The organism is Paraburkholderia sp. (genome assembly GCF_024281035.1).
Taxonomy (GTDB): Bacteria; Pseudomonadota; Gammaproteobacteria; order Burkholderiales; family Burkholderiaceae; genus Paraburkholderia.
This window is the reverse complement of the sequence record NZ_JAMXLH010000029.1, coordinates 1-57,671: the sequence shown is the minus strand read 5'-3', so window position 1 is coordinate 57,671 and position 57,671 is coordinate 1. Positions and strand designations below refer to the sequence as shown.

Below are 57,671 nucleotides of genomic sequence, written 5' to 3'. Positions count from 1 at the left end.
TCGCTCTACCCCGCCAACTCGGTGCCGCAAGTCGTGAAGCGCATCAACAACACGCTCACGCGCGCCGACCAGATCCAGTGGTCCGAAGGCAAGAACCCGGGCGACGAAGGTTACGTCGACTTCTTCCAGCCGATCGTCGCGGACGCTGAAGCCGGCTTCGGCGGCGTGCTGAACGCGTTCGAACTGATGAAGGCCATGATCGAAGCGGGCGCCGCGGGCGTGCACTTCGAAGACCAGCTCGCTTCGGTGAAGAAGTGCGGCCACATGGGCGGCAAGGTGCTCGTGCCGTCGCGCGAAGCCGTCGCCAAGCTGACCGCTGCGCGCCTCGCTTCCGACGTCTGCGGCGTGCCGACCGTGCTGCTCGCCCGCACCGACGCGGAAGCCGCCGACCTCGTCACCTCCGACATCGACGACAACGACAAGCCGTTCCTCACGGGCGAGCGCACGGTGGAAGGCTTCTTCCGCACGCGCAACGGCCTCGAACAGTCGATCTCGCGCGGTCTCGCCTACGCGCCGTACGCCGACATGATCTGGTGCGAAACCGGCAAGCCGGACCTCGAGTTCGCCAAGAAATTCGCGGAAGCGATCCACAAGCAGTTCCCGAACAAGCTGCTTGCGTACAACTGCTCGCCGTCGTTCAACTGGAAGAAGAACCTCGACGACGCAACGATCGCGAAGTTCCAGCGCGAACTCGGCGCGATGGGCTACAAGTTCCAGTTCATCACGCTCGCGGGCTTCCACTCGCTCAACTACTCGATGTTCAACCTCGCACACGGCTATGCGCGCCAGAACATGAGCGCGTTCGTCGAACTCCAGCAGGCCGAGTTCGCCGCCGCCGAAAAGGGCTTCACCGCCGTGAAGCATCAGCGCGAAGTCGGCACGGGCTACTTCGACGCCGTGACGCAGACGGTCGAGCGCGAAGCGTCGACGACCGCCCTGCACGGTTCGACGGAAGACGAGCAATTCTTCGACAAGAAGGTGGCGTAAGACCACCCGCAGCAACGGCACCGCCGGGCGGTGCCGCAGCCGGTACGCGTGACCCTGGCGGGGCGCGCCGGCTGCGGCAGCGATCCGTCATGCCACCTACTGCGACACAAGGCTTCCACGACAGGGCGAGCCAATCAGGGGGCAGAACGAGGCCAGGCGCTGCCGGACACGATCCGGCCCGCCGCACGGCCCGGCAACCGGCCGGGCACGCGGCGCCAGGTCTCGCCAGCAAATGAAGCCCAACAAGGGCAGCACCACGGAAGGCGCATGGGCACCGGCTGTATGTATATGCCCATGCGCCGGCTGTGGCGACCGTGGCGGTTGTGACGCGCCGCAGCTGGGTCTGTCGCGTGCTTTGCGTTCTCAGCGGTAAATCAGCGGTAAACGATCACTGGAATTTTTGTATGCGTGAGCACGCGCTGCGTCTCGCTGCCGATCAACAGGCTGCCGAGTCCCCGGCGTCCGTGCGACGCCATGAAGATCACATCGCAGCCGCCCGCTTCGGCCGCTTCGATGATGCCGAGATACGGCGACGGATGAACACTCGTACGGCTTTCGCAGACGACACCCGCGCTACGCGCCGTGTTTTCGATTTCCTGCAGATGCGCGCGCGCCTCCCGCTCGGCGCGGGTCTGGAAATCGCCCGGTTGCTCGATCACGACGTCCGCATACGGTGCATACGGATATTGCGGCAGACACGCGTAGGCCGTGACTCGTGCGCCAACGGTGCGCGCCAGGTCGATCGCGCCGTCGATTGCCTTCTTCGACAGATCCGAACCGTCGGTAGGAACGAGAATGTGCTTGAACATGGCGCCCTCCGTTGTACGCAGCGGCCAGTCGCGGCGATCCGGGCATTCCGGGTGTTCGGCATCCGGATCCCGTCAGAACGATTGTAGTGCGCTAAAAACGGGCGCAAGGCGCACATGCGGGTCTCCACGCATATCGGAAACGCGCATGCGGGCGCTCCAACGAAGCCGTCACTCCCCGCCCCAGTACCGCGGATGACCGTACGTATGCTTGAGAAGATCGAGAAAGAGGCGCACACGCAAGGGCAAATGCCGACGCTGCGGAAACACCGCATGGATGCCGATGGGCGGCGCGGCGAACGCATCGAGCACAGCAACGAGCCGCCCCGCCGCGATGTCCTCACCGACTTCCCACCACGAACGCCACGCCAGTCCGTGGCCGTCGAGACACCATTCGTGCAGCACTGCGCCGTCGGTGCATTCCATCGTGCCCGTCACACGCATCGACACCACCTTTCCGTCTTGCTGAAAAGTCCAGCTGCGTTGCTGGTTCGCGCCGCTCGCACCGAGCGCGAGGCAGTTGTGGTGCGCGAGATCGGCGAGCGTTTCGGGCGCGCCGTGCCGCGCAAGATAATCCGGCGAAGCGATACACACGCGGCGGTTCTCACCGAGCTTGAGCGAAACGAGCGACGAGTCCGGCAGCTCGCCGAGGCGCACGGCGCAATCGAAACCCTCGTTGACGAGGTCGACCAGGCGATCGGAGAGATCGAGCGTGATCGAGACATCGGGATGCGCGCTCGTGAACGCCGGCACGAGCGGCGCGACGTGACGCCGTCCGAAGCCCGCGGGCGCCGACACGCGCACGTGCCCGCTCGCCTTCACGCGCCCCGCCGAAACGCTCGCTTCGGCGTTCTGCATGTCGTTGATGATGCGCTGGCAGTCCTCGAGAAACGCGGAGCCTTCGAACGTCAGCGTGATGCGACGCGTCGTGCGTACGAGCAGCTTGACGCCAAGCCGCTCTTCGAGCGCATCGATACGGCGACCGATGATGGCGGGCGCGACGCCTTCAGCTTGCGCGGCGGCGGAGAGACTGCCCTTGGCCGCGACGGCGGCGAAAGTTTCGATCTGCTTGAAGCGATCCATCGGCGGGCAATGAGAAGTGAATATGTGAACGAATCGGGTGGTAAAGGTCGTGCGAATGGCCAGATTAGGTGGGCAAAAGTAAAAGATCAAGTGATCGGTGCGCCCTTTTTCAGAGATAGAGCGCATCAATACAATTCAGAAAGCCCCCTGACGATGGAGGATCCGACGATGCCTGCTTCATTTGCACAAAGCGCCGCACAATCCGCCGCAAAAACCGCAACCCGATTCCCGACAGCCGTAATTTTCGACGCCTACGGCACGCTGTTCGACGTGCACTCGGTCGCCGCCGCCGCCGAGCAGATGTTCCCCGGCCACGGCGATGCGCTCTCACAGCTTTGGCGTCTCAAGCAAATCGAATACACGCAGTTGCGCACGCTGTCCGATCCGGCTGGCGCACGCTATCGCCCGTTCTGGGACGTGACGCTCGACGCGCTGCGCTATGCGGCGCGCCGCCTGAATCTAGCGTTGACGGGCGCGGACGAAAAACGCCTGATGGACGAATACGCGTGCCTTTCTGCGTTCCCCGACGTGCTGCCCATGCTGCGCCGCCTGCGCACGCCGCGTGAAGACGGCTCGCGCCCCGGCCTCGCGATTCTCTCGAACGGCAATCCGCCCATGCTCGACGTCGCGGTAAAAAGCGCGGGTATGAACGGGCTCTTCGACCACGTGCTTTCCGTCGATCCCGTGCGCGCCTACAAACCGGCAGCCGCGGCCTACGCGCTCGGCACGGCGGCCTTCTGCGCAACGCCTGGCGAGATCGTGTTCGTCTCGTCGAACGGCTGGGACGCGGCAGGCGCCGGCTGGTTCGGCTACACGACGTTCTGGATCAACCGACAGCGACTGCCCGCCGAAGAACTCGGCGTTGCCCCGCACGGCACCGGCAGCGGCATGGATGACCTCGCCGCCTTTCTCGACACCGCAGCGCCGCCCGAACGGACCCCGGCGCGCCCCCGCCCGGGCGCATGACGATCCTCCCTGACCGGACGACGCGCACAAACCCAAGCATTCATAAACCGACCGACCAAGGAGCAAATATGGCTAACACGTTGCAACTGCCGCAAGGCATGCAGATCTCGGCTGACATCAAGCCCGGCTTCGAAACGATCCTCACGCCCGCGGCGCTGGAACTCGTCGCAAAGCTCCACCGCGCATTCGAGCCGCGCAGGCAGGAACTGCTGAAGGCGCGCGCCGAGCGCACGAAGCGTCTCGACGCCGGCGAGCGTCCCGATTTCCTCGCGCAGACGAAGGCCATCCGCGAAGCCGACTGGAAGGTCGCGGCCCTGCCGAAGGATCTGGAATGCCGCCGCGTGGAAATCACGGGCCCGGTCGAGCGCAAGATGATCATCAACGCGCTGAACTCGGGCGCGGATGCCTACATGACCGACTTCGAGGATTCGAACGCGCCGAACTGGGACAACCAGATCACCGGCCAGATCAACCTCAAGGACGCGGTGCGCCGCACGATTTCGCTGGAGCAGAATGGCAAGTCGTACAAGCTCAACGACAAGGTCGCGACGCTGATCGTGCGCCCGCGCGGCTGGCACCTCGACGAGAAGCACGTCACGGTCGACGGGCAGCGTGTGTCGGGCGGCATCTTCGACTTCGCGCTCTATCTGTTCCACAACGCGCAGGAACTGATCGCGCGCGGCAGCGGCCCGTATTTCTATCTGCCGAAGATGGAAAGCCACCTCGAAGCGCGCCTGTGGAACGACATCTTCGTCGCCGCGCAGGAAGCCGTGGGCATTGCGCGCGGCACGATTCGCGCGACGGTGCTCGTCGAGACGATTCTCGCGGCGTTCGAGATGGACGAAATCCTGTATGAGCTGCGCGAGCATAGCTCCGGCCTGAATGCGGGCCGCTGGGACTACATCTTCTCGGCGATCAAGAAGTTCAAGAACGACAAGGACTTCTGCCTCGCGGACCGCGCGCAGATCACGATGACGGTGCCGTTCATGCGCGCCTACGCACTCGAGCTGCTCAAGACTTGCCACCGCCGCAATGCACCGGCGATCGGCGGCATGAGCGCGCTCATCCCGATCAAGAACGATGCGGCAGCAAACGACAAGGCGATGGCCGGCGTGCGCTCGGACAAGGCGCGCGATGCCACCGACGGCTACGACGGCGGCTGGGTCGCCCACCCGGGCCTCGTGCCGATCGCGATGGAAGAGTTCGTGAAAGTGCTCGGCGACAAGCCGAACCAGATCGCGAAGCAGCGCGCCGATGTGACCATCGCGGGCAAGGATCTGCTCGACTTCCGTCCTGAAGCGCCGATCACCGAAGCGGGCCTGCGCGGCAACATCAACGTCGGCATCCACTACCTCGGTTCGTGGCTCGCGGGCAATGGCTGCGTGCCGATCCACAACCTCATGGAAGATGCCGCGACCGCTGAAATCTCGCGCTCGCAGGTGTGGCAATGGATCCGCTCGCCGAAGGGCAAGCTCGACGACGGCCGCAAGGTCGCGGCCGAACTCGTGCGCGATCTGATCCCGCAGGAGCTGGACAAGGTGAAGGCCGTGGTGGGCGGCGACACGAAGCCGTACGAGCGCGCTGCGCAGATCTTCGAGCAGATGTCGACGTCGGAGAATTTCGTCGAGTTCCTGACGCTGCCGCTCTACGAAGAAATCTGATGACCGGCTGATCGCCACGCGCGATCCCGGCAGAAAACAAAGGCCCGGCGGATTTCCGCCGGGCCTTTGTATTTTTTGGCGCGTTAGCGCATCTGGCGCTCAGGTCGGCCTTCGGGTTGGTCCTCAGGTTGGCCTTCAGGCCGCGTCGAGCCGCTCGTGCGAGACGAGCACGCCGTCGATATCGGCGTAAATCCAGTCGCCCGTGCGCACAACCGCGCCCGGCATGCGCACCGTCACTTCACGTTCGCCGACGCCGCGCCGGAAACTGCGCTGCGGATGCGTCGCGAGCGCGACAATGCCCACATCGAGCGCATTCAGTTCGAGCGTATCGCGCACGCAGCCGTTGACCACGATGCCCGCCCAGCCATTGTTCTGCACCAGTTCCCCGAGCTTGCCGCCCACCAGCGCGCAACGCAGGCTGCCGCCGCCATCGACGACGAGCACGCGGCCCTCGCCCGGCATCTCAAGCGTCGCACGCACGAGCGAGTTATCTTCGAAGACTTTCAGCGTGAACGCCGGGCCGCTGAAAGACGGCAAGCGGCCAAACCAGCGGAAGACGGGATCGAGTACGTGCAGCGTGCCGGCGGCGAGCCGGTCTTCGTGTGCATCGCAGAGGTCGGCTGTGGCGATATTCATGGTGTCTCCATTCGGATACGTTCGGTAAATTCGGATACGTTCGGATAAGGCGATTCGTCCGTATTATGCCTGCCCATAAAACGGTGCGGACACCTCTGCCGAACGGCCATCGCATGTCATCGCCGCCCGTGCATCCGTGCGCTTGCAGCCGGATTGCACCTAAAATGACCGCGAGCCGTTCACATTGCGCGCACCCGTGCGCGTGTCTTCCACCATGCCCTTGCAACCGCCGCCGTACGTCAACCCGCACGCCAGTCCGCACGTCGACCCGCGCGCGGAATTCGCCGACATTCCTCCGGAGTTCGAGCCCACGTCCGCGCATCCCGTGCGTGTGCGCTCGCGTCCGATGGCGACTGGCGTACGGATCTCGCAACACACGCATGCCTGGGCGCAGCTCGCGTACGCATCGCGCGGCGTGCTGCGCATGATGACGCCCGGCACGACGTGGATGGTGCCGCCATCGCGCGCGATCTGGGTTCCGCCTTACGTGACGCACGAAGTGGTGATCGTCGAGGATGCCTTCCTGCGCACGCTCTATGTCGACGAATCGGTGATTCCGCCTGGACTCGACGCATGCCGCGTGGTCGAAGTCTCGGGGCTCCTGCGCGAAACGATCGCCGCGTTCGACGAACGCCGCATCGCACCCGCGCGTGAACGGCTGCTCGGCGCGCTCGCGCTCGACGAGATCACGCGCTCCGCACCGTTGCCGCTCTCGGTGCCGATGCCCGAGGAAAAGCGCCTGCGCTCGCTGTGCGAGGCGCTGCTCGCCGACCCGGCCGGACCGGGTTCGCTCGAATACTGGGCCGCTCAGGTCGGTGCGAGCACGCGCACGATCGCGCGCTTGTTCCGGCAGGAACTCGGCGTGAGTTTTTCTCAGTGGCGCCAGCAGGCCATTCTTGCGCGAGCGATTCCGCTGCTCAATCAGGGGCGGCCGATGGCGATCGTCGCGCAGGAACTCGGCTACCAGAGCCAGAGCGCATTTTCGGCGATGTTCCGGCGTGCTTTCGGGGAGAGTCCGCGTGCATTCATCGCGCGCGGCACAGGCGATCGTACGGAAGAAGGCACTGAAGACTCGGTGCTGCGCGATGTGATGGACGCCGCTCGCGATGGGTCCGACTAAACGGACGAATAGATATCGCGCAATTTATCAACGTAACGACTGAACGCAACGTCGATCCCTCGTCGCAAGCCGCAATTGAACCGCGTGTATGGCGATGCGCTCAGACCGGCCGCGTCATGTGCCGTATCGAGCCGAGCCTCGCGAGCCTGGGTCCTGCCACGCGATAACCCATACGCAGATAGAGCCGCGCAGCGGGGTTATCGATGAACACGCGCAACTGCAATTCGCGCAGCCCGCGCTCACGTGCCCAGCGATGCGACATGTCGAGCAGGAAAGTGCCGGCGCCATGGCCGCGGTAGCCCTCGGCGATCTGCACGTCGCGAATATGCAGCGAATCGCCCTCTTCCGTGATGCGCAGCACGCCGATCGCCTGGCCATCGAGTTCGAGAATGAAGTTCTCCGACTCGCGGTAGCTAGCAAGAAACAGATCGCCGCGCCAGATGAGATGGTGCCGCCGATAGTAGCCACCCATGTTGTGGCGCGTGAGCGCCTCGGCGAACTCGAAGTCGTCCATGGAGGCCTGGCGCAACTGGAAGCGCGATGGGATGTCGTTCGGTGCGAACATGGAATGCAAGCGGCGCGCTGGGTTGAATCTCGCGGAATTAATTCTCGCCGGGTTAAATCTCGATTACGCTACGATACCGCGCGCACGCCGGCAATGACAGTTTGTCCGTATGGCCAGACAAAAGAGAAACGGCAGTCCAAAAGAAAAAAGCCCACTGGAAAACTCCAGTGGGCTTCGTTCGTCTGGCGGAGCGGACGGGACTCGAACCCGCGACCCCCGGCGTGACAGGCCGGTATTCTAACCAACTGAACTACCGCTCCAGTCCTGCTGCTACCGGCGGGCGTCGGTCGATTCCCGCTGGCTGCGTCGCCGTGCTGCAATGGCGCCGCTGTTGTCTCTGGCGTCCCCTAGGGGATTCGAACCCCTGTACTCACCGTGAAAGGGTGATGTCCTAGGCCTCTAGACGAAGGGGACATGATCTTTTCAGATAATGCCTTGCTACACTTTACTGCCGTTTTCCTGCAATTCGCTAGTTAATTCAGCTAATCGCGAGAAACAAGATTCTAACTTCTTTACAGCATTATGTGAAGATTTTTTTCTTCACATCCGCTTTCGCGGAGAAATTCCTACTCTGCTCTGTTGGTGGAGGTAAGCGGGATCGAACCGCTGACCTCTTGCATGCCATGCAAGCGCTCTCCCAGCTGAGCTATACCCCCTTGCAGAACAGAAGCGAGATTATAAGGAGCAATTTCGCTTTTGTAAAGAGCTTTTGGATCGTTTTTGGCAACGTTCTTGAAACTTCCGTTCTTGAAACTTCGCCGATCCAGCCACTCCGTCGTGAACTTTGCAACTCGTTCACGCTCCGTTTTCAACGGAGCCCGAATACTACAAGAACTCATGCGCCGGCGCTAGTGCCGGCGCCGAAAATCTTGAAAAAAGATCAAGCCGATTTCGCGAGACCCTGCTCGATACGACTCACCACCACATCACGGGTAAAGAGCGAGAGCACCGCATCGATGCCAGGCGTGTGCGTCGTGCCCACCACGAACAGGCGCACCGGCATCGCCAGTTGCGGCATCTTCAGCTTGTGAGCGGCGAGCGTCGCCTTCATCGCGGCCGAAATGCCCTCCTTCGTCCACTCAGCCGCCTTGAACGCGCCAGCGAGGTCGGCGAGCGCCGGGCGCACGGCATCCGTGACGTGCTGCGCGAGCGCCTCGGCTTCGGGCTGCGGCTCGCGATAGAACATCTGTGCGCTCTCGGCGATCTCCTTGATCGTGTTCGCGCGGTCCTTCAGAAGCGCGATCGCGCCTTCGAGCGACGGACCCTGCGCGAGCGATGCGTCGTCGATGCCGAGCGCCCCGAAGAACGGCTTCGCGAGTTGCGCGACACGCGCGCTATCGGTTTCCTTCAGGTAGTGGTTGTTGAGCCAGTCGAGCTTGTTCTGGTCGTACTGCGCCGGCGACTTGCCGAGGTGCTCGAGATCGAACCACTCGACAAACTGGTCGCGCGAAAACACTTCGGCGTCGCCGTGCGACCAGCCAAGCCGCGCGAGGTAGTTCAGCACCGCTTCCGGCAGATAGCCCGAATCGCGATAACCCATCACGCTCATCGCGCCGTGGCGCTTGCTCATCTTCTCGCCCTGCTCATTGAGCACGGTCGGCAGGTGCGCGAAGACCGGCGGCTCGGCGCCGAGCGCACGCAGGATGTTGATCTGGCGCGGCGTATTGTTCACGTGGTCGTCGCCGCGGATCACGTGCGTGATCTTCATGTCGAGATCGTCGACCACGACGCAGAAGTTGTACGTCGGCGTGCCGTCCGGGCGCGCGATCACGAGGTCGTCGAGCTCCTCGTTCGAGATCTCGACGCGGCCCTTCACGGCATCGTCCCACGCGACCACGCCCGACAGCGGGTTACGGAAACGCAGCACCGGCTTCACGCCCTCCGGCGGCACCGGCAGGACCTTGCCCGGCTCGGGACGCCACGTGCCGTCGTAGCGCGGCTTCTCGCCCGCGGCGCGCTGGCGCTCGCGCAGCGCGTCCAGTTCTTCCGTCGACATGTAGCACGGGTACACGAGGCCCTGCTCGGCCATCTGCGCGAGCACTTCGCGGTAACGGTCCATGCGCTGCATCTGGTAGAACGGGCCTTCATCGATATCGAGGCCAAGCCACGCCATGCCTTCGATGATCGCGTCGACCGCTTCGGACGTCGACCGCTCGACATCGGTGTCCTCGATCCGCAGCACGAATACGCCCTTGTTGTGGCGCGCGAACGCCCACGGATAGAGCGCGGAGCGGATGTTGCCGAGGTGGATGAAGCCGGTCGGGCTCGGCGCGAAGCGGGTACGGACAGGAGTCGTGGTCATGTGCAATTACTCGGAGACGGTGCGGCCGCGCGACTGCGGTCGGCGACGGTCGGCGGGGTTCGCCAGCGGCGCGGCGCGACACAACGCGGCACGCGTGCGAACGAAGAACCGGGAAAATTCGAGACCGGATTATACCCGCCGCAGGCACCTTCGGCCCGGCCTTGGGGCGCGCACGCGCCCGGCGAATGGGGCACGGGCCGCTTTGCCGCACATCGCCACCGTGCTCGCATCATTGGCTGACGCTGGACCGATGCGTGGAGCGCCCTGTGACCCCAAACCCGCGCCGACACAAGGCGTTACACGTGCTTTTTGAAAACCGGCGCGGCTTTGCCTTATGATGTCGGCGCGCCGCATCCATCGCCCGGCGCCGCGGGGAACGCCAGGCGCTGCCCACGCGACCAGATTGCGGCCCACGGACCGTTTGCGGCGTGTGATCCGGGTGTGATCCTGTGATTGCGCGCCCCACGACAGCCCGTCCGGTGCCGGTTGGAGAACCCGTTTGAAGCCGTCATCGCCCTCTTTGAGCCGCCGCAGCTTTACGCTCGCGGCAGCGTCCACCGTCCTCGCAGCCTGCACGACCGCAGTCACCGAAACCGCCAAAGTTGCACCGCCCGTAAGCGAGACGACCGCCCCGCCGCCCGGCAACGCAGCCAGCGCCGTGCCGCCCATTGCGAGGCCGGCTCGCCCGGTGCGCGTCGGCCTCGCGCTCGGCGGCGGCGCTGCACGCGGCTTTGCGCATATCGGTGTGATCAAGGCGCTGGAAGCGCGCAATATCCACGTCGATGTGGTTTCGGGGACAAGTGCGGGCTCGGTGGTCGCAGCGCTCTACGCCTCGGGCATGAATGGTTTCGCCCTCAACAAGCTCGCGCTGCAGATGGACGAAGCATCGATCAGCGACTGGGCCATGCCGTTCAGCACGCGCGGCTTCCTGCACGGCGTCGCCCTGCAGAATTACCTGAACACGACCCTGCGCAATCGCCCGATCGAAAAGATGGCGAAGCCGCTCGGCATCGTCGCCACCGATCTGCACAGCGGCCAGGCGATCCTGTTCCAGCGCGGCAATACCGGCACGGCAGTGCGCGCGTCGTGCAGCCTGCCGTCGATTTTCGAGCCGGTAAAGATCGCCGGCCACGAATATGTCGATGGCGGCCTCGTGAGTCCCGTGCCGGCTTCGTTTGCGCGCAAGATGGGCGCCGACTTCGTGATCGCGGTGGATATCTCGGCGCGCCCGGAAACGGCCGCGACGGTCAGTCAGTTCGATGTGCTGATGCAGACCTTCACGATCATGGGCCAGTCGATCAAGAACTACGAACTTGAGAAATACGCGGACGTGGTGATTCGTCCGGCCCTGAACGCGATGTCGGGCAGCGATTTTGGCCAGCGTAACGCGGCCATCCTCGCGGGTGAGGAAGCCGTCGCGAGGATGATGCCGGAGCTTGACCGCAAGCTCGCGGCCGTGCACGCCTCGTTTGCCTGAGAGAACGCGGGCTGCGGCCCGGGCCAACGCGAAAACGAAAAAAGCCTGCTTCAGATGAAGCAGGCTTTTCGAGAATCCGAACCTTTTAACAGCGCTTAGTTACCGCCGGAACCACCGTTGAGCTGAACGCTCACACGCTGCCGGAGGTCCTGCTGCTGTTGCGGCGTGAACGACGCTTCGACGCGGCGGGCGCCGGTAAAGCGCTTTTCCCAATATCCGTCGTCAAGATCGTCGACACGGATCGTGCTGCCGGTGGACGGCGAATGGACGAACTTGTTGTCGCCGATATAGATGCCGACATGCGAGAACGTGCGGCGCATCGTATTGAAGAACACGAGATCGCCCGGCTTGAGATTTCTCATGCTGACTTTCTCGCCAACACGGCTCATCTCTTCCGCGCGGCGCGGCAGCGACATGCCGAGCGTGTCCTGGAACACGTAGCGCACGAAACCGCTACAGTCGAGGCCCGAATCCGGAGTGCTGCCACCCCAGCGATAGCGGACGCCGATCATGTTCAGTGCGCCCACAACGACATCGCCAGCCTTGCCGGCCATGCCGGAGAGGAACGATCGGGCGCCGCTGCCAGCCGGAGCCGGGGTCGCCTGTTCAGTGGGAAGGGATTGCGTAGCCTGGGAGTTCGCCGCAGTGCTGGGCGAACCGGAGACATCCTGGGTAGAGCTGCTTACTTCGTCGGCGAAAGCGCCGGGCGCCGCGGCTACCAGTATGCCGATGAACATCCCGGCGACGACGCGCGCGCAAGCCTGGGTCAAGTATCGGTACTGCATTGTTCGGTAGAAAGTGCCCGCGAAACAGGGGGTTAGAAAAAAACTCTGGACGATACTAGCCAGTAAGTATTTGCGTGTCAAAACAAATAGAAAAAAACAATCGCAATAACCACATCATTGGCGCAGGTTTCTGCGCCTTCATCAGCGCGACAGCGCAGCTTTCAATAACTTTTTCGTGTAAGGATGAGCCGGTTCGTCGAAGATCCGATCGACGTCGCCCGCCTCCACGATCGCCCCGTTTTGCATCACCGCAACCCGGTGCGCCATCGCGCCGATCACCTCGAGATCGTGGCTGATGAACACATAGCCGAGGTTGTATTTTCGTTGCAGATCCGTCAACAATCGCAACACCTGTTGCTGAATCGAAACGTCGAGCGCGCTGGTCGGCTCATCGAGCACGATCACACGCGGCTCGAGCACAAGCGTGCGGGCGATGGCGATGCGCTGGCGCTGCCCGCCCGAGAATTCGTGCGGATAGCGTTGCAATGCCGTGCGGTCGAGCCCGACTTCGCGCAACGTTGCAACGATGCGTTTGCGGCGTTCCTCGCTGCCGAGATCGGGTCGATGCAGCGCGAGCCCTTCGCCGACGATGCGCTCGATGGTCTGCCGCGGCGAAAGAGAACTGAATGGATCCTGAAAGACAACCTGCAGATGCGAGCGCAACGAAAGTTTTTCGCGCCCCAGATAACTTTTGAGCGATTTGCCCTGGAACTCGATCTGGCCTGCGGCAGTTCGTTGCAGGCCCAACATTGCCATCGCAAGGGTCGACTTGCCGGATCCGGACTCGCCGACGATGCCGAGCGTCTCGCCCTGCCGCACCGAAACGCTCGCGTCGTTCACGGCCCGGAAGCGTCCCTTGTGCCACCAGCCCTTGAAGCCGGGCAACCGGGTCGGGAAGTCGACGACAACGCCCCTCGCCTCGAGCAGCACCGGCGCAATCGGCAGCACGGGCACGACGTTGCGCTCGGGCCGGCTCGCGATCAGCCGCTGCGTGTAGGGATGTTGTGGCGCCTCGAAAATCTGCTCGACGGTGCCCACCTCCACGAGCTTGCCGCGCTCCATCACCGCGACACGCTGCGCAAAGCGGCGCACGAGGTTCAGATCGTGCGTGATGAGCAGCACCGACATGCCCCCGCCAGGTTTCGCCGCTTCTTCGCGCTGCAGTTCGAGCAGCAGTTCGACGATCTGGCCGCGAATCGTCACGTCGAGCGCAGTGGTCGGTTCGTCTGCGAGCAAGAGGCGCGGCCGGCACGCGAGCGCCATCGCAATCATCACGCGCTGGCGCTGGCCGCCCGACAATTGATGCGGGTAGTCGAAAATGCGCCTGCGCGGCTCCGGAATGCCCGTGCGCTCAAGCAAGCCGACCGCGCGCTCGTAAGCCTCCTTCTTCGTCACGCCGTCGTGCAGCACGATCGTCTCGGCGATCTGCTCGCCGATTGTATAGAGCGGATTGAGCGCCGACATCGGCTCCTGGAAGATCATCGCGATGTCGCTGCCGCGCAGCCCGCGCATCGCGCGCTCGCTCTTTGCGAGCAGATCTTCGCCGTCGAAGCGGATCGTCCCCGTCACCTGAGCGTCGCGCAGCAGCCGAAGGATCGCGAGCGCCGTCACCGTCTTGCCCGACCCTGATTCGCCGACCAGCGCCACACGTTGATCACGTCCGATCTCTAACGCGATGTCGTCGACGGCGACCGTGTCGTTAAACCGCACGCTCAGGCCCTCGATCGAGAGCAGCGGCGTGCCGGATGCCTGTAGAGGCGCGCTCACTGGTTGCCTCCGGCCTTCATCGCATCGGAGATGCGCGTATCGAGCGCATTGCGCAGCGCATCGCCCATGAACGTGAGCAGCAGCAGCGTGACGACCAGCACGCCGAACGTCGACATCGAAATCCACCACGCGTCCAGATTGGCCTTGCCCTGCGCAAGCAGTTCGCCGAGGCTCGGCGTCGGCGGCGGCACGCCGAGGCCGAGAAAATCGAGGCTCGTGAGCGCGAGGATCGAGCCGCTCATGCGAAACGGCAGGAACGTGATGACCGGCGTGAGGCTGTTGGGCAGCACGTGGCGCCAGATGATCTGCCAGTTCGAGAGACCCATCGCACGCGCGGCGAGCACGTAATCCTGGTTGCGGTTGCGCAGGAATTCGGCGCGCACATAGTCGGAGAGTCCGATCCAGCCGAAGAGCGACAACAAAATGATCAGCAGGATGAAGCCCGGCTCGAAAATCGACGCGAAGATGATGAGCAGATACAACTCCGGCATCGCGCTCCAGATTTCGATGAGCCGCTGCCCGACGATGTCGACCCTGCCGCCGAAGTACCCCTGCACGGCGCCCGCGAGCACGCCGAGGATCGTGCCGATCGCGGTCAGCACGAGCGCGAACTCCACCGAAACACGAAAACCGTAGACCAGCCGCGCGAAAAGGTCGCGGCCGCTCGCGTCGGTGCCGAGCCAGTTCTGCCGCGAAGGCGGCGCGGGATTCGGCACCTTCGAGAAGTAGTTGAGCGTGTCGTAGTAGTACGGATTCGGCGGATAGATCGCGAAGTTGCCCGGCGCATCGAAGCGATGGCGGATATACGGATCGAGATAATCGGCGGGCGTCGGGAAATCTCCGCCGAACGTCGTCTCGGGATAATCCTTGAAGAGCGGGAAATACAGGTGAGCGTCGTAGCGCACGACGAGCGGCTTGTCGTTGCTCCAGAGCGGGCCCGCAAGGCTCGCCGCGAACGCGACGAGAAACACGATCAGGCTCCAGTAGCCGAGCCGCTGCTGCCGAAAGCGCGCCCAGACGCGCGAGGCCGGTGTGGGTGACTTGAAAGCGCGCACGGACTCGGTGCGCAATGCGGATTCTGCGCCGGAACGGACTCGGTTCAACTCAGCGCTCCAGTTGTTCGAATTGGATGCGGGGATCGACCCACACATAGCAAAGATCGGAGATCAGCTTCGTCAGCAGTCCTATCAATGTGAAGAGATAAAGCGTGCCGAGCACGACCGGGTAGTCGCGCCGCACCACCGACTCGTATGAAAGCAGCCCGAGGCCGTCGAGCGAAAAGAGCGTCTCGATCAGCAGGCTGCCCGTGAAGAATGCGCCGATGAACGCCGCGGGAAACCCGACCACGAGCGGCAGCAACGCATTGCGGAACACGTGCTTCCAGAGCACGGTGCGCTCGGAGAGGCCTTTTGCGCGCGCGGTCAGCACATATTGACGGCGGATCTCTTCGAGGAACGCGTTCTTCGTGAGCATGGTCGTCACGGCGAAACTGCCGACCACCGACGCCGTCACGGGCAGCGTGATGTGCCACAGGTAGTCGAGGATCTTGCCGCCCCACGACAGCGTGTCCCAGTTGTCGGACGTGAGGTTGCGCAACGGGAACAACTGCAGGAACGTGCCGCCGCCAAACAGCACGAGCAGCAGCACGCCGAGCACGAAACCCGGAATCGCATAGCCGATCAATACGACGAGGCTCGTGACGAGATCGAAGCGCGAGCCGTTGCGCACCGCTTTCGCGATGCCCAACGGCACCGATATCAGATAGGTGAGAAAGAACGTCCATAACCCGATGCTGATCGACACCGGCAGCTTCGAGACGATCAGCGACCACACGCTCTGGTGATGGAAGTAGCTCTGTCCGAGATCGAAACGCGCGAAGCGCCGAAGCATCAGGAAATAGCGTTCGACGGGCGGCTTGTCGAAGCCGTAGAGCGCCTTGAGCTGCGCGATCTGCTGCGCGTCGACGCCCGAATGCGCGCGCATGCCGAACGGCATGCCCTGCTCCGCGCCGCGGCGCAGTTCCCGCACCGCCTGCTCGACCGGGCCGCCCGGCACAAACTGAATCACGGCGAAGGTCAGCGTCAATACGCCGAACAGCGTCGGGATCATCAGCAGCAAGCGTTTGACGATATAGCTCCACATGCTCCTGGCGTCCGTGAGTTATGACTGCGTGGCAAGACCGCGTCAGGGCGCGACGCTCTGGTGCGGCTTGAACCACCATGTCGAGGTGATCCAGTCGATCGCGCCGTAATAAAGCGGCAGCTTCGCCGGGTAAGCCAGCGTGTTCCGGAACGCGACGCGGTGCGTCGTGTTGTACCACTGCGGTACGACATAGTAGCCGCGCATGAGCACCCGGTCGAGCGCGTGCGCGGCGTCGAGCAGTTGATCGAGCGTTTGCGCCTGTGTGAGCGCCTTGAGAATCGCATCGACGGCAGGCGATTTCACGCCGATCAGATTACCCGAGCCCGGCTCGTCGGCGGCTTTGCTGCCGAAGCGGTCGACTTGCTCGGCACCCGGCACCTGCACGTCGGGAAAGCGGATCGTCGTCATGTCGAAGTCGAAGGCGTCGAGCCGCTTTTGATAAAGCGCAAAGTCGACCGCGCGATAGTTCACGCGAATCCCGAGCCGCACGAGCGCCTGCGTGTACTGCGCCATGATCGGCGCCCACTGCGCCGAGGCGCTCGTATCGTCGAGCACTTCGAACTCGAACGGCTGGCCTTGCGCGTTGCGCAGCGCGCCGTCGCGATAGGTCCAGCCGGCTGCCGCAAGCAGGCCGCGCGCCTTGAGCAGATTCGCGCGCAGCGAGCCGGGCGGATTGGTGTTCGGCTGCAAGGGCGGCGGGCCGAACACGGCCGGATCGAGATCTTTGCGCCATGGATCGAGCAGAGCCAGTTCGCCCGTTGAAGGCAGCCCCCTCGCCTGCAACTCGGTATTGGCGAACCAGCTATCCAGCCGCGTGTACTGGCTATAGAACAGCATGCGGTTGAGCCACTGGAAATCCAGCGCGAGATCGAGTGCCTGTCTCACGCGCACGTCCTGGAAAATCGGCTTGCGCAGGTTGATGACGAAACCTTGCATGCCCGTGCCGTTGTGCTGCGGGAACTCGCGCTTGATGAGCTCGCCGCTGTCGAACCGCTTGCCGACGTCGCGCCGCACCCAGTTGCGCGCGACGTTTTCGACGAGCGCATCGTATTCGCCGGCCTTGAACGCTTCGAGCCGCGCGACATCGTCGGAATAGAGCTTGTAGGTGATGCGCTCGAAGTTGTTCGTGCCGACGCGCACGGGCAAGTCCTTGCCCCAATAGTGCGGATCGAGCCTGTAGGTGATCGTGCGGCCATTCGAGTGGTGCTCGATCACGTACGGCCCGCTGCCGATCGGCTCCTCGAACGCAATCTGATCGAACGCGATGCGGCTGCCGTCGGCGCGCATCCCCCACTTCTGCGAAAACACCGGCATGCCGCCTGCAATCAACGGCAGTTCGCGGTTGCGGGTGCGAAAGTCGAAGCGGATCGTCGCCGGATCGATCACCACGGCGCGCGTGATTTCGCTGAAATTCGCCTGTACCGACGGCGACGCCTGCCGGCTCTTGAGCGTGTCGAGCGAGAATTTGACGTCGGCGGCCGTGACCGGATCGCCGTTCGAAAAACGCGCGCGCGGGTTCAGGTGAAAAGTTACCGAAAGCCGGTCGGGCGCGATGCGAATGTCGTCGGCAAGAAGGCCGTACGCGGATGCCACCTCGTCCATGCTGCCCGCGGTCAGGCTCTCGAACATCAAGCCGAGGCCGGGCGCCGCGTTGCCGCGCATCGTGAAGGGATTGAACTTGTCGAAGCTCGTGAGTCGATCCGGATTCGCGAGCACGAGCGTACCGCCCTTCGGCGCATCCGGATTCACATAGTCGAAGTGCTTGAAACCGGGCGGATATTTCGGCTCGCCGAATTGCGCAATCGCATACGCCGCGTGCGCGGACGGCATCGCCGCGAATGAAAATGCGAGCGCCAGACAACAGGCCGCCCCCCTCTTCGCCCACGCGCAAAACCGCGTCGCAACCGTTTGCCCGCGCTGCGCGCGCGCTGCCCTGGCGGGCGTTCCTGTGGTCATGGGTGGCGATTTGTCCAGTGAGCGGTGTCTTGTGAGAGAATTCTACCCAAACCGCGCGGCGCGGCACTCGGGGCGCGCGACGCATTGACCTGATTAGGAGAATCCATGGGCTTCCTCGCTGGCAAACGCATCCTGCTGACCGGGCTGCTGTCGAACCGCTCGATCGCATATGGCATCGCGCAAGCCTGCAAACGCGAAGGTGCAGAGTTGGCGTTCACGTACGTCGGCGAGCGTTTCAAGGACCGCATCACAGAATTCGCGAACGAGTTTGACAGCAACCTCGTGTTCCCTTGCGACGTCGCCGACGACGCGCAGATCGAAGCCCTCTTCGTCGATCTGAAGCAGCATTGGGATACGCTCGACGGCCTCGTCCATGCGATCGGCTTCGCGCCGCGCGAGGCGATCGCGGGCGATTTTCTCGACGGCATGACGCGCGAAAACTTCCGCATCGCGCACGACATTTCGGCGTACAGCTTCCCCGCACTCGCGAAAGCTGCAGAGCCGATGCTCGCCAGCAACGCATCGCTCGTCACCCTCACCTACCTCGGCGCCGAACGCGCGATTCCGAACTACAACACGATGGGTCTCGCGAAGGCCTCGCTCGAAGCAAGCGTGCGCTATCTCGCGGTTTCGCTCGGCCCGAAGGGTATCCGCGTGAACGGCGTTTCGGCCGGTCCGATCAAGACGCTCGCGGCGAGCGGCATCAAGAGCTTCGGCAAGCTTCTCGGCTTCGTCGAGGCGAACGCGCCGCTGCAGCGTAATGTGACGATCGAACAGGTCGGCAACTCGACCGCGTTCCTGCTCTCCGATCTCGCGAGCGGCATCTCCGCCGAGATCATGCACGTCGACGGTGGCTTTCACGCCGTGGTCGGCGTCATGTCCGGTCTCAGCGAATAACGTACTGCCGACGCACTGCCCCCGCACTTCGTTGCGCGGGCAACTGCAAGACACAAAAAAGCCGCCCTCCTGGGCGGCTTTTCTTTTGCAGCGCTGTTGCGTCCGCTTTTGCGTCCGCCTTTGCGTAATCAAGCGCCGCGTACGACTCGCTTAGTGCCAGCGGCCGTGACCGTGATCGTGATCGCCGCCCCAGCGGCCACGATCTTCACCGCGGCCATGATGGCGATACCAGTCGTCGCGGCCCCAGTAGCGGCGGCCATCCCAATAGCGGTCGCCGTGCCAGCCAATGAAGATCGCCGGTGCCGGCGCGACATAAACCGGCGCGGGCTGATAAACGACGGGCGGCGGCGGCGCGTAGACCGGCGCCGGTGCGACATAAACCGGGGCAGGAACGCCGATATTGACGCCAACGTTCAGGCCAGCCATGGCTGCACCCGACGCACCGATAGCCACACCCCCGACAAGCATTGCAAGAACACGTGCGAACTTCATGGACTCACCTTTTTGCGAATGATTTTGTTGCATGCAATATAGCGCAGCCTCGGGCAGTGAACATTTCACGATTGTAATAACTGATGCACAGAGCGCCTCTGCGCAAGCCGTCGTTACGTCTCGTTACAAGGGCGTGGACGGCCCCCACCTCAGTGCCCGCGCAACATGGCGTCGCAACGTGGCGTGAATCGCATTAACAACTTTCCCGGCATTCACGGCCCGTGCGCCGAAACTACGCGCTACTTCAACGCCCGGCAGCATAACACCGCTCACGATGCCGTGGAGGCGAGTCTCGCAACGTTTGCGAGCCGAAGTCATCGCACTTGGCGCTCGGTCGTTCGGGGTTTCTGCAACGGCGCGCCGGACAAAACGACACATCGCGACACATCGCTGCGCAGTCCTGACATTCCCGCCAGCCACGGATTGATTCGCGTAAGCCACACCGGCAAACCACATTTTCAAGCCGAAAAACAAAAACCCCGCAAGTCCGAGAACTTGCGGGGTTTCGCCACCATATGACTGGCGGAGACGGAGGGATTCGAACCCTCGATCCAGGTTTTGGCCCAGATGCTCCCTTAGCAGGGGAGTGCCTTCGACCTCTCGGCCACGTCTCCCAAAAACTTCGCTCGCGCCAGGGAGGCAGCGCGACGAAGCCAAGATGATAGCGGGTTAGCGCGTCGCGGTCAATTTGTGGGACGTATTTTTTTGCAGGATTTCGGCCGGTATGCGATCGACTTCGCACCATAAACTTCGGCCACCATACTGCTACGCCCACGAGACCCGTCAAACACGCATCAAACCCGCGTCACATGGCGCTCACTCGTGCTCGAGATCGAATGCCTTGTGCAGCGCGCGCACCGCCAGTTCCATGTACTTCTCGTCGATCAGCACAGAAATCTTGATTTCGGAGGTCGAGATCATCTGGATGTTGATGCCCTCTTCCGACAGCGTGCGGAACATCTTGCTCGCAACGCCCACGTGCGAACGCATGCCCACGCCAACCACGGAAATCTTCGACACCTTCGGGTCGCCCAGCACCTGCTCGGCTTTCACGTGATCCTTCACCTGGCTCGTGAGGATATCCATCGCGCGGGTGTAATCGCCACGGGCCACCGTGAACGTGAAAGCGGTTTTGCCTTCCACGCTCTGGTTCTGGATGATCATGTCGACGTCGATGTTCGCATCCGCCACCGGGCCAAGGATCTGATACGCAATTCCCGGCTTGTCGGGCACGCCCATCACGGCGATGCGGGCCTCGTCGCGCTGGAACGCGATACCCGAAATGACTGCTTTTTCCATGGTGTCGTCTTCTTCAAAAGTAATCAGGGTGCCCGATTTCATTTCCTCGTCGAGCGGCATCATCGGGTCGGTCAGGCTGGAGAGCACGCGCGTCTTCACCTGATACTTGCCCGCGAATTCGACCGAGCGGATCTGCAGCACCTTCGAACCGAGGCTGGCCATTTCCAGCATCTCTTCAAACGTGATGCGATCGAGGCGGCGCGCGTCGTCCACCACGCGCGGGTCGGTCGTGTAGACGCCGTCGACGTCCGTGTAGATGAGGCATTCGTCGGCCTCCAGCGCCGCGGCCACCGCGACTGCCGAAGTGTCCGAGCCGCCGCGGCCAAGCGTCGTGATGTGACCTTCGGGGTCGATGCCCTGAAAGCCCGTGATCACGACCACCTTGCCCGCATCGAGGTCGGCCAGCACGCGCTCGCCGTCGATTTCGCTGATGCGCGCCTTCGTGAACGAGCTGTCGGTTTTGACCGGGACTTGCCAGCCGGTGTAGCTGATGGCGTCGACGCCGGCTTCGTGCAGCGCGATCGACAGCAGGCCGACGCTCACCTGCTCGCCGGTTGACGCGATCATGTCGAGTTCGCGCGGATTGGGCTGCGCGGAAATCTCTTTCGCGAGCCCGAGCAGACGGTTGGTTTCGCCGGACATCGCCGAAGGCACGACGACCATCTTGTGGCCTGCCTTGTGCCATTTGGCAACGCGCCTGGCGACGTTCTTGATGCGCTCGACCGAGCCCATCGAGGTGCCGCCGTATTTGTGTACGATGAGTGCCATTGTCGTTCTGAACTGGAGATGTTACCGCGCTGGCGCACTGAAGACGGCCTTGCCGCCCGGCCCCTGGCCCCTGGCTTGGCTACGGCTTGCATGCAGCGCGTGCAGCACGCGCGGAGTTTGTCCGGCGCGCGAAAAATAATTGGGTTCCGGCGCCCCTGCCCGCATGTCGCGACGATGTCCCCGCAACCGACGCTTAACCGCCGAAGGAAAGATCGCGCCCTCTTCACTATGTGCCGCTTTTGGCGGCGTCCGTGAACACGAAAAAGCGGGCTGGACAAACGAGTTAACCTACCCGATCAGCGCGGAAATTTCAAGACGAAATTGGTTGCTCATGGACGAAAAAGGCTTGTGCAGCAAGGATTTGCGGCGATTGGCGTTATTGATTCAACCCTTTTTACCAATATCGGTGCCGTACAGGCATTAATAATGGGGTCCGATTTATTTTTATAGCGTCATGCGATCTGCAGATCCTCGCGCCATTCGATGCGGCGCCAGGCCGACGTCGCCGTAACGGCGGATGCGCCGCCGTACGCGGCAGAGTCCCACTCGGGAAACGCCGCGCGGTTCACGCCGATACGCGGCACGAACAGGAGCGTCTCGCCGCTGAAGAGCAGCGGCACATCGCGCTCCCAGGCGGGAATGCCCTGCCGCTGAAACAGATGCTTGAGCGTGCGGCTCACCCCCGCTGACGCGTCGCGCACGCGCTCGCCGCCGGAGCGCTCACGCGCGACGAGCGACTGACTGGCGAGCAGCGCTTCGGGCACTGCATCGGGATCGGCGGCATCGGCGGGTGCAAACACGAAGGTGCCGCGCCACTGCGGCAAGCGCCAGATTTCCTCGCCATGCCAGCGCAGTTCGGCCGGTTCACGCATCGATTGCGCAACCTTCGGCTCACGCGCCCTCTCCCAGAAAATTTTCCCGCGATAGCAGCGCAGCCGTTGCCCGGCGTGATCGACGCCCAATGCATGATCGCCGCCGGTGCCGTCATCGCGGGCGATCTCACGCAACTGGCGCAACGCGTCGGCGATGCGCGCGGTCGACGCCGCGGGCAGACAGAGCGCACGCATCCAGTAACGCAGTACGTTGAGTGCGCGCGCATCGTCGAGCGCGACCAGCTTCGCGTGCGAGAGCGACTCGGCATCGTGGCCGACGGCGATATCGCGAAGGTCGATTTGTGCGAGCTCGTCGAGCAGGCGCTGTGCCGACGCCGCATGCGCCGCCGTGCGCGCAAGCGCATCGCGATAGCCCGGAAAATGTGCGCCAAGCGCGGGAATCACGTCGTGGCGCAGCGCGTTGCGCGCGTAGCGCGTATCGACGTTCGATTCGTCGTCGATCCAGCGCACGCCGTACGCATGCGCATACGCCTCTAGTTGCGAGCGCAACAGATGTAGCAACGGCCGCACGCGCGGCACGCCGCCAGCGGGCGTGCGCACCGGCGCCATGGCAGCCAGGCCCGCGAGCCCTGCCCCGCGCAGCAGCTGCAGCAGCACGGTTTCGGCCTGGTCGTCGGCGTGCTGCGCGAGCCACAGCGACTGCGCGCCATGCGCGGCGCACATCGCGTCGAGCGCGCCATAACGCGCCTCGCGCGCCGCAGCCTCCACACCCGCACGATCGTCGCGCGCCACCGCGATGTGACGCGCGTCGAACGCCACGCCGAGCGCACTCGCCGTCGCCGCACAATGCGCGAGCCACTGGTCGGCGTTCGGACTCAGACCGTGATGCACGTGAAGCGCGACGCAACGCGACGCGCCCGCCATGTGCACGGCGGCATCGAGCAGCACGGACGAATCGAGGCCGCCGCTATAGGCAATGGCGACGATGCTGTCGTTCGGGAGGCTGGAAAGCACGACGCCGAGCGCATCGAGAACGATGCGCCCGGCGTCGGGATCGGGATGGTCGGTCACAGCGTGACGGCGCGTTCGCGCCGGCCATGTAGACGCGAGGCTTACGCGCCCGGCGTCGTTTCCTTGAACTTGCCGTAGGCCATCAGGCGCTCGTAACGACGCTCCTTCAGATCGGCGACGCTCATGCCCTGGAACTGGCGCAGCGAGTCGGAGAGCGCGCGGCGCAGCAACGCGGCCATGCCCTTCGGATCGCGATGCGCGCCGCCGAGCGGCTCGTTCACGATCTTGTCGATGAGACCGAGCGCCTTCAGGCGGTGCGCGGTGAGGCCAAGCGCTTCCGCAGCCTCGGGCGCCTTCGCGGCGCTCTTCCACAGAATCGACGCGCAGCCTTCCGGCGAAATGACCGAGTAGGTCGAGAATTGCAGCATCAACACGGTATCGGCCACGGCAATCGCGAGCGCGCCGCCCGAGCCGCCTTCACCGATGATCGTCGTGATGATCGGCGTCTTCAGTTCGGCCATCACGTACAGGTTGCGACCGATCGCTTCCGACTGCCCCCGCTCTTCCGCGCCGATGCCCGGGTATGCACCCGGCGTGTCGACGAACGAGAAGATCGGCAGACCGAATTTCTCGGCGAGGCGCATCAGCCGCTCGGCCTTGCGATAGCCTTCGGGACGCGGCATGCCGAAGTTGCGCGCGGCGCGCTCCTTCGTGTCGCGGCCCTTTTGCTGCCCCATCACCATGCAGGCCTGGCCGTTGAAGCGCGCGAGGCCGCCGACGATCGCCAGGTCGTCCGCGTATGCGCGGTCGCCATGCAGTTCGTGAAAATCGGTGAACAGCTCGTGAACGTAGTCGAGCGTGTAGGGACGCTGCGGATGGCGCGCGATCTGCGAGACCTGCCACGGGCTCAGGCTTAAATAGAGGTCCTTCGTGAGCTGCTGGCTTTTCTTCGAAAGCCGGTCGATCTCCTCCGAGATATCGACGGCCGAGTCGTCTTGAACGAAGCGCAGTTCTTCGATTTTCGCTTCGAGTTCAGCGATCGGCTGTTCGAAATCCAGAAACGTGGTTTTCATGTGTTGGAATCCTTGCACTTGCCGGCAGCGCGTATTCTAACCGCGACTGCCCGCATCGAAACTGGCGCAGAACTATCGATTGGCGGATGACGATAGTCAAACGCGCAACCTCGCTCGCACCTTCAAATGCCATCAAACCGAAGCACGCGGCTCACGCGGGCTCGAGACTGCGCCACATATACCATGTCGCGACGGTACGCCACGGCTCCCAGTTGGCCGCGACTTCGCGCGCTTCGCTGCGCGTGACCGGTTCGCCGCTGAAGTAGTTGACGCTGATCGCACGGATAAGTCCGAGGTCGTCGAGCGGCAGCACATTCGGGCGCGCGAGATTGAAGATCAGGAACATCTCCGCAGTCCAGCGGCCGATGCCGCGGATCTGCGTGAGCTCGGCGATCACTGCCTCGTCGTCCATCGACTTCCACTTGCCGACGTGCAGTGCACCCGACACGAAGTGTTGCGCAAGATCAAGAATGTATTCCGCCTTGCGCTTCGACAGTCCGCATGCCGCGAGCTTCTCGTGACCGAGCTTCAGGAACTGCTGCGGCACGAGCTTGGGGCATGCATCTTCGACACGCCGCCACATCGCCTGCGCTGCCGCCGTCGAAATCTGCTGGCCGACCACCGAGCGTGCGAGCGTGACGAACGGATCGTCCTGGCTCATGAGATGCACGGGGCCGAACTTCGGAATCAGCTTCTTGAGAATGCGGTCGCGCTTGACGAGATCGGCGCACGCGCGATCCCAGTAGTCGGGGCGCTGCACTTCAAGCTCGAACGCGTCGGACCGATGATCAGCCGACGTTTCGAGCGCCGCTGCGCCATCGGGCTGCGGCGCGGGCACGGCATGCAATGCTTCGTCATCGAGCGGCACCTGTGCGCCGTTGGCCTTCATGCGCGCCGATTTCACACCCGCTTTGGGTGCCGGCTTCGCCTCGCCATTGAGCGCTGCCCCGCTTTGCTTGCCGGCCGTCTTGTTTGCCGGCGCCGTCTTGCCATCGAGCACGTCTTTTGCGGTCTTCGCCGCCGCGGCGCCGCGCACCGCGCGCCTGCCCGCCGCCGCGCCCGTTAGTGACGCAGACCGCCTTGCCTGCGTCTTTGTGGCCGTTACCATCCTGCCTCCTGCCTCGCGAATCGATCAGTGGAAACTGGACAGCCCGCTCAAACGCGGCGCCACTCGGTCAATCCGCCCGGTTTGTCTTCCAGCGCGACACCGGCATCGAGCAGTTCGGCCCGGATCCGGTCCGCCTCCGCATACTGCTTCGCCTGCTTCGCGGCGGCGCGCGCGGCGATCTTCGCTTCGATTGCGGCTACGTCGAGCGCGCCTGCTTCGGGCGCGCCCACCGCCTGCTGCAGAAACACGCGCGGCTCGCGCACCAGAAGCCCCATCACGCGCGCGAGGCGTTGCAGCTGACGCGCGAGCACCGCATCGCGCGTCCGGTTCACTTCAGTCGCAAGATCGAACAGCACGGCGATCGCGACCGGCGTATTGAAATCGTCGTTCATCGCCGTGCGAAAACGCTGCGCAAACGGCTCGTTCCAGTCGAGTTCGCCCGCATCCGGCGTCACGTCCTTCAGCGCCGTGTAAAGACGCGTGAGCGCGTTGCGTGCATCGTCGAGGTGCACGTCGCTGTAGTTCAACGGTGAACGATAGTGCGCGCGCGCCATGAAGAAGCGCACCACTTCCGCATCGTATTTCGCCAGCACGTCGCGGATCGTGAAGAAGTTGCCGAGCGACTTCGACATCTTCTCATTGTCGATCTGCACGAAACCGTTATGCATCCAGTAGTTGACGAAGGTCTTGCCGGTTGCACCTTCGCTTTGCGCAATTTCATTCTCATGGTGCGGAAACTGCAGATCCTGGCCGCCGCCATGAATGTCGAAATGCTCGCCGAGTAATGCACAGCCCATAGCCGAGCATTCGATATGCCAGCCCGGACGTCCGCGGCCATAGTTCGAATCCCAGCTCGTGTCGCCTGGCTCCTGCGGCTTTGCCTGTTTCCAGAGAACGAAGTCGAGCGGATCCTGCTTGGCGTCGTTTGCCGCCACGCGCTCGCCCGCACGCAAGTCTTCGATCGACTTGCCCGAGAGCGCACCGTAGTTCGCGAACTTGCGCACCGCGTAGTTCACGTCGCCATCCGTGCCCTGATACGCGTAGCCATTTTTCTCCAGCATGCCGATCATGTCGAGCATCTGCGGGATATATTGGGTCGCCCGCGGCTCGTGATCGGGGCGCGCCACGCCGAGCGCATCGGCGTCTTCGTGAAGCGCGCCGATGAAGCGGTCGGTGAGCGACTTGATCGTCTCGCCGTTTTCCACCGCGCGGCGAATGATCTTGTCGTCGATATCGGTGATATTGCGCACGTACGTCACGTTATAACCGAGCGCGCGCAGCCATCGCTGGACGATATCGAATACCACCATCACACGCGCGTGGCCAACGTGACAATAGTCATACACCGTCATGCCGCAGACGTACATGCGCACGACGCCGGGCTCGAGGGGCACGAAAGGTTGCTTGTCACGTGCGAGCGTGTTGTAGATGCGCAGTGATTCCATAAAGAAGATGGATACGTGGTTCGAAGAAAATCCGCAACGGCGTCGATCGCTGCCGGCCGGTGCGACGCACCGCGGCGCTCAGGCTGCGATCTGGGCGGAGACGACCACGAGGGGCAAAGACAGCCAGGCGTCTCACGCTGCGCGCCCGGAACATACCGGATGCAACCGGAACAAGCGCGCGACGAAAACGCACAGACCTTTTGTTAGAATGGCTCGGAGTATAACACCGCGAACTCACCCTATGAAACCTTCCAGCGGCCGCGCGCCTCGCGTTGCGACCCTTGCCGCAGCGGCGCTTGCGAGCGTCGCGTTCGTCCTTGGCAGCGCGCAAATCGCACAGGCTGCGACGCTTGCGACGACGGACAGCACGCCCGAAGCCGACAGCGCCATCGCGCAGCATCACTGGGCGGCCGCGCTCGAAGCCCTCGACGCGCGCATCAAGTCCAACCCGCGCGACGTACAGGCGAAGTTCAAGCGCGCCACGATCCTCGCGCGCATCAATCGCGACGACGAGGCGATCGAGGCGTTCATCGCGCTCACGCAGCAGTACCCCGAGCTGCCCGAACCGTACAACAATCTCGCGGCGCTCTACGCGAAGCACGGCCGCTTCGACGATGCGCGCGTCGCGCTGGAAACGGCGGTCAAGGCGAACCCGTCCTATGGGCTCGCCTGGGAGAACCTCGGCGACCTCTATCTGCGCCTCGCCGATGCGTCATACCGACGCGCAACGGCGCTCGGCCATGCAAGCGGCACGACGCAGCAGCGCCTCACCGACCTCCAGAATATCGTCGCGCCGTCCCATGCGCCGGGTAAGGGACACCCGGCACACCCGGCGCAAGCGGAAGGCGCGAGTACCGCGCCCCTCGCTTCGCCCGTGCTGAACAGCCCGACATTCCAGTTCGGCGGCCCGAGCGGGCCGCTCGCGATGCCGCCGTTCATGGCGCCTTCGCAGTAAGCCGCGTCGCGCTGCGCACGCAGCGCCGCACCCTGTTTTTCCGCTACCCGCTTTTCCGAGGATACTCATGAAATGGTTGATGTTGGCGCTCGGCAGCGCCGCCCTGATCGCGAACGCACCCGCCTTTGCGCAACCGGCTGCGCAGGCCGCGCACCCGCAGGTGCTGATCAAGACCAGCGAGGGCGACATCCGCGTCGAGCTCTATCCTGAGAAAGCGCCGAAGACCGTCGACAACTTCCTCCAGTACGTGAAGTCAGGCCAGTACAACGGCACGATTTTCCACCGCGTGATCCGCGGGTTCATGATCCAGGGCGGCGGCTACACGACGAGCTATGTCGAGAAGCCCACGCGCGCGCCGATCCCGCTCGAGAGCAAGACCGGCCTGAAGAACGTAACCGGCACGATCGCGATGGCACGCACGAGCGACCCGGATTCGGCGACGGCGCAGTTCTTCATCAATACCGTCGATAACGCCGGCCTCGACTATCCGAATCCGGACGGCAACGGCTACGCGGTGTTCGGCAAGGTCACCCAGGGCATGGACGTCGTGTCGAAGATCGAAGCGGCGCCGACCACCACGCGCGGCCCGATGTCCGACGTGCCGCAAACGCAAATCGTGATTCAGTCGGCGACCGTCGTCGGCAAATAACAGACAGCAACAGGCAACGCCGCCTCACTCATCGCACGGCGCGGCACCGGCACACGCGAGAGCGCAACGCTTCGCCTCGTGCCGCTGCCGCGCCGTCCAACCACCCCTGCCACAGCAAAGGATTGAATCATGGTCGAACTGCATACGAACCACGGCGTCATCAAGCTCGAACTCAACGCCGAAAAGGCCCCGAAGACGGTTGAAAACTTCCTCGCCTATGTGAAGAAGGGCCACTACGACGGCACCGTCTTCCACCGTGTCATCGACGGCTTCATGATCCAGGGCGGCGGCTTCGAAGCCGGCATGAAGCAAAAGCCCACCGACGCTCCGATCGAAAACGAAGCGAACAACGGCCTGAAGAACGAGCGCGGCTCGATCGCGATGGCGCGCACCAACGACCCGCATTCGGCGTCGTCCCAGTTCTTCATCAACGTCGCCGACAACGACTTCCTGAACCACTCGTCGCCGTCGCCGCAAGGCTGGGGCTACGCCGTGTTCGGCAAGGTCGTCGAGGGCCTCGAAGTCGTCGACAAGATCAAGAAGGTCAAGACCGGCTCGAAGGGCTTCCATCAGGACGTGCCGGTTGACGACGTCGTGATCGAGAAGGCTGTCATCGTCGACTGACAACACACCGCGCACGCTTCATTCATGCTGCAGGAAAAGGCACTACGACACGCCGCTGCGGGCGTGCCCGGCGAGGGCAAGCGCCCTCACGCGGCACGCCCGTTCATGTTCATTTCGGACCTGCATCTGAATGAGGCGATCCCGCACACGGTCGCCGCGTTCGAGCGTTTTATCCGCGTCACCGCCGATCAGGCGGACTCGGTGTTCATCCTCGGCGATCTCTTCGAATACTGGATCGGCGACGACATGCTCGACGATCCATTCGTCGCGCGCATGGCCGCGTTGCTGCACTCGCTTTCGGAGCGCGGCATCGCGCTCTACGTCATGCACGGCAATCGCGACTTCCTGATGGGCAGGCGCTTCATGAAAGCGTCGGGCGCAATCTGGCTGACCGATCCGATCGCGATCATGGCTTTCGGCACGCGCATTGCACTCGCGCACGGCGACGCGCTGTGCACCGAAGATCACGGCTACCAGCTGTTTCGCAAGTTCGCGCGCAATCGCCTCGTGCAGCTGCTCTTTCTCGCGTGGCCGCTGCGCTGGCGGCGCGCGCTCGCCGAGAAGATGCGGAGCAAAAGCGAAGCAGGCCGTTCGCGGCCCATCCTGCCGCGCTACGACGTGACGGCGCGCGGCGTCGCGACGCTCTTCAAGCGCAGCCGCGCAGGGACGATCATTCACGGTCATACGCACCGCCCGGCACGCCACGAGGAACCTGGCGGCGTACGGTGGGTGCTGCCCGACTGGGATCTCGATCACGGCAAGCCGCGTGGCGGCTATCTGCGCGTCGATGCGGAAGGATTCAGGATGCTGCCGCTCGAGTGAGCGGCATCGAAAGACCGGCAGGCGCGCTACTTCGTGCGTTGACGAAGGTCATGCCCGCACGTGAAGGTCATATGCGCACGTTGCTGTGAGACGGGTGACCGGCACGATCGGCATGGTCGGCTTCGTCTGTTTTCGCGGCTTCGCTCTCGGCCGCCCCGCACTCCAGTCCTGCCGACAAGCGCCGCAGATCGAGCAGCGCCGCATCGGCGCCATGCAGCGCTTCGAAGCGCGCGCCAAGACGCTCCAGCGCATCGACAATCGCATCCACGCGCTGCGTCTGCGTGGCCGCGTGATCGATGAGACCGTGAATCGCAAGCGACACCGGATCGTCCGCGTTCGGCGTAATCCCGTAGGCGCAAAACGCTTCGCGCGCCGTGCTCGCCTTCGCCTCGGGCTGTGCGGCCTTCGCGGGCATGACGATCCGTGCCGGATTGCCGACGGCTGTCGCGCCCTCCGGCACCGGCTTCACGACCACCGCATTGGAGCCGATCTTCGCCTGCGCACCCACCGTAAAACCACCGAGCACTTTCGCCCCCGCGCCGACAATGACGCCCGCGCCAAGCGTCGGGTGACGTTTCGCGCCGCGCGTGAGCGATGTGCCGCCGAGCGTCACGCCCTGGTAGATCGTGCAGTCGTCGCCGACTTCGGCGGTCTCGCCGATCACGACGCCCATCCCGTGATCGATGAACACGCGCCGGCCGAGCGTCGCGCCCGGATGGATTTCGATGCCGGTCAGAAAACGCGCGAGCTGGGAGATGTAGCGCGCGAGCCAGCGGCGCTTCGCGCGCCAGCATGCGTGCGCCACGCGATGCAGGACGAGTGCGTGCAGACCGGGATAGCAGGTCAGCACCTCCCACGCACTGCGAGCGGCGGGATCGCGCTCGCGAATCGTGGCGATGTCTTCGCGAAGTCTATTGAACATGGCTGTCACGCGTTTTTGTGGCGCGGTGTTGTGCGCGTTTTTGCGGGAACGGCGGCGCAGGTTCGCGCCATGTGCGACGGCATCGCAGCAACAGCCACGATGCCGATTTGCTTATTACGTGCAGTTGATTGTAGGCGCAACGGCCCATACGTGCCCGAAGCCCGCGCCGACACCAAGGCCGGTCGCGCGCAGCCGGACAGAGGCAGTGCGCGGGGTATGCGTGGGCAATGCGCGGGCTAGCGCGCTTCGTCGTCCCGGTCCCGGCCTTTGATCTGAAGGATGTTCTTTGCAATGCCGCGCACGATGTTGACCTCCTCGCGCTCGAGGCCGGAGCGTGCGAAGAGCCGCCGCAGCCGCGACATCAGTTTCTTCGGATTGGCCGGGTCGAGAAAGCCGAGCGCGATCAACGCGTTCTCGAGATGGACGTACATGCGCTCGATGTCGTCGCTCGTGGCGAGCGGCGATCCCGCGGGCACAGCGCCCGCAGCCGAAAGCGCGGCGCCCGCCTCGCCTGCCGCGAGGTACGCGAGCCGAAGCTCGTAGGCGAGCACCTGGACCGCCTGCGCAAGATTGAGCGAGCTGTACGCCGGATTCGCCGGAATATGGGCGAGCGCGCTGCAGCGCTCGACATCGTCGTTCGAGAGACCCGTACGCTCATTGCCGAACACAATCGCAATATCGCCGTGCGCGCCCACCTGGCGGGCTGCGTCCTGCACCGCCTCGCGCGGCGTGCCGGGCGGCGGCCCGTACTCGCGCGTGCGCGCCGTCACCGCGAGCGACCAGCGCGTGCCCGCGAGCGCGTCCGCGAGCGTCGGCACGACATGGGCACCCGCCAGCACATCGTCGGCGCCGCTCGCCATCGCAACGGCATCGGGGTCGCTCTGCGCCTGCGGCATGCGCGGCGCGACGAGCACGAGCCGCGAAAAGCCCATCGTCTTGAGCGCGCGCGCAGCCGCACCGATATTGCCGGGATGGCTCGGCTCGACGAGCACGAAACGCGTAGAAGTGAAGCCGCCGCGCAGCGGCTCGTGGGTGTCGCCTGAGGCGGCGTGAAGATCGGAATGCACCAAGATGAGTCTCGAACGACAGCGAAATGAAACGAACACGTATGCGTATGGTAGCGCGCCTTGCTGCTAACCCGCAGGCCGATGCGGAACGCGTCAAGCAAGACCCGGCCGGACTCGGGTAAAATGGCGGATTCGCACGCGGTTGCGCTCGTCTTTTGGGTGAGCGCAAGGCGTCGGCGTCCACTATCGATGGTTTATCGACGAATTATCGACGGGCGCCGACATCCGGCCGACCGGCCCGCCGCGCCTCGCTCTTATTCAATTCGTCTCCGTTGGCGGGACAGGTCTGCGTAAGCTCCTGTCCATCGTTAGACGCTTTTATCTTCTGCAAACTGGCGCGCGACCCTGTGGCACGCGCTGGATAAAAAGGATCCAGGCTCATGCATCCCATGCTCAACATCGCTGTCAAGGCCGCGCGCCGCGCCGGGCAGATCATCAACCGCGCGTCGCTCGATCTCGAGCTCGTGCAGGTCTCGAAGAAGCAGCACAACGATTTCGTCACGGAGGTGGACAAGGCGTCGGAAGCGGCGATCATCGACACGCTCAAGACCGCCTACCCCGATCACGCCATTCTCGCGGAAGAGTCGGGCCACTCGGACAACGAATCCGAATATCAGTGGATCATCGATCCGCTCGACGGCACCACGAACTTCATCCACGGCTTCCAGTACTACTGCGTCTCGATTGCACTCACGCACAAGGGCATCGTCACGCAGGCTGTCGTCTACGATCCGACCCGCAACGACCTCTTCACCGCCTCGCGTGGCCGCGGCGCGTTCCTGAACGACCGCCGCATCCGCGTGGGCCGCCGCGACCGTCTCGCCGACGCGCTAATCGGCACCGGCTTCCCGTTCCGCGAGAAGGACAGCCTCGAGCGCTACACCGATCTGTTCGCCGATATGACCCGCGCCTGCGCGGGCCTGCGCCGTCCGGGCGCGGCGGCGCTCGATCTGGCGAACGTCGCCGCGGGCCGCATGGACGGCTTCTTCGAGCAAGGCCTGAGCCCGTGGGACGTCGCGGCTGGAGCGCTCCTCGTGACGGAGTCAGGCGGCCTGATCGGCAACTACACGGGCGACTCGGACTTCCTCCATGTGGGCGAAGTGGTCGCGGGCAACCCGAAGCTGTACGCGCAGATGGTGCCGATCCTCTCGAAGTACACGCGCATCAACGCGGCCTGACGTTCATGAAGACCGCGTGCGCCGCGGCCCGGTCGCAAACCGGCGCGGCCACGCGGGGATTTCATCGCGAGTCATCCAGCAGCAGCGAGCGGCTTCGGCCGCTCGATCGTTTTCCGCGCTGAACGCGCCCGGCTGCCTGCCAAGGCTGACGATCGCGTGCGGCGTGTCCGGATTCCGCGTGGCAGATTGCTCGTTTGTAAAATACGGAATCCTTACCGAATCACGCTTTCGATCATCGTCGCCACGGTGCCCGGCGGCGCGCACGTTTCGGTCTGTGCCGCACGCTTCGTCGCACATCCACGTGTCGGCGGACCTCGCGATGCGCCCGGCATAGCCGCAGCCGCGACGAGCGCGCCCGCCATGCGACGCAGCGTCGCGAGCGCGCACCAGGCGGACCTGCGCGCGTCCGTTGACGAACAAGCGCGCACGTACGCACGGCGCTGGCCGTTCGGCCAGGTTCACATGCGCACGGCGCGAGTTAAACTCACGCCCTGAACCCCTAGCAAGACTCCGAGGATGGCTACACATACCGAAGGCGACATCGCGCAACATACGCCGATGATGCGCCAGTACCTGAGCATCAAGGCCGACCACCCGGGCACGCTCGTGTTCTACCGGATGGGCGACTTTTACGAACTGTTCTTCGAAGACGCCGAGAAGGCCGCGCGCCTGCTCGATCTCACGCTCACGCAGCGCGGCGCGTCCGCGGGCAATCCGATCAAAATGGCAGGCGTGCCGCACCACGCCGTCGAACAGTATCTTGCGAAGCTCGTGAAGCTGGGCGAATCGGTGGCGATTTGCGAGCAGATCGGCGATCCGGCCACCTCGAAGGGGCCCGTCGAACGCAAGGTCGTGCGCGTGGTCACACCGGGCACGCTGACCGACGCGGCACTGCTTTCCGACAAGAACGACGTCTACCTCATGGCCGTCTGCCCGGGCCACAACCGGCGTGGCGTAACCGTGAACGTCGGCCTCGCCTGGCTCAATCTCGCCAGCGGCGCACTGCGCCTCGCCGAAGTGGCGCCCGACCAGGTCGGCGCAGCCTTCGAACGCATCCGCCCCGCGGAAATTCTCGTCGCGGAAATGCCCGCCGATACAGCGGGATGGACGGCGCCCGCCGGCATCGGCGCACTTACGCGCGTGCCGGCGTGGCACTTCGACGTTTCATCGGGCAAAGAGCGGCTGCGCGGTCAACTCGACGTCGCCAGTCTCGACGGCTTCGGCGCCGAATCGCTGACGAGCGCATGCGGCGCAGCGGGCGCGCTGCTGCTCTACGCGGCGGCTACCCAGGGCCAGCAACTGCGCCACGTGCGCAGCCTGAAGGTCGAAGCCGAATCCGAATATATCGGGCTCGACCCGGCCACGCGCCGCAATCTCGAATTGACCGAAACACTGCGCGGCACCGAATCGCCCACGCTCTGCTCGCTGCTCGATACCTGCAGCACGACGATGGGCAGCCGCCTGCTGCGCCACTGGCTGCATCATCCGCCACGCGACGCGTCGGTTGCGCAGATGCGTCAGCAGTCGATCGGTGCGCTGCTCGATGCGCCGCCGCCCGCGACTGTCGACGCCATGCGCGCCGTGCTGCGCCAGGTCGCCGACGTCGAGCGCATCACCGGGCGCCTTGCACTGCTCTCGGCCCGTCCGCGCGACCTGTCGAGCCTGCGCGACACCTTCACCGCCCTGCCCGCGCTGCGCGAGCAAGTCGCTGCGGCCAGCGGTGCAGCGACTGCGCTTGCGCGCATCGCCGTCGCCCTGGAGCCGCCCGCCGCATGCACGGACCTGCTGCAGCGCGCGGTCGCGCCGGAACCGGCTGCGATGGTGCGCGACGGCGGCGTGATCGCACGCGGTTACGACGCGGAGCTCGACGAACTGCGCGACATGTCGGAAAACTGCGGCCAGTTCCTGCTCGATCTCGAAACGCGCGAACGCGCGCGAACGGGCATCGGCAATCTGCGCGTCGAGTACAACAAGGTTCACGGTTTCTATATCGAAGTCACGCGCGGACAGACGGATAAAGTCCCCGAGGACTATCGCCGCCGCCAGACGCTCAAGAACGCCGAACGCTACATCACGCCTGAATTGAAGGTGTTCGAGGACAAGGCGCTTTCGGCGCAGGAGCGCGCACTCGCGCGCGAGCGCGCGCTTTACGACGCGCTGCTGCAGGCGCTGCTGCCCTTCATCCCCGATTGCCAGCGCGTCGCCGCGGCGCTCGCGGAACTCGACTTGCTCGCGGCATTCGCGGAGCGCGCCCGCGCGCTCGACTGGAACGCACCGGAATTTTCGGAGGCGCCCGGCATCGAGATCGAACAGGGCCGTCATCCGGTCGTCGAGGCGCAGGTCGAGCAGTTCATCGCGAACGACTGCTCGCTTAACACCGACCGCAAGCTGCTGCTCATCACCGGCCCGAATATGGGCGGTAAGTCGACGTTCATGCGTCAGACCGCGCTGATTGCGTTGCTCGCGTACGTAGGCAGTTATGTGCCCGCGAAAAGCGCGCGTTTCGGCCCGATCGACCGTATCTTCACGCGCATCGGCGCAGCCGACGATCTCGCGGGCGGGCGTTCGACCTTCATGGTCGAGATGACTGAGGCGGCGGCAATCCTCAACGACGCCACGCCGCAAAGTCTCGTGCTGATGGACGAGATCGGGCGCGGCACGTCGACATTCGACGGACTTGCGCTCGCATGGGCAATCGCGCGCCACCTGCTCGCGAGCAACGGCTGTCACACGCTCTTCGCCACGCACTACTTCGAACTGACGCAGCTGCCGACGGAATTTCCCCAGGCGGCCAACGTCCATCTCTCGGCGGTCGAGCACGGGCACGGCATCGTGTTCCTGCATGCGGTTCAGGAAGGCCCGGCGAACCAGAGCTACGGCCTGCAGGTCGCGCAGCTCGCGGGTGTGCCCGCTGCGGTGATCCGGGCGGCGCGCAAACATCTCGTACATCTCGAGCAGATGTCGGCGGGACAGCCCACACCGCAACTCGACCTGTTCGCGGTAGCGACTGACAACGATGAACTGCTCGAAGTTGCGGACGCAACGGAAGCGCCGGACCCTTGCGCGTCGCTCGTCGCCGAACGGCTGCGCGCGCTCGATCCGAACGAACTGCGACCGCGCGATGCACTCGATCTGTTGTACGAACTGCATGAACTGGCAACGGCGCCGCACGCAAAAAACTGAGCGTCCACGCGTGACGCCACCACGGCCGGTGCGCCACGGGAGCACCGCGCCGTGTCGCGCGTGCGCGCTGTACGTCGCGTTGCACGTCCCGCTGCATGCCCTGGTGGCGACGCTGGCTCTTGCACTGCCGATCGGCACTGCATGGGCGCAGTCGCCGCGCTATACGTTCGCGGTCGTTGCGAACATCCTGACCTCGCAACGCGAAGAACCCGCCGCAAACCGGCTCATCGACGCGATCAGCCGCGAGCCGCAACCGGCGTTCGTCGTCTACGACGGCAACCTCAAGGGTCCGCGCGAAACCTGTGCGGATTCTATCTACGACCGGCGCCGCGATATGCTCGACGCGTCGCGTGCGCCGCTGGTCTTCGTGCCCGGCCAGCACGACTGGGTCACATGCGGCACAAGCGGATCGGGCGGGTACGATCCGGTCGAGCGGCTCGACCGGATGCGGCAGACCTTCTTTTCCGATCCCGCCACACTCGGGCAAAATGCGCTCTCCCTCACGCGCGAAAGCGAGGTTCCGCGATTCAGGCCCTACCGGGAAAACGTGCGCTGGCAGGTTGGCGATACGGTGTTCCTGGCGCTGAACGTGCCGGACGGCAACAACCATTATCTGAATGCGGGCGGGCGCAACGGCGAGTTCGAAGACCGCGTGATCGCCAACGGCTTCTGGCTCGAACATGCTGCCGAATATGCGAAGCGCCGCGATGCGCGAGCGATTGTGATCTTCATTCAGGCCGACCCGCTGCCGGAACGCGACGAGCGGGCGGACCGCTTCGCCTGGCTACGCTTCGGCCGTCGAACGCACGACGGCTACCTCGAATTCAGGCGCAGTCTGATCAAACTGGCCGAAACGTTCCGCGGCCCGGTCGTGCTCATCCATGCCGACGACACGAAGCTCGCACGCGGCTACGTCATCGATCAGCCGCTGCGCACTGAAAAAGGTGGGAAGGTGGCGAACGTCACGCGCATCGCATTCGATCTGCGCGCCCCGCTCACGCAATGGCTGCAGATCGACGCGGATATGACGCGGCGCACGCCGCTGCGCGTGAGCGTGCGCGAAGTGCCGAAGCATCTGCCGCCCCTCGCGCCGTCGCTGCCGGACTTCAATCAGCCGACGCTACAGCCCGGGATGCCGGAAATGTCGTCGATGCCCGATGTCACGGAAATTCCCGGCATGCAGCAGGCGCCCGGCGTCCTGCCGGAGAACGCAGCACAGCCCGCGAGCAGCGCAATCCCCGCGCCCGCGCAACCGGCGCCCGGGACGCTGCCGAACAGCCAGCTCCCGGTACCGCCAATGCTGCAAGATCAGTAGATTTTCAGACGGGCGTGCGGGTGCATGCACCCACACGTGGCATAGCAGGCGCCGGCCAGAGCCGGCGTGGTGGACAGATTAGTGGAGCGTGGGTTTGGAGCCGTCTTCGCCGCCGTCCTCGTCGTCTTCGTCTTCGTCGATCACTTCGAGACCGTCCGCGCCGTGCGCATGCTCATGCTCGATTTCATCGTCGGTCGCCTGGCGCACTTCCTTGACGGTCAGCGCGAATCGCAGGGCCATGCCCGCAAGCGGGTGATTGCCGTCGAGCACGACCTTGTCTTCGGCAACGTCCGTGACGGTGTAGATGAGCGTGTCGAGATCTTCGTCGCCCTCTTCAGGCGTGCCCTCGAACTGCATGCCGACTTCGAGCGGTTCGGGGAAACGGTTCCGCGGCTCGATTTTCACGAGTTCGGGATCGTACTCTCCAAACGCATCCTGCGGCTCAAGCTGGATCTGGGTCTCGAAGCCCGGCTCCTGGCCGTCCAGCGCTTCCTCGATCTTGGGGAACGTGCCGTCATAGCCGCCGTGCAGATAAACCATCGGCTCGTCGCTCTCCTCGATCAGATTGCCCTGCGCATCCGATAGCTTGTAAGCGACCGACACGACGGTGTCCTTTGCAATTTTCATTCGATCCTCCAGAATACTGCCGCTATTATACGATGCGATGGCATCCCCCTGACCATCCGACGGGCGCGCTCAAACGGCACGCCAGGCGCGTCGCCCCGCGACAGATATCAACGCCGAATCGCTGTCCACGGCGCACGACCGTGTTGCACGCTCGACCGGCCCGCCAAGCTTTCACTCCCCTTCCAGTTATTAATCGATATACCGATTTCGCTACTGGCTCTTACAGCGCCGTGCGAGTTCGAAGGCGGCTATGCCAAAGTGCTGTCGCGCGCGTAATAAGTGGGCCGTCGCAGACGCGGGCTCTCGTCGATTGGCGGGAAACGGAAGGCGCAAAAGGACGCTCAAAAATCCATCACCACGATGCTGATGTATCTTATTTTTCTGGGCGGTGATTAAGCGGATCGAAGCACCTGTCGTCTTCACCCACCCAAACGGTAGGCCCGCCGGTCGCCTGGTGAGGCGCGATTGCAGTTTCACGCGTCAAAATGTGGGAGAAACGCTCGACCGCAGGTCAATCCTGCATTACGATGCGCGCTCGTACTGTCTGAACGGGGAATAGTCCCTGCTCGGAGCTGCAGGAAAATGGCTGCCAGAACTGGCTGATTACCGGATAACCACGGCGCGATGGATGGGAAACGCTTTGTAACACTCTCGCATGCCGCGCCGATGACAGCTTTGCTTTACGAGTGGTATTGTGCGGGCTGGATACGGGCTGGGGCGCTTGCGTAAGTGCTCTGGACTGCTATACCGTACCAGGTTGTTATACCGTACTAATATGATGCTAGTATGAGAAAGACAACGTATTGGCCCTGGATTGGTCGACGGTCGATACGAAAGTGCCTATAATTTCCGCCCAAGCTGTTGGGAAGATTCGCGCACTTGAAACGCGCCTCCTTCAGCCCAGGTCGGTGTTGGGGCACATTACCGGTATTATTTGCGCTGTTGCTTACCTTTAACCATAAAAGGACGTGATCATGAAGAAATCCCTCCTCGTAGCATCCCTGCTGGCAGTTGTCGCACTGGCTGCGTGCAACAAGAGCAGCGATCAGGCTGCCGCGCCGGCAGACGGTGCGTCGGCCCCGGCCGCCGCTCCGGAAGCCGCTTCGCCTGCTGCTCCCGCTGCAGCTGCTGCGAGCGACGCTTCGGCACCGGCCGCTGCTGCTCCGGAAGCCGCATCGCCGGCAGCTCCGGAAGCTGCATCGCCGGCTGCTGGCGCAAGCCAGTAAGCTGTATTGCTGCAACGCCCGCGCGGAGTTCAGCTCCGGCGGGCATCGCAGTGTGTCGGCACACAACGTGGCGCTATCGCCAGGTGTGTGCCACACAAGCAGAAAAGCCACGAATTTTCGTTCGTGGCTTTTTTGTTTTTGCGGCATCCTCGACATGCGGCTCGCATATTCTGCATGCCCAACGAAACGGCCCCGCTCCCTGCAGCACCGCCTCGCTCGCCGCTTACTGCGCGTCGTCGTCCTCTTGCCTGCCGAAGAACTCCCTCACCACCTCGATCTCGCGCGTTCGCTTGAACGGCGGCAGGCTTTGCCAGATGCGACGTCCATAGGGTTTATCGACGAGACGCGTATCGCAGATCATCAGCACGCCCCGATCCGTTTCGGCACGGATCAACCGGCCCGCGCCCTGCTTTAGCGTGATTACCGCTTGAGGCAACTGATGGACTGCGAACGGGCTCAAACCCTTCTTCGTGAGTGCGTCGAGACGCGCCGCAAGTACGGGATCGTCGGGCGGCGCAAACGGCAGCTTGTCGATCACCACGAGCGATAGCGCATCGCCGCGCACGTCCACTCCCTCCCAGAAACTCTGGCTGCCGACGAGGATTGCATTGCCGTAGTTCCGGAAGCGTTCGAGCAGCTCCGTGCGGCTCGCGTCGCCCTGCACGAGGAGCGGCGTATTCCAGCCGCGCGCTTCGATCGTCTCGCGCAGTTTCGTGGCGATGCGATCCACCGCACGCAGCGTCGTGCACAGCATGAATACGCCGCCGCCCGAGGCCTCGATCACCGGCAGTGCAGCTTCGAACACGGCGTCCGTGAACTGCGGCGACGACGGCTGCGGCAGGTTGCGCGGCACGTAGAGCAGCCCTTGCGACGGATAGTCGAACGGGCTCGGCAGCGTCATCGAACGGCGCGAACTGAGGCCCATCTGCGCCGCATAGTGCGTGAAGTCACCGCGCACGGAGAGCGTCGCCGACGTAAAGATCCACGTACGCGGCACGCCCGCACGTTGCTTCGCAAAAATCGGCGCGACCGACAAAGGCGTTTCGTGCAACTGCACGGTGTGAGAGAACACTTCGACCCAGCGGACCTTCTCGTCGGCATCGGCGTGTTCGTCGTCCTGCTCGCCCTGCGCTTCGGGCTTGCGCGCTTCGGTCTTGCGCACATCATGCGACGGCACTGGGGCCGCCGCGGGCACCGTCCAGCCCGCCAGCACGCCCTGCAAGTCGCGCGCTCGGCGCAAACACGCGCCGAGCGATTCGGCACGTTCAGCCTGGCTGGCGAGCGCCGTCACGAGCGCTGCAAGCTCGGTTTGCAGTGCATCGAGCGAATCGAAGAGCGGATGATCGCCGGGCAACTGCGTGATCGACAGGCGCAGCGAATCTTCCTTGAATGCAAGCCGCACGTCGCGCGCGGCACGTTCCAGCGCTGCGCCAAGCTTCACCCACTCGACGGCGTCGCGCGCATGGCTCAGGCCTTCGGTCACGCAATCGCGCGCGAGTTCGAGAAACTGCGAGGTGGAAAGCGTTTCGCCAAAGAACAGCGTTGCCGTCTCGGGTAGCTGGTGGGCTTCGTCAAAGATGATCGTGTTCGCGCTCGGCAGCAGTTCGGCCATGCCGGTGTCGCGCAGCATGATGTCGGCGAAGAACAGGTGATGATTGACGACGACGATGTCGGCCTGCTGCGCCTCACGGCGCGCCTGCATCACGAAGCAATCCTTGTAGTGCGGACACTCCTGGCCGAGGCAATTGTCGCGCGTCGACGTCACCATCGACCACACCGCCGCCGTCTCGGGCACGCTCGCGAGTTCGGCCTTGTCACCGGAGCGCGTGACCTTCGCGAAGCGCACGATCTCCTGCAGATACGCCGTTTCCTGGCGCGACGGCAGGCGGCCGTTATCGGCCGTGCGCTGCAGATAGTAATGACACAGATAGTTCGAGCGTCCCTTGAGCATCGCGACGCTCACCGGCACCGCGAGCGCGTCGCGAACCGTCGGGATGTCACGCTGGAACAACTGGTCCTGAAGGTGCTTCGTGCCCGTCGAGACGATCACCTTGCCGCCCCAGAGCATCGCCGGCACGAGGTAGGCGTATGTCTTGCCGGTCCCCGTGCCCGCTTCGACGATCAGCGTGTTGTCGCCCGCTTCCGCGATGGCCTTCGCCGCTTCGTCCGCACGCTCCGGCGCGGCAGCGTCGCTTGCGCCGCCGCGCTGGCGGCGTGCCGGCCGCGACTGCAATTCGAACGCCGAGGGATCGGGCAGCGCCTGCGCCGCCGCCTCCATCGCGGCGGCCACGGCACGCGCCATCTCGATCTGCGACGCGCGCGGCCGATAGCCGTCGATTTCGCGGGCGAGCAGCCCGTCGGCGGCGAACAGATCTTCGAGTTCGGCGGCACGGCGCGTGCTCAGCGCCGCCGCCGACACGGACGTTGCCGACGTTGCAGACGATGCGGCGCCGGACGCGGGACGTGCGTCAGCCGGCACGTCGCCTTCAGGCGCCGGCCGCGATCGGGATACGGGTGTTGAATTCAAGGCAAGCGGTTCCTGCTCGGTCCGGCGGGCGCGGCGGTCTTGGAGCCGCGCCCCGGCGCCTGCCAGGACCCGGAATCAGGCGTGCCCGTCCGAAATCTTCGTTGAATCGGGGTCCAGCTGCAGTTGCAGCAGGATGATGTTGTCCTTGACCTTGAGCTTGCGCTTCTTGAGCCGTTGCAATTCGAGATCGTCGCTTCCCGGCGTCTCGGCCATCCGTTCGATCAGCCGGTCCAGATCGCCGTGCTCCGACTCCAGCTGCAGAATGCGGTCCTGAAGAACCGCGGCCTTAACTTCACGTTGCTGCTCGCGCATGCTCGCCTCCTCGTTCTGAACGGCGCGCTCCTCGCGTATCGGATTGCGCGCCTGAGGTGCTGTACGGCTCAAAAAACGTGCTACTGGTCCTGCTGCTGCATCTGCTTTTGCTGCTGTTCCTGCTGCTCTTGTTGTTGCTGCTTTTGCTGGGCCTTTTCGGCCGCCTGTTTCTGACGCTCTTCGACGTCGGCCTTGTGCTTCGCCGCGTCCGCCTGTTTCTGCTGAAAGCGCTCGGCCTTCTGGGTCCGTTCCTGCGCTTTTTGCTCGCCCTGCTGATGAGCCGCGTTCAGCTTCTTCTGGAAATCCGACTGCTTCTGGTCGTACGCGGCCTGGTTCGCCGCGCGCTGCTTCTGCGACTGCTCGCCGGTGCGTTGCGCCTCTGCGAGTGCGTGCTGTTGCTGCTTCTGTTCATACGCCTGCTCATTGGCGGCGCGCTGCGGTGCTTCGGCGGCGCGCTGCTGCGCATCGAGCGCATGTTGCTGCTGCTTCTGCTCGAACGCCGCGGCGTTGCGCGCCTCATTGGCGGCACGCTGCGGCGCATCAGCCGCATCCTGCGCGCGTTGCAGCGCCGCCTGCTGGTCGCGCGTGCGCGCGCGTTCCGCGCGCTGCTCGTCGTCGAGCTTGAGCTGCTGGCTACGGATATCCGCCTGCACGACCCGCATGCGATCGCGCGCCTTGCCAATGCAATGATTCACGAAGAACGTGCTGTAGCAATCGTGCTGCGCCACCCCATAGCGATAATTGTTCTCCGCCGTGCGCCGGTCGAGTTCCTTCTGACGCGCCTCGAAACCCGCCTGCACGCCCGCAGCCAATGCATCCGACGCTTCCGGCGACGCTTCCGTCGCCGTGTGGTCCTGCGCCCTGACCGGCGCGCTGACCGACGCGCACAACACAATGGCGCAAACCGCCAGACGGGCGGCGGTCCGCCAGCCAGCGTCTTGACGCGGGCGGGTCGGTACGAGGGTTGAGCCGGGGAGCAAGCGGAAGGTCGTCAACGTCTTCTGGAGGCAGCGGAACATGCGCCAAATTCTAACACCCCCCGGGTTGAGCGCTCCGGCATTTATGGCAAAATGCGCCGCTCCACCAGAGCGCAGGCGCGCCGCAAGGCCACAGCGTTCAGGGCACGGGAAATGCAACGTGAGCAACCCGCGCAACCCGATCATCGCAAGAATATCCAGACCCTATGACGGAAACCGTAGCACTCAAGATCGTCCAGCGTATCGCCACCGAACTGGCCGTTCAGCCGCGCCAGGTGGCAGCCGCCGTGCAGCTTCTCGATGAAGGCGCGACCGTTCCGTTCATCGCCCGCTACCGCAAGGAAGTCACCGACAATCTCGACGATACGCAGCTGCGCACGCTCGAAGAGCGGCTCCTGTACCTGCGCGAACTCGAAGAGCGCCGTGCCGCCATCCTCGCGAGCATCGACGAACAAGGCAAGCTCACCGACGAACTGCGCACCGCCATCGTTGCCGCGGACAGCAAGCAGGTCCTCGAGGATCTGTATCTGCCGTACAAGCCCAGGCGCCGCACGCGCGCGCAGATCGCGCGCGAAGCCGGCCTGCAGCCGCTCGCCGATGCGCTGCTCGCCAATCCGCTGCTGGATCCGCAAACCGAAGCCGCGCAATACGTGGACGCCGAAAAAGGCGTCGCCGATGTGAAGGCCGCGCTCGACGGCGCGCGCGACATCCTCTCGGAGCAATTCGGCGAAACGGCCGAGCTGCTCGGGAAACTGCGCGACTGGCTGCACGATCAGGGCGTCGTGACGTCGAGCGTGGTCGACGGCAAAGAGAGCGAAGAAGGCGAGAAATTCCGCGACTACTACGACTATTCCGAGACCATCAAGACCGTGCCGTCGCACCGCGCACTCGCGCTCTTTCGCGGCCGCAACGCAGGCGTGCTGATGATCAAGCTGGGCCTCGGCGCCGAGCAGGACGCGCTCGTGCCGCACCCCGGCGAAGGCATGATCGCGCGTCATTTCGGCATCTCGAATCAGAGCCGCCCGGCCGACAAGTGGCTCTCCGACGTGTGCCGCTGGTGCTGGCGCGTGAAAGTGCAGCCGCACCTCGAAAACGAACTGCTCACGGGCCTGCGCGAGCAGGCCGAAACCGAAGCGATCCGCGTGTTCGCGCGCAACCTCAACGACCTGCTGCTCGCAGCACCGGCAGGACCGAAGGCCGTGATCGGCCTCGATCCGGGCCTGCGCACGGGCGTGAAGGTGGCCGTCGTGGACCGCACCGGGAAGCTGCTCGCGACCGACACGATCTACCCGCACGAGCCGCGCCGCGACTGGGACGGCTCGCTCGCGAAGCTCGCGCGCATCGCCCGCGAAACGCAGGCCGAGCTCATCAGCATCGGCAACGGCACGGCCTCGCGCGAAACCGACAAGCTCGCCAGCGAGCTGATCTCGCGCCATCCCGAACTGAAGCTGCAGAAGATCGTCGTGTCCGAAGCGGGCGCATCGGTGTATTCCGCATCGGAACTCGCGGCGAAGGAATTCCCCGAACTCGACGTGACCTTGCGCGGCGCCGTCTCCATCGCGCGCCGTCTTCAGGATCCGCTCGCCGAACTCGTGAAAATCGAGCCGAAAGCCATTGGCGTTGGCCAGTATCAGCACGACGTGAACCAGCGTGAGCTCGCGCGTGCACTCGACGCCGTGGTCGAGGACTGCGTGAACGCCGTCGGCGTCGATGCGAACACGGCCTCGGTCGCCCTGCTCTCGCGCGTCTCGGGCCTGAACGCGACGCTCGCGCGCAACATCGTGGACTATCGCGACGCCAACGGCCCGTTCCCGTCGCGCGCGCATCTGCGCCACGTGCCGCGCCTCGGCGACAAGACCTTCGAACAGGCCGCGGGCTTCTTGCGCATCAACAGCGGGGAGAATCCGCTCGACCGCTCGTCGGTGCACCCGGAAGCCTATCCGGTGGTCGAGCGCATGCTCGCAAAGATCAAGCGCACCATCGGCGACGTGCTCGGCAATCGTGAAGCGCTTTCGGGCCTCGCGCCGACCGAATTCGTCGACGAACGCTTCGGTCTGCCGACCGTGCGCGACATCCTCAGCGAACTGGAGAAACCGGGCCGCGATCCGCGTCCCGAGTTCAAGACCGCTACGTTCCGCGACGGCGTCGAGAAGGTTTCCGATCTCGTGCCGGGCATGCTGCTCGAAGGCGTCGTGACGAACGTGGCCGCATTCGGCGCGTTCATCGACATCGGCGTGCACCAGGACGGCCTCGTGCACGTGTCCGCGATGTCCACGAAGTTCATCAAGGACCCGCACGAAGTCGTGAAGGCCGGCCAGGTCGTGAAGGTGAAGGTGCTCGACGTCGACGTGAAGCGTCAGCGGATCGCACTGACGATGCGCCTCGCCGACGACCCCACGAGCGTCGCCGCACAGCGCGGCGGCAACAGCGGGAACGCTGGCAGCGGCGCGGGCAACCGCAACGGCGGCGGCAATTCAGGCCGTGGGCAGCGCCCGCGCGAAGCGGAGCCCGCTGGCGCGATGGCAGCCGCTTTCGCGAAGCTCAAGTCACGCTGATCGAGCGCGTGGGCCTGCGACGGCCCACGTAGCGTCGACCAATGAAAAAACGGCACCGTGGTGCCGTTTTTCATTGCCGAAAGACAATCGCAGCGAAAGTACCCGCGATCAGATCTCGATCTTCGTTCCAAGCTCTACCACGCGATTCGCGGGGATGCTGAAGAAGTCGGTAGGCTTCGCGGCGTTCTGGTGCATCCACGCGAACACACGCTCGCGGAAGAACGACATGCCCGGCAACTGCGTCGGCACCACGGTCTCGCGCGCGAGGAAGAACGACGTGTCCATCATCTCGAACGTCATGCCGTGCGAACGTCCCACTTGTTCGAGCACGGCCTGCACGTCGGGTGTTTCGTTGAAGCCGTAGTCGGCCTTCACGAGATACAGCCCGCCGCCGATGTCCTTCACGCTCACGCGCTCCGAATCGGCGACATAGGGAATGTCGCGCGTCACGAACGTCAGGAAGATCGTGCGCTCGTGCAGCACCTTGTTGTGCTTGAGGTTGTGCAGCAGGCTCACCGGCACGAGCGCATTGCTGCCCGTCAGGTAGATCGCCGTGCCCGAGACGCGATGCGGCGGGTGCGCGAGCAGCCCCTGCAGGAACGGCATCAGCGGAATACCGTCGGCGGCCGTGCGCGCCTTCACGATCATGCGGCCCTTGTACCAGGTCATCAGCAGGAAGAACAGTAGCGCGCCGATGCACAGCGGCAGCCAGCCGCCCTCTTCGACCTTCAGCAGGTTCGCACCGAAGAAGCCGAGGTCGACGGTCATAAGGCCGCCGATGATCAGCCCGACGAGCACCTTGTTCCAGTTCCAGACCTTCACCATCACGACGCACGCGAGCACCGTGGTGATCACCATGGTCGCGGTCACGGCAATACCGTACGCGGCGGCGAGATTGTCCGAGCTCTTGAAGCCCATCACGATGCACAGGATGATGAAGAGCAGCATCCAGTTCACTACCGGCACATAGATCTGGCCGATCGCGAGTTCGGACGTATGCAGCACCTTCATGCGCGGCACGTAGCCAAGCAGGATGGCCTGGCTCGTCAGCGAGTACGCGCCCGAGATCACGGCCTGCGATGCGATGACCGTCGCCACCGTCGAGAGCACGACGAGCGGCAGCAATGCCCAGTCGGGTGCGAGCAGGAAGAACGGATTTTCGATGGCGTGGTGGTTCTGCATCAGCAGCGCACCCTGGCCGAAGTAGTTGAGCACGAGCGACGGCATCACGAGCACGTACCAGGCCATGCGGATCGGCTTCGCGCCGAAATGGCCCATGTCCGCGTAGAGCGCTTCCGCGCCGGTCAGCACGAGCACGACAGAGCCCAGCACGACGTACGCCTGCAAGAGGTGCTCGCCCATGAAGCTGACCGCGTAGTACGGATTGAGCGCGGCGATGATCGCCGGCGCTTCCAGGATGCGCGAGACGCCGAGCACGGCGATGGTCACGAACCACAGCACCATGATCGGTCCGAACAGCCGGCCGACGAGGGCCGTGCCATGCCGCTGGATCCAGAAGAGTGCAATGAGGATCAGCATCGTGAGCGGCAGCACGAGATGCGCGAGCTTGGGCGCCGCGATTTCGAGACCTTCGACCGCCGAAATCACCGAGATCGCCGGGGTGATCACCGCATCGCCGTAGAACATACAGGCGCCGAAGATACCGAGCCCCGTCAGCACCATGGCAAATCGGCTCGCGCGGTTGAACGGGCGTAGCGCCAGCGCCATCAGTGCGAGCACGCCGCCTTCCCCGTTGTTGTCGGCTCGCATCACGAACAGCACGTATTTGATGCTCACGACGATGATGATTGCCCAGAACAGGAGCGAGATAACGCCGAGGATGGAGGTATTGGTCAGCGGGATCCCGTGAGACGGGCTAAACGCCTCCTTCAGCGAATAAAGCGGGCTGGTGCCGATATCGCCGAAGACCACGCCGATCGCTGCCATGGCGAGAGTCGGCAGAGGCTGCTTGGCCACGTGTGTGCTAGTTGTCATAAACGCGGAAGTCCGTTTCCGAGGCGGAGAAAAAACGACCGCCATTCTAAACCGGGCGACGTGGCGCGCCAGGGCGCATCGTTGTTGGGATGCCACGTCGTTCGTTCCGGCGAAGTGTAGCATTGGCCCCTTTCGACGTCTGCCCGGGTGCGTGGCGCGGTACGCCGGCACGCGTCACCCCCCGCCAACCCCCGCCCCAAAAGAAAACGGAGCCCCGAAAGGCTCCGTTCTTCATTCGCCATGCCACGTAATATCACGTCATATCGTGCAATACGCGACGACGACTGGCATTGCGCATCCGCATCAGGACACGAGACTCTGCCCCGACTGCTGGAGGCCGCGCTTGATCCACGCACCGAGGTTGTGCGGACGCACCGTGTCCCATTCCTCGAACGGCTGGTGGATCCACGGATTGGTCGGCAGGTGCTGCACGAAGTAGTCGGGCTTGACTTTCGAACAGCCCTTGTACCAGAGCACTGCTGAACGCACGCCGGTCACGGCCGGATAGCGCTCCTTGAGGTGATCCTGCACGCGCGCGAGCGTGACACCCGAATCGACGAGATCGTCGACGAGCAGCACGTTGCCCGACAGCTGGCCGCGCGTCATCGTGATGTACTGCGCAATGTCGAGGTCGCCCTGCTGCGTGCCAGCGGCTTCGCGGTACGAGCTGGTCGCGAGAATTGCGAGCGGCAGGTCGTAAATGCGCGAGAGCTGGTCGCCCACGCGCAGGCCGCCGCGTGCGAGACACAGGATCTGGTCGAACTTCCAGCGCGATTCGTGCACTGCGAGCGCCAGCAGTTCGACCAGCCGGTGGTACTCATCCCAGCCGACCCACAGGTTCTTTTCGTCGTTGCGCGGGTCCGTCATCTGAATCATCGTGCGCGTTCCTCTTACACTTTGAACGGATGACGCAGCAGGATCGTTTCGTCGCGATCGGGGCCGGTGGAAACCATGTCGATCGGCACGCCTGCCACTTCCTGCACGCGGCTCAGGTAAGCCTGCGCGCTCTTCGGCAGCGCGTCCCACTGCGTGATGCCGATGGTGCTTTCCTTCCAGCCAGGGAACGTTTCATAGACCGGCTCGCAGGCTGCAACCTGCGACGCGCCGCGCGGCAGGATGTCGACGTCCTTGCCGTCCACCCTGTAGCCGACGCAGAGCTTCACTTCGTCGAGCTCGTCGAGCACGTCGAGCTTCATGATGCACAGGCCCGTCACGCCGTTGATCTGGATCGAGCGGCGCAGCGCGGCGGCGTCGAGCCAGCCCGTGCGGCGCGGACGGCCCGTGACCGAACCGAATTCCTTGCCGACGTTCGCAAGCGTCACGCCCGCCATGTCCTGGCGATCGGGGTTGTCCGCATCGTAGAGTTCGCTCGGGAACGGGCCCGAGCCGACGCGCGTGCAGTACGCCTTCGTGATGCCGAGAACGTAGTTCAGTTGCTGCGGGCCCACGCCCGCGCCCGCCGACGCAGCACCTGCAACGCAGTTGCTCGACGTGACATACGGATAGGTGCCGTGATCGATGTCGAGCAGCGTGCCTTGCGCGCCTTCGAACAACAGGTTGCCGCCCGAGCAGTTCACATCGTAAAGACGACGCGAAACGTCCGTGACCATCGGCTTCAGACGGTCGGCATAACCGAGCATCGTGTCGAGGGTCTGCTGGAAGTCGACCGCCGCCGCGCCCAGATACTGCGTGAGCACGAAGTTGTGATAGTCGAGGCTCTCGCGCAGACGCTCGGCGAAGGTTTCCGGCTCGAACAGATCCTGTACGCGCAGACCGCGGCGTGCGACCTTGTCTTCGTAGGCCGGGCCGATGCCGCGGCCGGTCGTGCCGATCTTCGCGGCACCGCGGCGCGCTTCGCGAGCCTGGTCGATGGCGATGTGATACGGGAGGATCAGCGTGGTGGCTTCGGAGATGAAGAGGCGCTTCTGGACGTCGACGCCCGCGCTTTCGAGCTCGCCGATTTCCTTGAACAGGGCTTCGGGCGAGAGCACCACGCCGTTGCCGATGTAGCACGCGACGCCGGCGCGCATGATGCCCGACGGGATGAGACGGAGAATGGTTTTCTTGCCGCCGATGATCAGCGTGTGGCCGGCGTTGTGACCGCCCTGGAAGCGCACCACGCCTTGGGCGTGGTCCGTCAGCCAGTCGACGATCTTGCCCTTGCCTTCATCTCCCCACTGGGTGCCCACGACGACGACGTTGCGTCCCGGGGTTACATTCACTGCGCTGGCAGACATGGTGTTTCGTAAGCTGGTTAAAAACGCATTTTATATGGGTTCGGGGGCGAGCTCGTGGTTTTTCCCGAAAAAACTGGGTTTTTCCTTTGCGCTCAACGGCATGGACGAAAAAAAAACGGGGACGTGCTGCCCCGTTTGAATCCGTCCGCAGCCCTGCTCAGACGCGTGTTTCGACAACCCACGCGCCGTTGCGCTCGACCAGCACGCGGTCGCACGCGAACTCATCCATCGTGTGTTCATGGCCCGGCAGCGCCTGAATGACGACCTCGCCCGCGTCGCGCAGCGCAGCGACGGCGGCGCACAGCGCCTCGTCGTGACGCCATGGCGCGAGGATCGCGCTGCTGCGCGCTTCGACCGGTGAAATCCGGGCCACTTCGCGCAAATCGAGCGAGAAACCCGTCGCGGCGCGCGCCCGGCCAAACGCCTTGCCCACCTTGTCGTAACGGCCGCCGCGCGCGACCGCATTCGGCACGCCGTCCACGTACGCCGAGAACATCACGCCGGTGTGGTACGCGTAGCCGCCCAGATCGGCCAGATCGATCATCAGCTCGCCGCCGTCGATCTCGCCGATGAGGAACGCCAGATCGTCCAGCGCGCGCGCGATGCCATCGAGCGCCGGCAGACGCTGGCGCGCCTCGTCGAGCACGCTCGCGTCGCCATAGAGCGACGGCAGCGTACGCAGCGCGTCGCGCGTGGCCGGCGCGAGGTTAGCCGTGAGTTCCGCGAGCGTCGGCACATCCTTGCCCGCGAGCGCCTCATACAGCGAATCGCCGAGCGCCGCTGCCGCCGGATCGTCCTCGATCAGCGCGGCGAGCACGCCTGCGTGACACAGGTCGAGACGCACTTTGGTGAGCCCCGAGAGCCGCAGCGCATCGAGCATCAACTGCTGGATTTCGAGGTCGGCTTCGAGCCCCGCATGACCGTAGATTTCTGCGCCGATCTGAATCTGCTCGCGCGTGGCGTGCAGGCCGCGCGGACGCGTATGCAGCACATTGCCCGCATAGCACAGGCGCGTCACGCCCTGGCGGTTGAGCAGGTGCGCGTCGATGCGCGCAACCTGAGGCGTCATGTCCGCGCGCAGACCCAGCGTGCGGCCCGAAAGTTGATCGACGAGCTTGAACGTGCGCAGGTTCAGATCGCGACCGCTACCCGTGAGCAGCGACTCGAGATATTCGAGCAGCGGCGGCATGACCATTTCATAGCCGTATGCGCGGAAGCGGTCCAGCAGGCGGCGGCGCAATTCTTCGATCTTGCGCGCCTCGGACGGCAGCACATCTGCAATATTTTCGGGGAGTAACCAGGTCGACATCGATTGAGTCCTACCACTATGAAGGCGGCGCGCGAAGCGTGGCGCGCGAGCCGCAGTACCGGAGCGCACGGCACAGTCCGCGCGCGCGCATTTGCAATCAGGCAATCACGCAATCAGGTTGCGAGCATGAGCAGCACGAGGCCGAGCCCCATCACAATCAACCCGCCGATCCGGATATGGTGCGGCGGCCGCTCCGCGATTTTACGGAAGGTGTCGCGCCACGCCGTCGGAAAGACGAACGGAAACATGCCCTCAATGATCAGCATCAGCGCGATCGCGAGCAGGAGGGAACCGGCTATGTCCATGCTAAAGAACGTACCGCGCAAGCGCGCGGCCCTTCGTTTGTCTCGTATTGTTTAATGTTTGCGCGGTGCGGCGGGAGCCGCTGCGGCCTCGCCGTTGGGACCGCGCATGAAGCGAAAGAATTCGCTCGACGAATCGACCACGACGACGTCGCTCGGCTTGAAGGTCTCGCGATACGCCTGCATGCTCTGGTAGAACTGATAAAACTGCGGATCGCGGCCGAACGCCTCGGCAGCAATGGCCGCGGCCTTGCCGTCGCCCTCGCCCTTGATGGCCTGCGCCTGGCTGTAGGCATCGGCGAGCACGCCCTGCTGACGGCGAACGGCATCGTCCTTGATCTGCTGTGCTTCGGCCGCACCCTGCGCACGCTCATTGGCGGCGTCCTGCTCGCGCGCGGCGCTCATGCGCTTGAAGACCGCGTCCGCCAGTTCGGGCGGATAGTCGACGCGCGAGAACTCGATGGCGACGACGTCGACGCCAAGCGGCGCGGCAGCCTCGCGCAGCGTATCGCGCGCGCCATTGGCAATCGCCTCCTGCTGCGCGAGCGCGTTGGTCAGCGTGACCTTCGAAAAGGCGCCGCTGAGCGCATCGCGCGAAAGCGAGGCGAGCCGTTCGGACAGCGTCTGCGCGTCGCCGCGCGTCGCCGCGAAGAACTTGAGCGGATCGGTGACGCGATAGCGGATCACCGGGTTCACGAGCAATTCGGTCTTGTCGGACGTCGAGTACCGGACCGCGTCGGGCGTAGCGAACGCCTGGACGCGCGTATCGATGAACGTCGTGGTCTGGAACGGCGGCGGCAGCTTCACGTGGATGCCGGGTTCGGCAAGCGAATCCGTACGGCCGCCCGTGGACGCAATGACGGCGACGTGGCGCGGATCGACGACGAACACCGACGACGAGATGACCAGCACGGCCACAACGACAACGACTGCAAGCGCAATGATTCGGTTCATATGAGCGCTCCGTTACTGCACGTCGTCTTCGCGACCGCGATTGCGGAACGCGTCACGCGACCGTAGCGACTCGTTGCCGGGGGCACTCGCCGACGCTGCGGGCGAAGCGGCGGCGCCCGGCTGCGCGGCGCCGGACTGCTGCGCGTCGCTCGCGGCGGGGGCCGATGCCCCGGGCGCGGCGGAGGAGCTGGCAGCGGCACCCGGCGCTCCGGCAATCCCGGCGGCGGCAGCGGCAGCAGCCGTGCGTTGGCGCGTTGCCTCGGCGATCCTGTCGAGCGGCAGATTGATCACACTGTTGCCGGCCTTGCTGTCGACGAACACTTTCGTCGTATTCGAGTAGATATGCTGCATGGTCTCCAGATACATGCGCGTGCGAATCACGGCCGGCGCCTTCGAGTATTGCTCGTACACCTGCTTGAAGCGCTGGGCGTCGCCCGTTGCCCGCGCGACGACACGCTCGCTATAGGCCTTGGCATCGTCGATCATGCGTGCGCCGTCAGCCTGCGCATGCGGAAGCAACTGATCCGCGTAAGCCTGTGCCTCAAGCTTCGCGTGCGCGCGCTCCTGGCGCGCGCGCGCGGCGTCGTCGAACGCAGCCTGCACCTGTTCGGGCGCCTGCACGCTCTGGATCGTCACGCCGGTCACGGCAAGGCCGGTCTTGTATTCGTCGAGCGCATGCTGGATCGCATCGGCAAGCTGCGCACGGATCGGTTCGCGGTCCGCGTAGAGCAGATCGCTCGTGCTGCGCGCGCCCACGACCGTGCGCACCGCGTTCTGCGCGACCTGCGTGACGGTGAGATCGGGATCGACGCTGCGGAAAAGATAATCGGTAGGCTGCTTCACCTGGTACTGCACCGTGAAGCGCACGTCGAGAATGTCGCCGTCGTGCGTGAGCACCGCCGCATCCTTCACGTTGGCCGGACGCACGAGATTGCTGCGGCCGATCTCGACAGCGCGGATCTCGCCGACGTTCACGATTTCCTGCGTCTGGAACGGAAACGGCAAGCGCCAGTGGACGCCCTGACCGACGGTCTGACGATACTGCCCGAACTGAAGCACGACGCCGGCCTGCCCGTCCTGGACGACAAACACGCCGCTGCCCAGATAGATCGCAATCAGCACGCCGAGCACGATGCCGACGCCGATGCGCGCCCCGTGCCCGTTGTCGGGGCGAGGACCGGGAGCGCCCGGGCCCTGGCCCTTGCGTCCGAAGAATGCCGTGAGGCGGCGGTTGAAGTCGCGCCACATTTCGTCGAGGTCGGGCGGACCGTCGCCCTGATCGCCGCCCCTGTCGTCGTTGCGGCCGTTCTTGCCCGGCGGGCGGCGCGAATCGTCCGCGCGGTGACCATTGGCGTCACCACGGCCCCAACGAGGGTCGTTCAACGTGAGAATGGCGCGCGCACGCTGCCAGCCAGTCCGCTTGTTGTAATCGTTCACCTGTGTTCGTTCACCAGAGTAGACAGCGGGTCAATGCGTGTGGCTTTCGCCTGCTTTTGCCAGGTATTGCGGGGTGGCCTTTCGGTTCAAACCTTCCGGTTCGCGCCGTTCCGAACCAGCCTGATTGTGGCTCATTGTGGCTGATCGTAGCTCAGCGGCCGTGTTCCGGTTCCCTGCGAGGCTCATGGGGCAGCGCGTCCCCGTCGGCACCAAAGGCACCAAACCGCTGCGAAGGCTGTGAAGCGTCGACAAGCGGCTCCGCAGTCGCAATTTCTGCGATGGCAGCGCGCAGCGTAGCCAGCCCGACGCCCGTTCGCGCGCTCAAAAAGACGCGCGAAATATTACCATATTCGTCCCGCTCGACCGTCCCGCCGCGGGCCGCCAGTTCAGGCACGGCATCGATCTTGTTGAACACCAGCACCTGGCGGATCGAATCCGCCCCGATATCGTGCAACACTCCGTTGACCTGATCGATCTGGTCAAGACGCACCGCGCTCGACGCGTCGACCACGTGCAGCAGCAGATCGGCCTGAATGGTTTCCTCGAGCGTCGCACGAAACGCGGCAACCAGCTGGTGAGGCAGCTCGCGGATGAAGCCGACAGTGTCCGACAACACGATCTGGCCGACCTCGCCTCCGAGCCACAGGCGCCGCGAGGTCGTATCGAGGGTGGCGAACAACTGGTCGGCGGCATACGCCTGCGCCTTGGTGAGCGCATTGAACAGCGTGGACTTGCCCGCATTCGTATAGCCGACGAGCGACACCGACATCGTCTGGTTGCGCTGACGCTGGCGGCGTTGTGTGCCGTGCTGGCGGCGCAGCTTCGCGAGGCGCCCCTGCAGCATCTTGATGCGCTCGCCGATGAGCCGACGGTCGGTTTCGAGCTGGGTTTCGCCGGGGCCGCGCAAACCGATACCGCCCTTCTGGCGCTCAAGGTGAGTCCACGCGCGCACGAGCCGTGTGGCAAGGTACTGGAGCTGCGCGAGCTCGACCTGCAGCTTGCCTTCGTGGCTGCGGGCGCGCTGCGCAAAAATATCGAGGATCAGGCTTGTGCGATCGACCACGCGGCGGTCCAGTGCACGCTCCAGGTTACGTTGCTGAGCGGGCGACAGCGCGTGATTGAAGATGACGATTTCGACGTCGTTCGCCTCGCAGGCGAGACGCAGTTCATCGGCTTTGCCGCTGCCGATGAACATGGCGGCGTCGGGGCTCGAGCGTCGGCCGGTGAGCGTAACGGCAGGACGGGCGCCCGCACTTTGTGCGAGCAGGCTGAGTTCTTCGAGGCCGGCTTCGAAATCGGTCTTGCCAAAGTCGATGCCGACGAGTGCGGCGTTGGTCAAATTAGCGGGTATCAAAATGGAAACGGCCGGCCCGGCTCGCCTTTCGGGCGCCCCGGACCGGCCGTACCGTGGGTCAGGACGCTTCCGAATCCGGGTGGAAGTTCACCGGACGGGCGGGGACGACCGTGGAAATGGCGTGCTTGTACACCATCTGCGTAACCGTATTACGGAGCAACACGACGTACTGGTCGAACGATTCAATGTTCCCTTGAAGCTTGATGCCGTTGACCAGATAGATCGAAACAGGCACGTGCTCCTTGCGCAGCGCGTTCAAAAACGGGTCTTGTAACAGTTGCCCTTTGTTGCTCATAGCGAACTCCGTATTTTTTTGCAGGTTTAACTTGGGACGACGCCGAGGAAAAAGGGATTCGGCGCCAATCGCTACACTATAGCTGATTCTCGTTCACCCGCGCGGATCACACCCGTCCGGCCAGGACGGTGTGAGCGCCAGCGAACGCAGCCTAGTTTTTCTCGGTGTAGGGGTTCGTCGACGAACGAAACTCTATGCGCAATGGAGTCCCGGTCAGCGAGAAAGTTTCCCGGAAGCGATTTTCCAGATAGCGCTTATAGGTCTCCGTGACCGCATCGAGCGCATTGCCGTGGATCACGATAATCGGCGGGTTCTGTCCCCCCTGGTGAGCGTAGCGCAGCTTCGGACGCACCGGGCCGCGGCGGCGCGGCTGCTGGAACTGCACGGCCTCGATCAGCGCGCGCGTGAGGCGCGGCGTGGGCAGCTTGGCCATCGCGGCGGCGTAGGCGGCGTCCACCGAACGCATCAGCGCGCCGACACCGAAATTCTCCGTTGCCGAAATGAAGTGAAACTTGGCGAAGTCGAGGAACTTCAGCTTGCGCTCCAGGTGGTGCTTGACGCGATCGCGTGCGTGATCGTCGAGACCGTCCCACTTGTTCACGCCCACCACGAGCGCACGGCCCTGTTCCACCACGAAGCCGGCGATGTGCGCGTCCTGGTCGGAGATCTCCTGCTGCGCGTCGAGCATCATGACCACGACGTTCGCGTCCGAAATCGACTGCAGGGTCTTCACGACGGAGAACTTCTCGATGGCCTCGAACACCTTGCCGCGGCGGCGCAAACCCGCTGTGTCGATGAGCGTGTACTTCTTGCCCCCGCGCTCGAAGTCGATGTAGATCGAGTCGCGCGTAGTGCCCGGCATGTCGAACGCAATCACGCGGTCTTCGCCGAGCAGCGTGTTCACGAGCGTCGACTTGCCGACGTTCGGACGCCCGACGATTGCGATCTTCACGCCATGCTTTTCGGCGTCCTCTTCACTTTCTTCCGGCTGATCGGCGTAGGCGTCGTCGAGCGCCTCGTTGATCATCTCGGTCACGCCGTCGCCGTGCGCGGCGGAAATCGCCCGCGGGTCGCCCAGTCCGAGTTCGTAGAAATCGGCGGCGACGGCACTGTATTTCATGCCCTCGGCCTTGTTGACGACGAGGTAGATCGGCCGGCCGGTTTTGCGCAGATAGTCGGCGATGTGCTTGTCCTGCGGCGCGAGCCCGTTGCGGCCGTCGCAGATGAACACGACGATGTCCGCCTCTTCCACCGCCTGACGCGTCTGGCGCGCCATCTCGTGCAGGATGCCGTCTTTCGCGACGGGCTCGAAGCCGCCGGTATCGACCACGAGGTACGGGCGATCGCCCACACGCCCCTCGCCGTAGTGGCGGTCGCGCGTGAGGCCGGGCAGGTCGGCCACCAGCGCGTCGCGCGAGCGCGTGAGCCGGTTGAACAGCGTGGATTTCCCCACATTGGGGCGACCGACGATAGCGATTTTAAAAGCCATGGCAGCAGGTTTTCGGCCGGCACCGTGCCGGAAATGAGGGATCGTTAGCGATAGGCCACCAAGTCACCGCCATCGGTGACGAAGAGCAAAGTCTTGGCGGCGACGATAGGCGGAACGCTCACGCCGTCGGGCAACTCTTGCCGGCTCAACAGCTTACCGTTGTATGGCGACACCGACAAAG

The 57,671-nt window shown here is 64.2% G+C and carries 48 protein-coding genes and 4 tRNA genes (1 of these 52 running past the window's edge); 16 read left to right on the top strand and 36 right to left on the bottom strand.

Going from position 1 to position 57,671, the window contains the following annotated elements:
* Positions 1–987, top strand: the 3' portion of a protein-coding gene (gene aceA, locus Q0L30_RS09365) for an isocitrate lyase (protein ID WP_296654277.1). It extends 321 nt beyond the left edge of the window; 987 of the gene's 1,308 nt are visible here — the last part of the coding sequence; its start codon lies off the left edge, out of view; the stop codon is at positions 985–987.
* Positions 988–1,361: 374 nt separating this feature from the next.
* Here aceA and Q0L30_RS09360 read toward each other — a convergent pair whose 3' ends face one another.
* Both Q0L30_RS09360 and Q0L30_RS09355 read right to left on the bottom strand, forming a co-directional pair.
* Entirely contained in the window at positions 1,362–1,796 is a 435-nt protein-coding gene (locus tag Q0L30_RS09360; RefSeq protein ID WP_296654275.1) for a universal stress protein, read from the bottom strand.
* 168 nt (positions 1,797–1,964) lie between these two features.
* Complete coding sequence (locus tag Q0L30_RS09355; RefSeq protein WP_296654274.1) at positions 1,965–2,876, bottom strand: LysR family transcriptional regulator; 912 nt, start codon at positions 2,874–2,876, stop codon at positions 1,965–1,967.
* A gap of 168 nt (positions 2,877–3,044) precedes the next feature.
* Between Q0L30_RS09355 and Q0L30_RS09350 the strand changes: the two genes are divergently transcribed.
* Both Q0L30_RS09350 and aceB read left to right on the top strand, forming a co-directional pair.
* Positions 3,045–3,842: a haloacid dehalogenase type II gene (locus Q0L30_RS09350; protein ID WP_296654272.1), complete on the top strand. Its 798-nt coding sequence runs from the start codon at positions 3,045–3,047 to the stop codon at positions 3,840–3,842.
* A 68-nt stretch (positions 3,843–3,910) separates the two neighbouring features.
* Positions 3,911–5,503, top strand: a complete 1,593-nt coding sequence (gene aceB, locus Q0L30_RS09345) for a malate synthase A (protein WP_296654270.1) — start codon at positions 3,911–3,913, stop codon at positions 5,501–5,503.
* A gap of 135 nt (positions 5,504–5,638) precedes the next feature.
* On the opposite strand, the gene rraA is transcribed toward aceB, so the two are convergent.
* On the bottom strand, positions 5,639–6,139 hold the full coding sequence (rraA, locus tag Q0L30_RS09340) for a ribonuclease E activity regulator RraA (RefSeq protein ID WP_296654268.1): 501 nt from the start codon (positions 6,137–6,139) through the stop codon (positions 5,639–5,641).
* A 214-nt stretch (positions 6,140–6,353) separates the two neighbouring features.
* On the opposite strand from rraA, the gene Q0L30_RS09335 reads away from it, so the two are divergent.
* Positions 6,354–7,259 (top strand): helix-turn-helix domain-containing protein, encoded by a 906-nt coding sequence (locus Q0L30_RS09335; protein ID WP_296654266.1) that lies wholly within the window; start codon positions 6,354–6,356, stop codon positions 7,257–7,259.
* Positions 7,260–7,359: 100 nt separating this feature from the next.
* Here the strand turns inward: Q0L30_RS09335 and Q0L30_RS09330 are convergent, their stop codons facing one another.
* The 5 genes from Q0L30_RS09330 to gltX all read right to left on the bottom strand — a co-directional run bounded on the left by Q0L30_RS09330 (position 7,360) and on the right by gltX (position 10,126).
* The gene (locus Q0L30_RS09330; RefSeq protein ID WP_296654264.1) at positions 7,360–7,824 is read right to left on the bottom strand and encodes a GNAT family N-acetyltransferase; all 465 of its coding nucleotides are present in this window, start codon (positions 7,822–7,824) and stop codon (positions 7,360–7,362) included.
* A 183-nt stretch (positions 7,825–8,007) separates the two neighbouring features.
* Positions 8,008–8,084 (bottom strand) — tRNA-Asp (locus tag Q0L30_RS09325).
* A gap of 78 nt (positions 8,085–8,162) precedes the next feature.
* Positions 8,163–8,238: transfer RNA gene (locus Q0L30_RS09320), tRNA-Glu, on the bottom strand.
* Positions 8,239–8,404: 166 nt separating this feature from the next.
* Positions 8,405–8,480: transfer RNA gene (locus Q0L30_RS09315), tRNA-Ala, on the bottom strand.
* Between the two features lie 224 nt (positions 8,481–8,704).
* Positions 8,705–10,126 (bottom strand): glutamate--tRNA ligase, encoded by a 1,422-nt coding sequence (gene gltX, locus Q0L30_RS09310; protein ID WP_296654262.1) that lies wholly within the window; start codon positions 10,124–10,126, stop codon positions 8,705–8,707.
* Positions 10,127–10,625: 499 nt separating this feature from the next.
* On the opposite strand from gltX, the gene Q0L30_RS09305 reads away from it, so the two are divergent.
* Positions 10,626–11,603 (top strand): patatin-like phospholipase family protein, encoded by a 978-nt coding sequence (locus tag Q0L30_RS09305; protein WP_296654260.1) that lies wholly within the window; start codon positions 10,626–10,628, stop codon positions 11,601–11,603.
* A 95-nt stretch (positions 11,604–11,698) separates the two neighbouring features.
* On the opposite strand, the gene Q0L30_RS09300 is transcribed toward Q0L30_RS09305, so the two are convergent.
* The 5 genes from Q0L30_RS09300 to Q0L30_RS09280 form a co-directional block, all read right to left on the bottom strand.
* On the bottom strand, positions 11,699–12,388 hold the full coding sequence (locus Q0L30_RS09300; protein ID WP_296654258.1) for a C40 family peptidase: 690 nt from the start codon (positions 12,386–12,388) through the stop codon (positions 11,699–11,701).
* 141 nt (positions 12,389–12,529) lie between these two features.
* Positions 12,530–14,155 (bottom strand): ABC transporter ATP-binding protein, encoded by a 1,626-nt coding sequence (locus Q0L30_RS09295; RefSeq protein WP_296654256.1) that lies wholly within the window; start codon positions 14,153–14,155, stop codon positions 12,530–12,532.
* Positions 14,152–15,258, bottom strand: coding sequence for an ABC transporter permease (locus tag Q0L30_RS09290; RefSeq protein WP_296654254.1), 1,107 nt, complete (start codon positions 15,256–15,258; stop codon positions 14,152–14,154). Before Q0L30_RS09290 ends, Q0L30_RS09295 begins: the two co-directional genes overlap by 4 nt.
* A 1-nt stretch (position 15,259) precedes the next feature.
* Positions 15,260–16,297: a microcin C ABC transporter permease YejB gene (locus tag Q0L30_RS09285; RefSeq protein ID WP_296654252.1), complete on the bottom strand. Its 1,038-nt coding sequence runs from the start codon at positions 16,295–16,297 to the stop codon at positions 15,260–15,262.
* Between the two features lie 42 nt (positions 16,298–16,339).
* On the bottom strand, positions 16,340–18,127 hold the full coding sequence (locus tag Q0L30_RS09280) for an extracellular solute-binding protein (RefSeq protein ID WP_296654736.1): 1,788 nt from the start codon (positions 18,125–18,127) through the stop codon (positions 16,340–16,342).
* 231 nt (positions 18,128–18,358) lie between these two features.
* Here Q0L30_RS09280 and fabI point away from each other — a divergent pair, with 231 nt between their 5' ends.
* Positions 18,359–19,150: an enoyl-ACP reductase FabI gene (gene fabI / locus Q0L30_RS09275; protein WP_296654251.1), complete on the top strand. Its 792-nt coding sequence runs from the start codon at positions 18,359–18,361 to the stop codon at positions 19,148–19,150.
* Between the two features lie 150 nt (positions 19,151–19,300).
* On the opposite strand, the gene Q0L30_RS09270 is transcribed toward fabI, so the two are convergent.
* Positions 19,301–19,642, bottom strand: coding sequence for a PXPV repeat protein (locus Q0L30_RS09270; protein WP_296654247.1), 342 nt, complete (start codon positions 19,640–19,642; stop codon positions 19,301–19,303).
* A gap of 165 nt (positions 19,643–19,807) precedes the next feature.
* On the opposite strand from Q0L30_RS09270, the gene Q0L30_RS09265 reads away from it, so the two are divergent.
* Complete coding sequence (locus Q0L30_RS09265) at positions 19,808–20,161, top strand: hypothetical protein (protein ID WP_296654244.1); 354 nt, start codon at positions 19,808–19,810, stop codon at positions 20,159–20,161.
* Between the two features lies 1 nt (position 20,162).
* On the opposite strand, the gene Q0L30_RS09260 is transcribed toward Q0L30_RS09265, so the two are convergent.
* From Q0L30_RS09260 to cysS, 6 genes are all read right to left on the bottom strand, one after another.
* A tRNA-Ser gene (locus Q0L30_RS09260) sits at positions 20,163–20,256 on the bottom strand.
* Between the two features lie 202 nt (positions 20,257–20,458).
* A complete protein-coding gene (locus Q0L30_RS09255; RefSeq protein WP_293040535.1) occupies positions 20,459–21,709 on the bottom strand; it encodes an aspartate kinase in 1,251 nt (416 codons plus the stop codon).
* 452 nt (positions 21,710–22,161) lie between these two features.
* Positions 22,162–23,613: a tRNA lysidine(34) synthetase TilS gene (gene tilS, locus Q0L30_RS09250; protein ID WP_296654237.1), complete on the bottom strand. Its 1,452-nt coding sequence runs from the start codon at positions 23,611–23,613 to the stop codon at positions 22,162–22,164.
* Positions 23,614–23,654: 41 nt separating this feature from the next.
* Positions 23,655–24,626, bottom strand: coding sequence for an acetyl-CoA carboxylase carboxyltransferase subunit alpha (locus tag Q0L30_RS09245; RefSeq protein WP_296654233.1), 972 nt, complete (start codon positions 24,624–24,626; stop codon positions 23,655–23,657).
* 151 nt (positions 24,627–24,777) lie between these two features.
* Positions 24,778–25,734 carry a DNA-3-methyladenine glycosylase gene (locus Q0L30_RS09240; protein WP_296654230.1) on the bottom strand — a complete coding sequence of 319 codons (957 nt, stop codon included), beginning with the start codon at positions 25,732–25,734 and terminating at the stop codon, positions 24,778–24,780.
* A gap of 47 nt (positions 25,735–25,781) precedes the next feature.
* Positions 25,782–27,179, bottom strand: a complete 1,398-nt coding sequence (gene cysS, locus Q0L30_RS09235) for a cysteine--tRNA ligase (RefSeq protein WP_296654227.1) — start codon at positions 27,177–27,179, stop codon at positions 25,782–25,784.
* Between the two features lie 241 nt (positions 27,180–27,420).
* Here cysS and Q0L30_RS09230 point away from each other — a divergent pair, with 241 nt between their 5' ends.
* The 4 genes from Q0L30_RS09230 to Q0L30_RS09215 all read left to right on the top strand — a co-directional run bounded on the left by Q0L30_RS09230 (position 27,421) and on the right by Q0L30_RS09215 (position 30,229).
* Entirely contained in the window at positions 27,421–28,134 is a 714-nt protein-coding gene (locus tag Q0L30_RS09230) for a tetratricopeptide repeat protein (RefSeq protein WP_296654225.1), read from the top strand.
* Positions 28,135–28,201: 67 nt separating this feature from the next.
* Positions 28,202–28,783, top strand: coding sequence for a peptidylprolyl isomerase (locus Q0L30_RS09225; RefSeq protein WP_296654222.1), 582 nt, complete (start codon positions 28,202–28,204; stop codon positions 28,781–28,783).
* A 129-nt stretch (positions 28,784–28,912) separates the two neighbouring features.
* A complete protein-coding gene (locus tag Q0L30_RS09220) occupies positions 28,913–29,407 on the top strand; it encodes a peptidylprolyl isomerase (protein ID WP_296654219.1) in 495 nt (164 codons plus the stop codon).
* Positions 29,408–29,431: 24 nt separating this feature from the next.
* A complete protein-coding gene (locus tag Q0L30_RS09215) occupies positions 29,432–30,229 on the top strand; it encodes a UDP-2,3-diacylglucosamine diphosphatase (RefSeq protein ID WP_296654217.1) in 798 nt (265 codons plus the stop codon).
* A 67-nt stretch (positions 30,230–30,296) separates the two neighbouring features.
* Here the strand turns inward: Q0L30_RS09215 and cysE are convergent, their stop codons facing one another.
* Positions 30,297–31,151, bottom strand: coding sequence for a serine O-acetyltransferase (gene cysE, locus Q0L30_RS09210; protein ID WP_296654215.1), 855 nt, complete (start codon positions 31,149–31,151; stop codon positions 30,297–30,299).
* Positions 31,152–31,387: 236 nt separating this feature from the next.
* The gene (locus Q0L30_RS09205; RefSeq protein ID WP_296654213.1) at positions 31,388–32,221 is read right to left on the bottom strand and encodes an RNA methyltransferase; all 834 of its coding nucleotides are present in this window, start codon (positions 32,219–32,221) and stop codon (positions 31,388–31,390) included.
* 377 nt (positions 32,222–32,598) lie between these two features.
* Here Q0L30_RS09205 and Q0L30_RS09200 point away from each other — a divergent pair, with 377 nt between their 5' ends.
* The 3 genes from Q0L30_RS09200 (at position 32,599) to Q0L30_RS09190 (ending at position 37,894) form a co-directional block, all read left to right on the top strand.
* Positions 32,599–33,396, top strand: coding sequence for an inositol monophosphatase family protein (locus Q0L30_RS09200; RefSeq protein WP_296654210.1), 798 nt, complete (start codon positions 32,599–32,601; stop codon positions 33,394–33,396).
* Positions 33,397–33,912: 516 nt separating this feature from the next.
* On the top strand, positions 33,913–36,579 hold the full coding sequence (gene mutS / locus Q0L30_RS09195; RefSeq protein WP_296654206.1) for a DNA mismatch repair protein MutS: 2,667 nt from the start codon (positions 33,913–33,915) through the stop codon (positions 36,577–36,579).
* A 103-nt stretch (positions 36,580–36,682) separates the two neighbouring features.
* Complete coding sequence (locus Q0L30_RS09190) at positions 36,683–37,894, top strand: hypothetical protein (RefSeq protein WP_367277796.1); 1,212 nt, start codon at positions 36,683–36,685, stop codon at positions 37,892–37,894.
* A 78-nt stretch (positions 37,895–37,972) separates the two neighbouring features.
* Here the strand turns inward: Q0L30_RS09190 and Q0L30_RS09185 are convergent, their stop codons facing one another.
* A complete protein-coding gene (locus Q0L30_RS09185) occupies positions 37,973–38,521 on the bottom strand; it encodes a peptidylprolyl isomerase (protein WP_296654200.1) in 549 nt (182 codons plus the stop codon).
* Positions 38,522–39,495: 974 nt separating this feature from the next.
* Here Q0L30_RS09185 and Q0L30_RS09180 point away from each other — a divergent pair.
* Positions 39,496–39,747 carry a hypothetical protein gene (locus Q0L30_RS09180; RefSeq protein WP_293033530.1) on the top strand — a complete coding sequence of 84 codons (252 nt, stop codon included), beginning with the start codon at positions 39,496–39,498 and terminating at the stop codon, positions 39,745–39,747.
* Between the two features lie 223 nt (positions 39,748–39,970).
* Here the strand turns inward: Q0L30_RS09180 and Q0L30_RS09175 are convergent, their stop codons facing one another.
* The 3 genes from Q0L30_RS09175 to Q0L30_RS09165 form a co-directional block, all read right to left on the bottom strand.
* The gene (locus Q0L30_RS09175) at positions 39,971–42,274 is read right to left on the bottom strand and encodes an ATP-dependent DNA helicase (protein ID WP_296654195.1); all 2,304 of its coding nucleotides are present in this window, start codon (positions 42,272–42,274) and stop codon (positions 39,971–39,973) included.
* 75 nt (positions 42,275–42,349) lie between these two features.
* Entirely contained in the window at positions 42,350–42,586 is a 237-nt protein-coding gene (locus Q0L30_RS09170; protein ID WP_296654193.1) for a DUF465 domain-containing protein, read from the bottom strand.
* Between the two features lie 80 nt (positions 42,587–42,666).
* Positions 42,667–43,605: a colicin transporter gene (locus Q0L30_RS09165; protein ID WP_296654190.1), complete on the bottom strand. Its 939-nt coding sequence runs from the start codon at positions 43,603–43,605 to the stop codon at positions 42,667–42,669.
* Positions 43,606–43,769: 164 nt separating this feature from the next.
* On the opposite strand from Q0L30_RS09165, the gene Q0L30_RS09160 reads away from it, so the two are divergent.
* Positions 43,770–46,118: a Tex family protein gene (locus tag Q0L30_RS09160; protein ID WP_296654187.1), complete on the top strand. Its 2,349-nt coding sequence runs from the start codon at positions 43,770–43,772 to the stop codon at positions 46,116–46,118.
* A gap of 108 nt (positions 46,119–46,226) precedes the next feature.
* Here the strand turns inward: Q0L30_RS09160 and Q0L30_RS09155 are convergent, their stop codons facing one another.
* The 10 genes from Q0L30_RS09155 to der form a co-directional block, all read right to left on the bottom strand.
* Entirely contained in the window at positions 46,227–48,113 is a 1,887-nt protein-coding gene (locus Q0L30_RS09155; protein ID WP_296654185.1) for a potassium transporter Kup, read from the bottom strand.
* Between the two features lie 303 nt (positions 48,114–48,416).
* Positions 48,417–48,989 carry a phosphoribosyltransferase gene (locus Q0L30_RS09150; protein WP_296654182.1) on the bottom strand — a complete coding sequence of 191 codons (573 nt, stop codon included), beginning with the start codon at positions 48,987–48,989 and terminating at the stop codon, positions 48,417–48,419.
* 14 nt (positions 48,990–49,003) lie between these two features.
* Positions 49,004–50,350 (bottom strand): adenylosuccinate synthase, encoded by a 1,347-nt coding sequence (locus Q0L30_RS09145; protein ID WP_296654178.1) that lies wholly within the window; start codon positions 50,348–50,350, stop codon positions 49,004–49,006.
* A gap of 157 nt (positions 50,351–50,507) precedes the next feature.
* Entirely contained in the window at positions 50,508–51,659 is a 1,152-nt protein-coding gene (locus Q0L30_RS09140; RefSeq protein WP_296654175.1) for an ATP phosphoribosyltransferase regulatory subunit, read from the bottom strand.
* A 113-nt stretch (positions 51,660–51,772) separates the two neighbouring features.
* Positions 51,773–51,964: a DUF2065 domain-containing protein gene (locus tag Q0L30_RS09135; RefSeq protein WP_028210024.1), complete on the bottom strand. Its 192-nt coding sequence runs from the start codon at positions 51,962–51,964 to the stop codon at positions 51,773–51,775.
* A 51-nt stretch (positions 51,965–52,015) separates the two neighbouring features.
* Positions 52,016–52,915 carry a protease modulator HflC gene (hflC, locus tag Q0L30_RS09130; RefSeq protein ID WP_296654172.1) on the bottom strand — a complete coding sequence of 300 codons (900 nt, stop codon included), beginning with the start codon at positions 52,913–52,915 and terminating at the stop codon, positions 52,016–52,018.
* A gap of 12 nt (positions 52,916–52,927) precedes the next feature.
* The gene (hflK, locus tag Q0L30_RS09125) at positions 52,928–54,352 is read right to left on the bottom strand and encodes an FtsH protease activity modulator HflK (RefSeq protein WP_296654167.1); all 1,425 of its coding nucleotides are present in this window, start codon (positions 54,350–54,352) and stop codon (positions 52,928–52,930) included.
* A gap of 151 nt (positions 54,353–54,503) precedes the next feature.
* The gene (hflX, locus tag Q0L30_RS09120) at positions 54,504–55,691 is read right to left on the bottom strand and encodes a GTPase HflX (RefSeq protein ID WP_296654165.1); all 1,188 of its coding nucleotides are present in this window, start codon (positions 55,689–55,691) and stop codon (positions 54,504–54,506) included.
* Between the two features lie 73 nt (positions 55,692–55,764).
* Positions 55,765–56,001, bottom strand: coding sequence for an RNA chaperone Hfq (hfq, locus tag Q0L30_RS09115; protein ID WP_027814901.1), 237 nt, complete (start codon positions 55,999–56,001; stop codon positions 55,765–55,767).
* Between the two features lie 151 nt (positions 56,002–56,152).
* Complete coding sequence (gene der / locus Q0L30_RS09110; RefSeq protein WP_296654147.1) at positions 56,153–57,490, bottom strand: ribosome biogenesis GTPase Der; 1,338 nt, start codon at positions 57,488–57,490, stop codon at positions 56,153–56,155.
* Positions 57,491–57,671 lie beyond the last annotated feature (181 nt).

Coding starts and splice junctions, on each gene's coding strand:
- Q0L30_RS09360 (WP_296654275.1), bottom strand. CDS start 1,796: ATGTTCAAGCACATTCTCGTTCCTACCGACGGTTCGGATCTGTCGAAG.
- Q0L30_RS09355 (WP_296654274.1), bottom strand. CDS start 2,876: ATGGATCGCTTCAAGCAGATCGAAACTTTCGCCGCCGTCGCGGCCAAG.
- Q0L30_RS09350 (WP_296654272.1), top strand. CDS start 3,045: ATGCCTGCTTCATTTGCACAAAGCGCCGCACAATCCGCCGCAAAAACC.
- aceB (WP_296654270.1), top strand. CDS start 3,911: ATGGCTAACACGTTGCAACTGCCGCAAGGCATGCAGATCTCGGCTGAC.
- rraA (WP_296654268.1), bottom strand. CDS start 6,139: ATGAATATCGCCACAGCCGACCTCTGCGATGCACACGAAGACCGGCTC.
- Q0L30_RS09335 (WP_296654266.1), top strand. CDS start 6,354: ATGCCCTTGCAACCGCCGCCGTACGTCAACCCGCACGCCAGTCCGCAC.
- Q0L30_RS09330 (WP_296654264.1), bottom strand. CDS start 7,824: ATGTTCGCACCGAACGACATCCCATCGCGCTTCCAGTTGCGCCAGGCC.
- gltX (WP_296654262.1), bottom strand. CDS start 10,126: ATGACCACGACTCCTGTCCGTACCCGCTTCGCGCCGAGCCCGACCGGC.
- Q0L30_RS09300 (WP_296654258.1), bottom strand. CDS start 12,388: ATGCAGTACCGATACTTGACCCAGGCTTGCGCGCGCGTCGTCGCCGGG.
- Q0L30_RS09285 (WP_296654252.1), bottom strand. CDS start 16,297: ATGTGGAGCTATATCGTCAAACGCTTGCTGCTGATGATCCCGACGCTG.
- Q0L30_RS09280 (WP_296654736.1), bottom strand. CDS start 18,127: ATGCCGTCCGCGCACGCGGCGTATGCGATTGCGCAATTCGGCGAGCCG.
- fabI (WP_296654251.1), top strand. CDS start 18,359: ATGGGCTTCCTCGCTGGCAAACGCATCCTGCTGACCGGGCTGCTGTCG.
- Q0L30_RS09270 (WP_296654247.1), bottom strand. CDS start 19,642: ATGAAGTTCGCACGTGTTCTTGCAATGCTTGTCGGGGGTGTGGCTATC.
- Q0L30_RS09265 (WP_296654244.1), top strand. CDS start 19,808: ATGGCGTCGCAACGTGGCGTGAATCGCATTAACAACTTTCCCGGCATT.
- Q0L30_RS09255 (WP_293040535.1), bottom strand. CDS start 21,709: ATGGCACTCATCGTACACAAATACGGCGGCACCTCGATGGGCTCGGTC.
- Q0L30_RS09245 (WP_296654233.1), bottom strand. CDS start 24,626: ATGAAAACCACGTTTCTGGATTTCGAACAGCCGATCGCTGAACTCGAA.
- Q0L30_RS09240 (WP_296654230.1), bottom strand. CDS start 25,734: ATGGTAACGGCCACAAAGACGCAGGCAAGGCGGTCTGCGTCACTAACG.
- cysS (WP_296654227.1), bottom strand. CDS start 27,179: ATGGAATCACTGCGCATCTACAACACGCTCGCACGTGACAAGCAACCT.
- Q0L30_RS09230 (WP_296654225.1), top strand. CDS start 27,421: ATGAAACCTTCCAGCGGCCGCGCGCCTCGCGTTGCGACCCTTGCCGCA.
- Q0L30_RS09225 (WP_296654222.1), top strand. CDS start 28,202: ATGAAATGGTTGATGTTGGCGCTCGGCAGCGCCGCCCTGATCGCGAAC.
- Q0L30_RS09220 (WP_296654219.1), top strand. CDS start 28,913: ATGGTCGAACTGCATACGAACCACGGCGTCATCAAGCTCGAACTCAAC.
- Q0L30_RS09215 (WP_296654217.1), top strand. CDS start 29,432: ATGCTGCAGGAAAAGGCACTACGACACGCCGCTGCGGGCGTGCCCGGC.
- cysE (WP_296654215.1), bottom strand. CDS start 31,151: ATGTTCAATAGACTTCGCGAAGACATCGCCACGATTCGCGAGCGCGAT.
- Q0L30_RS09200 (WP_296654210.1), top strand. CDS start 32,599: ATGCATCCCATGCTCAACATCGCTGTCAAGGCCGCGCGCCGCGCCGGG.
- mutS (WP_296654206.1), top strand. CDS start 33,913: ATGGCTACACATACCGAAGGCGACATCGCGCAACATACGCCGATGATG.
- Q0L30_RS09185 (WP_296654200.1), bottom strand. CDS start 38,521: ATGAAAATTGCAAAGGACACCGTCGTGTCGGTCGCTTACAAGCTATCG.
- Q0L30_RS09180 (WP_293033530.1), top strand. CDS start 39,496: ATGAAGAAATCCCTCCTCGTAGCATCCCTGCTGGCAGTTGTCGCACTG.
- Q0L30_RS09170 (WP_296654193.1), bottom strand. CDS start 42,586: ATGCGCGAGCAGCAACGTGAAGTTAAGGCCGCGGTTCTTCAGGACCGC.
- Q0L30_RS09165 (WP_296654190.1), bottom strand. CDS start 43,605: ATGTTCCGCTGCCTCCAGAAGACGTTGACGACCTTCCGCTTGCTCCCC.
- Q0L30_RS09160 (WP_296654187.1), top strand. CDS start 43,770: ATGACGGAAACCGTAGCACTCAAGATCGTCCAGCGTATCGCCACCGAA.
- Q0L30_RS09155 (WP_296654185.1), bottom strand. CDS start 48,113: ATGACAACTAGCACACACGTGGCCAAGCAGCCTCTGCCGACTCTCGCC.
- Q0L30_RS09150 (WP_296654182.1), bottom strand. CDS start 48,989: ATGATTCAGATGACGGACCCGCGCAACGACGAAAAGAACCTGTGGGTC.
- Q0L30_RS09145 (WP_296654178.1), bottom strand. CDS start 50,350: ATGTCTGCCAGCGCAGTGAATGTAACCCCGGGACGCAACGTCGTCGTC.
- Q0L30_RS09140 (WP_296654175.1), bottom strand. CDS start 51,659: ATGTCGACCTGGTTACTCCCCGAAAATATTGCAGATGTGCTGCCGTCC.
- Q0L30_RS09135 (WP_028210024.1), bottom strand. CDS start 51,964: ATGGACATAGCCGGTTCCCTCCTGCTCGCGATCGCGCTGATGCTGATC.
- hflC (WP_296654172.1), bottom strand. CDS start 52,915: ATGAACCGAATCATTGCGCTTGCAGTCGTTGTCGTTGTGGCCGTGCTG.
- hfq (WP_027814901.1), bottom strand. CDS start 56,001: ATGAGCAACAAAGGGCAACTGTTACAAGACCCGTTTTTGAACGCGCTG.
- der (WP_296654147.1), bottom strand. CDS start 57,490: ATGGCTTTTAAAATCGCTATCGTCGGTCGCCCCAATGTGGGGAAATCC.